General features: G+C 45.5%; 51 protein-coding genes, 2 tRNA genes, 1 pseudogene and 1 other annotated feature. Of the genes and pseudogenes, 10 read left to right on the forward strand and 44 right to left on the reverse strand.

Annotated elements, in window-relative coordinates; all coding sequences use genetic code 11:
• Positions 1 to 145 precede the first annotated feature (145 nt).
• The 4 genes from mvk (at position 146) to fni (ending at position 4,291) form a co-directional block, all read left to right on the forward strand.
• Complete coding sequence (gene mvk / locus FT12353_RS03110; RefSeq protein WP_203618360.1) at positions 146 to 1,087, forward strand: mevalonate kinase; 942 nt, start codon at positions 146 to 148, stop codon at positions 1,085 to 1,087.
• A gap of 108 nt (positions 1,088 to 1,195) precedes the next feature.
• On the forward strand, positions 1,196 to 2,155 hold the full coding sequence (mvaD, locus tag FT12353_RS03115; RefSeq protein ID WP_203618362.1) for a diphosphomevalonate decarboxylase: 960 nt from the start codon (positions 1,196 to 1,198) through the stop codon (positions 2,153 to 2,155).
• Positions 2,156 to 2,167: 12 nt separating this feature from the next.
• Positions 2,168 to 3,238, forward strand: a complete 1,071-nt coding sequence (locus tag FT12353_RS03120) for a phosphomevalonate kinase (protein ID WP_203618364.1) — start codon at positions 2,168 to 2,170, stop codon at positions 3,236 to 3,238.
• A gap of 12 nt (positions 3,239 to 3,250) precedes the next feature.
• The gene (fni, locus tag FT12353_RS03125; protein WP_203618366.1) at positions 3,251 to 4,291 is read left to right on the forward strand and encodes a type 2 isopentenyl-diphosphate Delta-isomerase; all 1,041 of its coding nucleotides are present in this window, start codon (positions 3,251 to 3,253) and stop codon (positions 4,289 to 4,291) included.
• 92 nt (positions 4,292 to 4,383) lie between these two features.
• Here the strand turns inward: fni and aroB are convergent, their stop codons facing one another.
• The 20 genes from aroB to FT12353_RS03220 all read right to left on the reverse strand — a co-directional run bounded on the left by aroB (position 4,384) and on the right by FT12353_RS03220 (position 27,549).
• A complete protein-coding gene (aroB, locus tag FT12353_RS03130) occupies positions 4,384 to 5,454 on the reverse strand; it encodes a 3-dehydroquinate synthase (RefSeq protein ID WP_203618368.1) in 1,071 nt (356 codons plus the stop codon).
• Between the two features lie 4 nt (positions 5,455 to 5,458).
• Positions 5,459 to 6,445 (reverse strand): 3-deoxy-7-phosphoheptulonate synthase, encoded by a 987-nt coding sequence (gene aroF / locus FT12353_RS03135; RefSeq protein WP_203618370.1) that lies wholly within the window; start codon positions 6,443 to 6,445, stop codon positions 5,459 to 5,461.
• 497 nt (positions 6,446 to 6,942) lie between these two features.
• Positions 6,943 to 7,200: a hypothetical protein gene (locus FT12353_RS03140; RefSeq protein WP_203618372.1), complete on the reverse strand. Its 258-nt coding sequence runs from the start codon at positions 7,198 to 7,200 to the stop codon at positions 6,943 to 6,945.
• Between the two features lie 24 nt (positions 7,201 to 7,224).
• On the reverse strand, positions 7,225 to 8,148 hold the full coding sequence (locus FT12353_RS03145) for an aldo/keto reductase (protein ID WP_203618379.1): 924 nt from the start codon (positions 8,146 to 8,148) through the stop codon (positions 7,225 to 7,227).
• 363 nt (positions 8,149 to 8,511) lie between these two features.
• Positions 8,512 to 8,619 carry a putative holin-like toxin gene (locus tag FT12353_RS08635; RefSeq protein ID WP_338379608.1) on the reverse strand — a complete coding sequence of 36 codons (108 nt, stop codon included), beginning with the start codon at positions 8,617 to 8,619 and terminating at the stop codon, positions 8,512 to 8,514.
• 166 nt (positions 8,620 to 8,785) lie between these two features.
• Positions 8,786 to 9,526 (reverse strand): 3-oxoacyl-ACP reductase, encoded by a 741-nt coding sequence (locus FT12353_RS03155; RefSeq protein WP_203618381.1) that lies wholly within the window; start codon positions 9,524 to 9,526, stop codon positions 8,786 to 8,788.
• Positions 9,526 to 10,083: a QueT transporter family protein gene (locus FT12353_RS03160; RefSeq protein WP_168778470.1), complete on the reverse strand. Its 558-nt coding sequence runs from the start codon at positions 10,081 to 10,083 to the stop codon at positions 9,526 to 9,528. The genes FT12353_RS03155 and FT12353_RS03160 overlap by 1 nt, the downstream gene beginning before the upstream one ends.
• Before the next feature lie 162 nt (positions 10,084 to 10,245).
• A complete protein-coding gene (gene rpoD / locus FT12353_RS03165) occupies positions 10,246 to 11,535 on the reverse strand; it encodes an RNA polymerase sigma factor RpoD (RefSeq protein WP_181014002.1) in 1,290 nt (429 codons plus the stop codon).
• Between the two features lie 8 nt (positions 11,536 to 11,543).
• On the reverse strand, positions 11,544 to 13,478 hold the full coding sequence (dnaG, locus tag FT12353_RS03170; protein WP_203618383.1) for a DNA primase: 1,935 nt from the start codon (positions 13,476 to 13,478) through the stop codon (positions 11,544 to 11,546).
• A gap of 188 nt (positions 13,479 to 13,666) precedes the next feature.
• The gene (locus FT12353_RS03175; RefSeq protein WP_203618385.1) at positions 13,667 to 16,999 is read right to left on the reverse strand and encodes a BspA family leucine-rich repeat surface protein; all 3,333 of its coding nucleotides are present in this window, start codon (positions 16,997 to 16,999) and stop codon (positions 13,667 to 13,669) included.
• Positions 17,000 to 17,401: 402 nt separating this feature from the next.
• Entirely contained in the window at positions 17,402 to 18,724 is a 1,323-nt protein-coding gene (locus FT12353_RS03180; protein WP_203618387.1) for a 2-hydroxycarboxylate transporter family protein, read from the reverse strand.
• A gap of 125 nt (positions 18,725 to 18,849) precedes the next feature.
• Positions 18,850 to 20,040 carry a 2-hydroxycarboxylate transporter family protein gene (locus tag FT12353_RS03185; RefSeq protein ID WP_239061166.1) on the reverse strand — a complete coding sequence of 397 codons (1,191 nt, stop codon included), beginning with the start codon at positions 20,038 to 20,040 and terminating at the stop codon, positions 18,850 to 18,852.
• Complete coding sequence (locus tag FT12353_RS08500) at positions 20,021 to 20,170, reverse strand: hypothetical protein (protein ID WP_239061167.1); 150 nt, start codon at positions 20,168 to 20,170, stop codon at positions 20,021 to 20,023. The genes FT12353_RS03185 and FT12353_RS08500 overlap by 20 nt, the downstream gene beginning before the upstream one ends.
• Positions 20,171 to 20,238: 68 nt before the next feature.
• Entirely contained in the window at positions 20,239 to 21,027 is a 789-nt protein-coding gene (locus tag FT12353_RS03190; RefSeq protein ID WP_203618389.1) for an alpha/beta fold hydrolase, read from the reverse strand.
• A 30-nt stretch (positions 21,028 to 21,057) separates the two neighbouring features.
• A complete protein-coding gene (gene citG, locus FT12353_RS03195) occupies positions 21,058 to 22,473 on the reverse strand; it encodes a triphosphoribosyl-dephospho-CoA synthase CitG (protein WP_203618396.1) in 1,416 nt (471 codons plus the stop codon).
• A 104-nt stretch (positions 22,474 to 22,577) separates the two neighbouring features.
• Complete coding sequence (gene citF, locus FT12353_RS03200; protein ID WP_203618398.1) at positions 22,578 to 24,116, reverse strand: citrate lyase subunit alpha; 1,539 nt, start codon at positions 24,114 to 24,116, stop codon at positions 22,578 to 22,580.
• Complete coding sequence (gene citE / locus FT12353_RS03205; RefSeq protein ID WP_203618408.1) at positions 24,106 to 25,017, reverse strand: citrate (pro-3S)-lyase subunit beta; 912 nt, start codon at positions 25,015 to 25,017, stop codon at positions 24,106 to 24,108. Before citE ends, citF begins: the two co-directional genes overlap by 11 nt.
• Entirely contained in the window at positions 25,017 to 25,310 is a 294-nt protein-coding gene (gene citD, locus FT12353_RS03210) for a citrate lyase acyl carrier protein (protein ID WP_168778479.1), read from the reverse strand. Before citD ends, citE begins: the two co-directional genes overlap by 1 nt.
• Positions 25,300 to 26,364: a [citrate (pro-3S)-lyase] ligase gene (gene citC / locus FT12353_RS03215; RefSeq protein ID WP_203618560.1), complete on the reverse strand. Its 1,065-nt coding sequence runs from the start codon at positions 26,362 to 26,364 to the stop codon at positions 25,300 to 25,302. The genes citD and citC overlap by 11 nt, the downstream gene beginning before the upstream one ends.
• Positions 26,365 to 26,397: 33 nt before the next feature.
• On the reverse strand, positions 26,398 to 27,549 hold the full coding sequence (locus FT12353_RS03220) for an NAD(P)-dependent malic enzyme (protein WP_203618410.1): 1,152 nt from the start codon (positions 27,547 to 27,549) through the stop codon (positions 26,398 to 26,400).
• Between the two features lie 298 nt (positions 27,550 to 27,847).
• Here FT12353_RS03220 and FT12353_RS03225 point away from each other — a divergent pair, with 298 nt between their 5' ends.
• Complete coding sequence (locus FT12353_RS03225; protein WP_203618412.1) at positions 27,848 to 28,795, forward strand: sugar-binding transcriptional regulator; 948 nt, start codon at positions 27,848 to 27,850, stop codon at positions 28,793 to 28,795.
• A 150-nt stretch (positions 28,796 to 28,945) separates the two neighbouring features.
• On the opposite strand, the gene brnQ is transcribed toward FT12353_RS03225, so the two are convergent.
• The 10 genes from brnQ to map form a co-directional block, all read right to left on the reverse strand.
• Positions 28,946 to 30,313, reverse strand: coding sequence for a branched-chain amino acid transport system II carrier protein (brnQ, locus tag FT12353_RS03230; RefSeq protein ID WP_203618414.1), 1,368 nt, complete (start codon positions 30,311 to 30,313; stop codon positions 28,946 to 28,948).
• Positions 30,314 to 30,568: 255 nt separating this feature from the next.
• Positions 30,569 to 30,799, reverse strand: coding sequence for a glutaredoxin domain-containing protein (locus FT12353_RS03235; RefSeq protein WP_203618416.1), 231 nt, complete (start codon positions 30,797 to 30,799; stop codon positions 30,569 to 30,571).
• A gap of 170 nt (positions 30,800 to 30,969) precedes the next feature.
• On the reverse strand, positions 30,970 to 31,962 hold the full coding sequence (locus FT12353_RS03240) for an aldo/keto reductase (RefSeq protein WP_203618425.1): 993 nt from the start codon (positions 31,960 to 31,962) through the stop codon (positions 30,970 to 30,972).
• 2 nt (positions 31,963 to 31,964) lie between these two features.
• Positions 31,965 to 32,891 (reverse strand): SGNH/GDSL hydrolase family protein, encoded by a 927-nt coding sequence (locus FT12353_RS03245; protein WP_203618427.1) that lies wholly within the window; start codon positions 32,889 to 32,891, stop codon positions 31,965 to 31,967.
• Entirely contained in the window at positions 32,888 to 33,856 is a 969-nt protein-coding gene (locus FT12353_RS03250; protein WP_203618429.1) for a ribose-phosphate diphosphokinase, read from the reverse strand. Before FT12353_RS03250 ends, FT12353_RS03245 begins: the two co-directional genes overlap by 4 nt.
• Before the next feature lie 98 nt (positions 33,857 to 33,954).
• Complete coding sequence (gene recD2 / locus FT12353_RS03255) at positions 33,955 to 36,633, reverse strand: SF1B family DNA helicase RecD2 (RefSeq protein ID WP_059393187.1); 2,679 nt, start codon at positions 36,631 to 36,633, stop codon at positions 33,955 to 33,957.
• Between the two features lie 82 nt (positions 36,634 to 36,715).
• Complete coding sequence (locus FT12353_RS03260) at positions 36,716 to 37,369, reverse strand: histidine phosphatase family protein (RefSeq protein WP_203618431.1); 654 nt, start codon at positions 37,367 to 37,369, stop codon at positions 36,716 to 36,718.
• Positions 37,366 to 37,707: a DUF1831 domain-containing protein gene (locus FT12353_RS03265; protein ID WP_168778489.1), complete on the reverse strand. Its 342-nt coding sequence runs from the start codon at positions 37,705 to 37,707 to the stop codon at positions 37,366 to 37,368. The genes FT12353_RS03260 and FT12353_RS03265 overlap by 4 nt, the downstream gene beginning before the upstream one ends.
• A gap of 121 nt (positions 37,708 to 37,828) precedes the next feature.
• Positions 37,829 to 39,202: an RsmF rRNA methyltransferase first C-terminal domain-containing protein gene (locus tag FT12353_RS03270; RefSeq protein WP_059393190.1), complete on the reverse strand. Its 1,374-nt coding sequence runs from the start codon at positions 39,200 to 39,202 to the stop codon at positions 37,829 to 37,831.
• Between the two features lie 49 nt (positions 39,203 to 39,251).
• Positions 39,252 to 40,040: a type I methionyl aminopeptidase gene (map, locus tag FT12353_RS03275; RefSeq protein ID WP_047974386.1), complete on the reverse strand. Its 789-nt coding sequence runs from the start codon at positions 40,038 to 40,040 to the stop codon at positions 39,252 to 39,254.
• A gap of 136 nt (positions 40,041 to 40,176) precedes the next feature.
• Here map and FT12353_RS03280 point away from each other — a divergent pair, with 136 nt between their 5' ends.
• Complete coding sequence (locus FT12353_RS03280; RefSeq protein WP_148666512.1) at positions 40,177 to 40,521, forward strand: hypothetical protein; 345 nt, start codon at positions 40,177 to 40,179, stop codon at positions 40,519 to 40,521.
• Positions 40,522 to 40,562: 41 nt separating this feature from the next.
• Here the strand turns inward: FT12353_RS03280 and FT12353_RS03285 are convergent, their stop codons facing one another.
• Both FT12353_RS03285 and upp read right to left on the reverse strand, forming a co-directional pair.
• Positions 40,563 to 41,975, reverse strand: a complete 1,413-nt coding sequence (locus FT12353_RS03285; RefSeq protein ID WP_203618433.1) for a D-alanyl-D-alanine carboxypeptidase family protein — start codon at positions 41,973 to 41,975, stop codon at positions 40,563 to 40,565.
• Between the two features lie 12 nt (positions 41,976 to 41,987).
• Positions 41,988 to 42,617, reverse strand: coding sequence for a uracil phosphoribosyltransferase (gene upp, locus FT12353_RS03290; protein ID WP_059393193.1), 630 nt, complete (start codon positions 42,615 to 42,617; stop codon positions 41,988 to 41,990).
• Between the two features lie 160 nt (positions 42,618 to 42,777).
• Between upp and FT12353_RS03295 the strand changes: the two genes are divergently transcribed.
• Positions 42,778 to 42,850 (forward strand) — tRNA-Arg (locus tag FT12353_RS03295).
• A 121-nt stretch (positions 42,851 to 42,971) separates the two neighbouring features.
• Here the strand turns inward: FT12353_RS03295 and FT12353_RS03300 are convergent.
• The 7 genes and pseudogenes from FT12353_RS03300 to thrS all read right to left on the reverse strand — a co-directional run bounded on the left by FT12353_RS03300 (position 42,972) and on the right by thrS (position 51,069).
• Positions 42,972 to 43,577 carry an ECF transporter S component gene (locus FT12353_RS03300; RefSeq protein ID WP_203618441.1) on the reverse strand — a complete coding sequence of 202 codons (606 nt, stop codon included), beginning with the start codon at positions 43,575 to 43,577 and terminating at the stop codon, positions 42,972 to 42,974.
• A 90-nt stretch (positions 43,578 to 43,667) separates the two neighbouring features.
• Positions 43,668 to 44,525: pseudogene (locus tag FT12353_RS03305) on the reverse strand (fructosamine kinase family protein).
• 233 nt (positions 44,526 to 44,758) lie between these two features.
• Entirely contained in the window at positions 44,759 to 46,150 is a 1,392-nt protein-coding gene (locus FT12353_RS03310; RefSeq protein WP_059393195.1) for a nicotinate phosphoribosyltransferase, read from the reverse strand.
• A complete protein-coding gene (locus FT12353_RS03315) occupies positions 46,147 to 46,707 on the reverse strand; it encodes a hypothetical protein (protein WP_059393196.1) in 561 nt (186 codons plus the stop codon). The genes FT12353_RS03310 and FT12353_RS03315 overlap by 4 nt, the downstream gene beginning before the upstream one ends.
• A gap of 75 nt (positions 46,708 to 46,782) precedes the next feature.
• Positions 46,783 to 47,442 carry a VTT domain-containing protein gene (locus FT12353_RS03320; RefSeq protein WP_059393197.1) on the reverse strand — a complete coding sequence of 220 codons (660 nt, stop codon included), beginning with the start codon at positions 47,440 to 47,442 and terminating at the stop codon, positions 46,783 to 46,785.
• Positions 47,443 to 47,654: 212 nt separating this feature from the next.
• Positions 47,655 to 49,013 carry an amino acid permease gene (locus tag FT12353_RS03325; protein WP_203618443.1) on the reverse strand — a complete coding sequence of 453 codons (1,359 nt, stop codon included), beginning with the start codon at positions 49,011 to 49,013 and terminating at the stop codon, positions 47,655 to 47,657.
• A 97-nt stretch (positions 49,014 to 49,110) separates the two neighbouring features.
• The gene (gene thrS / locus FT12353_RS03330) at positions 49,111 to 51,069 is read right to left on the reverse strand and encodes a threonine--tRNA ligase (protein ID WP_059393199.1); all 1,959 of its coding nucleotides are present in this window, start codon (positions 51,067 to 51,069) and stop codon (positions 49,111 to 49,113) included.
• A gap of 75 nt (positions 51,070 to 51,144) precedes the next feature.
• Positions 51,145 to 51,358 (reverse strand) — a binding site (T-box leader).
• A 304-nt stretch (positions 51,359 to 51,662) separates the two neighbouring features.
• On the opposite strand from thrS, the gene FT12353_RS03335 reads away from it, so the two are divergent.
• Positions 51,663 to 52,124 (forward strand): flavodoxin domain-containing protein, encoded by a 462-nt coding sequence (locus FT12353_RS03335; RefSeq protein ID WP_059393200.1) that lies wholly within the window; start codon positions 51,663 to 51,665, stop codon positions 52,122 to 52,124.
• A gap of 122 nt (positions 52,125 to 52,246) precedes the next feature.
• Here FT12353_RS03335 and FT12353_RS03340 read toward each other — a convergent pair whose 3' ends face one another.
• The 4 genes from FT12353_RS03340 to serC all read right to left on the reverse strand — a co-directional run bounded on the left by FT12353_RS03340 (position 52,247) and on the right by serC (position 55,814).
• Positions 52,247 to 52,972, reverse strand: coding sequence for a YebC/PmpR family DNA-binding transcriptional regulator (locus FT12353_RS03340; RefSeq protein WP_059393201.1), 726 nt, complete (start codon positions 52,970 to 52,972; stop codon positions 52,247 to 52,249).
• A 75-nt stretch (positions 52,973 to 53,047) separates the two neighbouring features.
• Positions 53,048 to 53,536: a phosphatidylglycerophosphatase A family protein gene (locus FT12353_RS03345; RefSeq protein ID WP_059393202.1), complete on the reverse strand. Its 489-nt coding sequence runs from the start codon at positions 53,534 to 53,536 to the stop codon at positions 53,048 to 53,050.
• A gap of 17 nt (positions 53,537 to 53,553) precedes the next feature.
• Complete coding sequence (locus tag FT12353_RS03350) at positions 53,554 to 54,729, reverse strand: 3-phosphoglycerate dehydrogenase family protein (RefSeq protein WP_203618563.1); 1,176 nt, start codon at positions 54,727 to 54,729, stop codon at positions 53,554 to 53,556.
• Positions 54,723 to 55,814 (reverse strand): 3-phosphoserine/phosphohydroxythreonine transaminase, encoded by a 1,092-nt coding sequence (serC, locus tag FT12353_RS03355; protein ID WP_059393204.1) that lies wholly within the window; start codon positions 55,812 to 55,814, stop codon positions 54,723 to 54,725. Before serC ends, FT12353_RS03350 begins: the two co-directional genes overlap by 7 nt.
• Positions 55,815 to 56,082: 268 nt before the next feature.
• Between serC and FT12353_RS03360 the strand changes: the two genes are divergently transcribed.
• Positions 56,083 to 56,166 (forward strand) — tRNA-Leu (locus FT12353_RS03360).
• Between the two features lie 436 nt (positions 56,167 to 56,602).
• On the opposite strand, the gene FT12353_RS03365 is transcribed toward FT12353_RS03360, so the two are convergent.
• A complete protein-coding gene (locus tag FT12353_RS03365) occupies positions 56,603 to 56,776 on the reverse strand; it encodes a hypothetical protein (RefSeq protein WP_158531850.1) in 174 nt (57 codons plus the stop codon).
• A 72-nt stretch (positions 56,777 to 56,848) separates the two neighbouring features.
• Between FT12353_RS03365 and FT12353_RS03370 the strand changes: the two genes are divergently transcribed.
• On the forward strand, positions 56,849 to 57,649 hold the full coding sequence (locus FT12353_RS03370; RefSeq protein ID WP_168778500.1) for a sulfite exporter TauE/SafE family protein: 801 nt from the start codon (positions 56,849 to 56,851) through the stop codon (positions 57,647 to 57,649).
• Positions 57,650 to 57,671: the final 22 nt, after the last annotated feature.

Here is a 57,671-nt window from a genome sequence, read left to right on the forward strand (position 1 = left end):
AGGACTCCTTTCTCATCATCGAGACCAAGAAATATTTGGGCCAAAAACTGTCATTTTTAGACCTAAATTTCATTTTGCTCTCGTAGTTATTTTACACTACTTAGCCTAGTGCGGTACAATATTAGCAGTAATTGGAGTCTTTTATATGGAAAAAAATCATGCCGGCTTTGGCCATTCGCACGCCAAAGCCATTCTTATCGGCGACCATGCCGTTGTTTACCAACAACCGGCCGTCGCCATCCCCCTTTTGAACCTCAAAGTCACGGCAAGCGTTCAAGCGATTGCTAGTGGCCAAACGATTATTTTAGGTGAACAGGCCTTTGACCTGGCTAACCTCGGCGCTGATTTGGAAGGCTTACGCCAGTTAATCATTGCGCTACTAGAAAACCTAGTCGAACCTGACCAGCCATTCTTATTAGAAGTACAATCGCTCATCCCCCAAGAACGAGGCTTTGGCGCTTCAGCAGCCCTAGCAACTGCTATCACCCGTGCCTTCTTTGACTGGACGGGACAAGACTTGAATCAGGACCAACTAAATTTTTATACGAATTTAGCTGAAAGTATTTCCCACGGTTCGCCTTCTGGTATCGATGCTGCCACGGTCTCTGCTGTTGAGCCCGTGTGGTTCCACCAACAACAAATCGATACCTTCCAAACTAATTTAGAAGCGACCCTCGTCCTGGCGGATACCGGCGTTCGCGGTCAAACCGTTCGAGCCGTTAACATCGTCAAGGACCAGCTCAAGAAAAATTATGAACTAACTTGGGGGGCCATTAACCACCTCGGCCAGCTAGCCTTCTTAGTGAAGGAAGCCCTAGCCAATAACGATCCCAAAACGCTGGGCCAGCTCTTTACCGATGCCCACAAGGATCTGCAAATCCTTCAAGTTTCGCACCCAAAGCTAGACACCCTTGTTAATGCCGCTTTAGCAGCAGACGCACTGGGCGCCAAGTTAACCGGGTCTGGCATTGGCGGTGCGATGTTTGCCCTGGCAGAAAATAACGACCAGGCGCAAAAGATTGCTGTCGCTCTCAAACAAGCCGGCGCAAAGGAAACTTGGATTCAGCCGCTTTCAGCAGCACATTAAAAATCAGCTTGGGGTTTCTGCCTGATTCAAGACAACAAAATACCGTTGGTGGTCCTCAAACTGATTAATCATCCAAAAATTTAAAATACTTTCACCGAGGAAAGCACTGTGACTGATAAAACAACAACTGCCAAAGCGCACACGAATATTGCCCTCATCAAATACTGGGGCAAAAAAGATAAGACACTCAACCTACCAACCACTTCGTCATTGTCGTTGACGCTGAATGAATTTTATACCGAGACAATGGTAACGGCAGGTAAGGAAGATACCCTGTTGATTAACAACATGATGCAAGACCCAACTCGGATCCACAACTTCCTCGATTTTTTGCGAGAGGAAATTGAAGACTTTGGTCCCCTGACAGTGGTTTCCAAAAATACGGTGCCAACCGCTGCGGGTCTGGCTTCTTCGGCCTCATCTTTTGCTGCCTTAACGGCCGCCGTTGCCCGCCACCAAAACTGGGACTTGTCCTTAACAGACCTCTCTCGCCTCGCACGCCGTGGTTCTGGATCAGCAACCCGGTCATTTTTCCCTGGTTTTGCCGTCTGGCACGAAGGAACCGATAACCAATCTTCCTTTGCCGAAGCATTGCCGGCAACTGATTTACCAATCGCCCTCGTGGTTTGTGAAATCGCTGGAACCGTTAAAAAGGTTTCCTCTTCTGACGGCATGCTACGGGCGATGACGTCACCCAAGTACTCAGAATGGGTTGAAAAATCACATGACCAATTTACGGCTATGAAGGAAGCCATTGCCGACCAAGACTTGCAAAAGATTGGCGAGCTAGCCGAAGAAAATGCCCTGGCCATGCATGAATTAAACATTACGGCCACCGACCGGCGCTTCACCTACTTTAACCAAATGACCCTTGATGTTTTGGCCTTTGTGAAGGAACTCCGTGCTGAAGGCTTCCTGGCCTACGCCACGATTGATGCCGGTCCAAACGTTAAAATTATTACTAGCCAAGACCAGGCTGAAACCATCAAAGATAAGCTTCAAGAGAAGTTCCGCAAGTTGCGCCTCCAAATCGCAACACCAGGTCCTGGTATTAGCTTTGAAGACTAAAGGACATCCGCAATGAAAACAACCACCGTCAAAGTCCCCGGCAAACTCTTTTTAGCCGGCGAATATGCCGTCACCAAACCCGGGCAACCGGCTCTTTTGGCTGCCGTTGACCGTGGTTTGACCATTCGTGTTGCAGCAACCGACCGCCTCATGCCGGGCTCTCTAGTTATTAAATCAGACGCCATGCCAGAACCACTTGTTTTAACCTGGTCGGCCTTGGCCGAGTTAAACCAAGAAACAAACGACTCCTTCTTAGGGCCCTGGTCCTTTGTCAAGGCGGCTTTAGTACTCTTCTACCAAGAACACTTAGACCTTAATCTAGCACAGCAACCCGGCTTATCACTGACGATTTCCTCGCAAATGGCGGTTGACCACAATAAGCTCGGCTTAGGATCATCGGCTGCCGTTTCGGTCGCCATTATCAAGGGCTTGGTTGCTTACTTTAACCTAGAAGACCGTCTGCCAGCTATTTTCCGCCAAGCGGCCTTTGCCCACTACTTTATTCAGGGTTCGGGCTCTCTTGGTGATTTAGCTTCAGCCACTTTTACCGGTGTAATTTTCTATCAAGCACCCGACTGGCTAAACCAAGTGGATTCCAAGACGCTCACTCTGGCTGATTTTTCAAAGCTCGACTGGTCGAACCTCGCCATCAAACCCCTTCCTTGGCCAAAAAATTGGCAAATTGGTATCGTCGCCACTTTCCAACCTGCCTCAACAAAAAAGGCTCTTGCCAAGGGCTTCTGGCAAACTGATTTTGCCCGTCAATCAAAAGAAGCTGTGACGAAGGCAGCCTTAGCGATTGAAAACCATGATTACCATGGCTTGATGCAAGGACTCAAGAACAATCAAGACCTTTTGAAAAAGGTGTTACCAACTGGCTACCTGACCCCCGCCCTCAGTCAATTTTTGACGCTCTTAGGACAAAGAGGCCTAGCTGGTAAGGTTTCTGGCGCCGGCTATGGTGACAACGGTTTTGTCGTCTTTGAGAACCAAAACCAAGGGCACGGTTTTCATCAAGCTAGTCAAGGAACCGCCCTCCACCTCCTCTTACCAGCACTCTGGCAAGATACCGTGTTACTGTGAAAGAATCTTAAGATGGCCACTACTCATTCAAACCGTAAAAACGAACACCTTTCGCTGGCGACCAAGTTTTGGCGTGACCAGGAAAACCCAGTAATTGGACCGGGCTTTGATGCTGTCCGTTGGGTCCCAGGACCACTGAAAGACATGGCTGTTGCTGACGTTCAAACGACCACCCACATCCTTGGCGCAGACTTTGCCTGGCCCTTTTACATTGAGGCCATGACTGGTGGCTCCGTTGCTAGTACCAAGGTCAACGCTGATTTAGCCACCGTTGCTCAAAAGACGGGGTTAGCGATGGCGGTTGGCTCACAGTCCGTTGCCCTAAAGGATAGCAGTCAAGTCGAATCCTACCGGGTTGTCCGGCAAAATCACCCTGAAGGCTTCTTAATCGCCAATCTTGGCGCTGATCACCCAATTCAAAACGTCCAGGCGGCCATCGATATGATTGATGCCAATGCCATCGAACTTCATGTTAATTTAGGCCAAGAACTGGCCATGGCGGAAGGCGATCGCCGCTTTTACTGGCTTGATAACTTGGCTACCGTCATTGCTAAATCGCCCGTACCCGTCATCATCAAGGAAGTTGGTTTTGGCATGGGCCCCGATTTGCTGAAGCAGCTCTCGGCCCTCAAACCGGCGGCCATTAACGTTGGCGGCGGTAATGGAACAAGCTTTGCCCAAATTGAGCAACGCCGAGACCGTCAAAATGAGAACCCTCTGGACTTAAGTCCCTTTGGGCTCAGCACGGTTGAATCGCTCTTAGCAGGGAAAAAGGCCGCTATTGATTCACCGTTAATTGCGACGGGCGGAATTCAATCCATTAACGATGTTGTCACCGCCCTGATTTTGGGAGCGAAAACAACCTCGTCCGCTGGTCACTTCCTGCAAGTCTTAATGACGGCTAGTCCCTCGGCCCTGCAACAAGAAATCGAAAACTGGCAACAGGCTTTACCAGAACTAATGACCCTTTTGGGCGCCAAGACCGTTTTCGACCTTAGCCAAGTTCCAAAGCTGTACCGGGCAGACCTTCAAAATTTTTCTGACCAGTTTTAACAAAGCCAGTCTTTCATATTTTCAATCAACAAGTAAAAGAAGTTAGCCGAAAAAATTTTCGACTAACTTCTTTTTAATTTCATCAACTGTTATTAAATTGCTGCGCGGTTAATCTTATCCGCCAAATCAGCTAAGCTGATTTTTTCGATTTGGGGTTGACCAATAGCGTTTAGGTAAACGACATTCAGATAGCCATGACGGTTTTTCTTGTCGTTTTTAATTTTATCCATTAAACCGTCATCAGCTAATAATGGTGATGTTACTGGTAAGCCGACAACTTCTAAACGGTCTCGCAGTTTCTCTAAGACCTCATGTGTTTCATCCTGATCAGCAAAAATTGTGCTAATCGCGATCAGCCCTAAGCTAACCGCCTCACCGTGGCGAAGGTCACCGTTTGCCAGTGACTCAACCCCATGACCGATTGTGTGACCAAAATTCAATAGTTGCCGTTGGCCGCCCTCACGTTCATCCTGACTAGTCACTTCAACCTTAAAGTCGAGCGCAAAATGAATCAACTTGGCCGCTTCTTGCAAAATGGTTGCCGGTGAATTAATTTGTAAAATCAGGGACCAAAAGTCGCCCCCAACTAAGGCTCCAGCCTTGACTACCTCACCATAGCCCTCAACCAAGTCTCGTTGCGGTAACGTTTTTAGCGTTTGGGGATCAATCAGGACCAAGTCTGGCTGGTAAAAGGTTCCCAGTAAATTTTTCACCTGGGCCACGTCGACTGCCGTCTTGCCGCCCACCGAACTATCCACCTGGGCGAGCAAGGAAGTTGGCACCTGAATAAAATCAATGCCTCGCATATAAACCGAAGCCAATAAACCGGTCAGGTCGCCAACTACGCCGCCGCCGAGGGCTAACAGACTATCGGTCCGATTAAAGGACGCTGCTGCCAACTGTTGAGCCAATTCTTCTAACTGAGCCAATGACTTCGAATGTTCCCCATGAGGAACCACGACAGTGACCACCGTAAAGCCGGATTCGGTCAACTCATTGGCAACTTGGTCGAGGTACAGGGGACCAACATTATCGTCCGTGATAATGGCGACTTTGCGCGGTGACCAAACTTGTCGGACACGGTCGCCAAGTGTCTTTAACAAGCCATCTTCAATCACGACATCGTAACGCTGATTTGGCATTTTCACCGGAATCGTACTCATGGCTTTACCCCCGAATAATACTGTGAATGGCACGGGCCTGATTTGCCAGCTCTTCTAATTGCTTTGGTAACAATGCCTGAGGGCCATCGGAAAAGGCCTGGTCTGGATGGTCGTGAATTTCAATGATCAAGCCTGCCGCTCCCGCTGCGACCCCGGCCAAGGCCTCAGGACCGACTAAGCTCTCGTAGCCAGCGGCATGGCTTGGGTCAACCATGACTGGGTATGGCGACAGCGACCGCAAGACGGGAACTGCGCCAACATCGAGCGTGTTGCGGGTATATTTATTGTCAAAAGTTCGGATACCACGCTCAACCAAAATAATCTGCTGGTTGCCACCGGCTGCAATATATTCCGCTGCGTTTAAAATATCATCAATCGTGGCGGACATGCCGCGCTTCAACATCACGGGAATCTGTGTCTGCCCCACCGCCTTTAGCAGTGAAAAGTTCTGCATATTACGTGCGCCAATTTGGAAAATATCGGTATACTGGCCCACTAAGTCAACATGGCTTTCATCCATTACTTCGGTGACCACGTCCAAATCAAAAGCATCCGCTGCTTCGCGAAGGTATTTCAGCCCCTCCTCGCCAAGCCCTTGGAAAGAGTATGGTGACGTCCGTGGCTTAAAAGCGCCACCACGCAAAACGGTCGCGCCAGCCTTCTTAGCCGCCTCAGCCATTAAAAAGACATGTTCCTTCGATTCAACTGAACAAGGTCCAGCCATTAATGTTAGACTCTGATGGTCAATTTGACTATGGGCTGTCTTGACGACAATGTCCTCGGGATGGAGCGCCCGACTACTTTGGACAGCCTTTGGATGGTCGAGAATAATGTCTGTGGCTGCTGCCTGTTCAGCCTCTGTTAAATCAGCGGTCGTTAAGCCAGTCAAAGCAATTCGTCTCCCATGGATAAAGACATCCGTTTTTTCAGCAAAACGCTCCTTTAAAGCTTGAATCTTTGGGTCGGTACTTGATGCAAATTCGATAATCATCCTATTCTCCTTTAACCATACAAAAAGCCAACAAAAAACTCTCGTGCTGGTCCCTTACCACCACGAGAGTTTGTACCGAATCCTGGTCTCGGTCCGCCATGGTAAGTAACCGTGTGCGTGACCGAGGAACATGTTGAAGCTATTGGCCACACAAAATGGAGTATCTGCTCCATTCTGTGCGAATCAAGCAGAAGCTTTACCAATAGCTATAAAATCGAACCGTCGTCCGTGCTTTCAACATGTTTTTGTCCTCCGTAAATTAATTTATGCCTTTATTAAAGCACGGTATCAAATAAAAATCAAATCAATCCCTCATCTTTTTATCATTTTATACACATAAACCAGTAAATGTTCTTTTTCTGAGCATTAGCGCCTGGTTGCTCACCGTGAAGACGATATGATTGACGGCCACTTGATTCATGAGTTGAACTCATATATCGAATCACTTATTCAATTCGAGCAAAAAAAGCTCCACCATTCACGGCGGAGCTCCTCGATTATTGTTTTTGTGTCACTAAGTCCAGCAAGCGCAAGACATCCGCTTGGTTCACCAAGCGGTGTTCGGCCACGTTATAAAACATTGGTTGATAACGCGCGATTTGCTGTAAATCGTGTTGGTTCGTCGTGCTGTGTTGCACATCACAGGCGTCCTCAATTCCGGACAGCGCTGGGAAATCAGCCGCACTCATAATCGATCCCATCACGGTATCGGCTGATTCGTATTGCAAGGCCTCCAGATACTTTAAAGCTTCCATTGAACCTCCCTTCAGCCGTTACGCTTATTGAACGGGCTTATTCAGATATTCTTCGACGTCATCCCAGTGAGAAACTTCGTCCTTGACTCCAGTGGTCTCGCTACCCTTGTGCCAGGCAAAGCTTGGGTACCAGATACTGTGCTTTTCTTGGTTAAGTGCCTTAATTTCTGCCACTTCATCGGGTGACAAAACAAAGTCATCAATTTGACTATTAGCAATAATGCGCTCTTCGTGGGCTGACTTTGGAATCGTGATGGCTCCCATTTGGTAATCAAAACGCAAAATCACTTGAGCAACTGATTTATCATGGGCTTGCGCAATTTTTTCAACGGCTGGGTTCGAGAGCGCTTCGCCACCGCCCAATGGTCCCCAGGCTTCCATTGCCATCCCAATCCCGTTCATATAGGTGAAGAGTGATTCTTCTTGAACCAATGGGTTAAATTCCATTTGGTTCACTTGTGGCATCACGGTACCGGCTTCCAGCAATTCTTGGATTTTTTCTTCGTTAAAGTTTGAAATTCCGATGGCACGGACTTTGCCTTCACGATAAAGTTTTTCAACAGCGTGCCAAGTGTCGACATACTTGCCATCAACTGGCCAGTGAATCAACAATAAGTCCAAGTAAGTCAAACGCAATTGCTTCAATTGCTCCTCAAAGGCTTTCAAAGTTGTTTCATAACCTTGGTCACCGTTAAAAACCTTAGTCGTAATAAACAAGTCCTTCCGGTTCAAGCGGTTATCCTTCAAGGCCTGTTGAATTCCATAACCAACACCGGGCTGGTTACCATACTGCTTAGCTGTATCAATCAATCGATAACCATTTTTAATGGCTACCTGGACGGAATCGGCGGCCTCCTTATTGGAAGACTTCCAAACGCCGAGACCGAAAACCGGCATTTCAACGCCGTTAGCGAGCTTCGTTGTTTCTTGCAAAATTGACTTTTCCATTGAACAAATCCCCTCTTTTTTACTTTTGTGACTACCTCTAGTGTAAATCAAAAGCCCCTCCAGTTTCAAACCAAAGTTAGTAATCATTACTTCATTATGCTCATATAGAATATTTTCAACCCAGTTTGGCTGTTATAATCAATGAAAAAGAAGCGGTTGCTTCAACAACCGCCTCCCTGGCAAACCTGTAAAACGGTCGCTATCAATATTTGATTCATTTTATTTTTAATTCTCCCATGCTATAATAAGCATATAAAAAGAAGCGGTTGCTCGAACAACCGCCTCCCTAGCAAACCCGTAAAACGGTAGCTACCTAATTTATTATTTGAAAAATAACTGTCAGGCTAGGCTAAGCGAAGACAGTTATTTTTTATTGCTAATTTTTTCGATTAGCTCAATCACAATACTAATCAACTTTAGAATGAACATTCCAAAGGCCAATAGTATCATGATGATGTCCGTAACGGGCATCTGGCTTCTCCTTTCCAAGAAAGTGCGTCTACAGTTATTCCACCATAAGCCCCCCCCCCCTTTATCAGAGTAGCCAACATCTTCACTAGTTTGCTATACAAAAATTATATCATAAACGCCTATTTAATAGCATTTATAGATTTTTTATTAAAAAATGTTCATTATTTCAATGGCCGAGTGTCCAACCACCATCAAGAGTCACAACCGTTCCGTTCACGTAACTCGCTTGTGGGCTAGTTAAGTATAAGGTTAGGTCAGCAACTTCTTGTGGTTCCGCCCAGCGCTGTGCTGGGGTCTGTTTGGCAACCTCTTGTGCCATCTTTCCCTCACCGGCAAAATCAGCTGCATTCATCGGCGTTTTAATTGCACCTGGAGCAATCGCGTTTGCTCGAATGCCATCTTTAGCGTAATCAAAGGCCACCTGCTTCGTTAGACCGATCAGAGCGTGTTTGGCCATAGTGTAGGCTGCACCGCCGCCACCAGCCTGCAGACCGGCAATGGATGCCATGTAAACCAGAGTACCCTGTCCTTGGCGAATCATCTTTGGTAAGACGGCCTGTGTCAAGGCAATCGCCGGCTGTAGGTTAATTGAAAGAACGCGATCAATGGTTGCTTGGTCCTGATTTAGTAGCGGTTGAAAGCCATCCAAGACCCCAGCAGTGTTCAAGAAGATATCAAAGGCTTCTGGCTCTGATGCAAACTGCTCCACCAATGCGTCGAGTTCCTCTTTTCGGCCCAAATCAGCTTGAATTTTCGTTAACCGAGCGTCTTCGTAATCAATTTCTTGCACATCAACCGCCACGACTTCGGCTCCAGCAGCTAAATAAGTCTTCATTTGACAAAAACCGATGCCAGAAGCGGCACCGGTTAATAATACTTTTTGATTGTGATAGTTTTGTTCAATCATTATTTTTTTAAATTAACGACCTTTGACAAGGCATAGATAACGATTCCACCAACGACCAAGGAAACCAACTCACCTGGCACTAATGAAACATAGTAAGAAAGCCAGTTAGCCAGCAATGAGGAAGATGAGTGGTCGGGAGCAAAGGCACCGTGCGCGTGAATAGCAAAGGCAAAAGTAAATTCTGCTGCCAAAATTGCCATTCCAATTGTCAAAACAATCACCGTTGAGATGATAATCTTGATCAGTGGCTTTTCCACTTTACGAGTTAGCAGGTAAGTCAAACCAGTCATAATCACTGTGCCCAGTGTTCCAAAAACCCAGTCAATCCAGCCCAGGGGTGAAACCATATTGGCAATCAAAACCCCTAAGCCAAGGGCGACAACATAGCGCTTATTCCAAGCAGCTAAATGGTTCAGCCCTTCGGATAGACGCAATTGGACAGGACCAAAGCCAATGGGGGCCACTAACATCGTAATTGCCGCATAAAGGGCAGCCACGACGGCTGTTAACGTCAGACCCAATGCCTTGGAAGTTGTTTTTTGGTTAAAATCGTTCATATTGTACTCCTAGTTTTGTTTAAGCGGGATGGTTGATGAACCGCTAATTGTTTAATTAGTGCCAACTCGCCAGCCGGTTAGCTGGTGCTTGACATGAAAAAGATTCGGTAAAATACCGAATCTAGTTAAAAGTATTCTAACTGATTTATGGTAACTAAAAGCTTAGTTTTCGTCCATGAAATCCTTTAAGTGCTTTGATCGTGATGGGTGGCGTAACTTACGCAACGCCTTAGCTTCAATTTGACGAATCCGTTCACGGGTAACCCCGAAGACACGGCCAACTTCTTCCAAAGTCCGTGTCCGACCGTCTTCCAAACCGAAACGCAAACGCAAAACGTTTTCTTCACGGTCAGTTAACGTATCCAAAACTGATTCCAATTGATCACGAAGCATTTCATAAGCAGCAGAATCAGCTGGTGAAACGGCTTCGTTATCTTCGATGAAGTCACCCAAGTGCGAGTCGTCCTCTTCACCAATTGGTGTTTCCAATGAAACCGGTTCTTGAGCAATCTTCAAGATTTCGCGAATCTTGTCAGCAGTCAAGTCCATTTCGGCCCCAATTTCTTCAGGAAGTGGTTCACGACCCAAATCTTGCAGCAATTGGCGCTGAATTCGGATTAACTTGTTAATAGTTTCAACCATGTGAACAGGCACACGGATTGTCCGGGCCTGGTCGGCAATGGCACGTGTAATGGCCTGACGAATCCACCAGGTTGCATAAGTTGAAAACTTAAATCCCTTAGTGTAATCAAACTTGTCAACAGCCTTCATCAAGCCCATGTTACCTTCTTGAATCAAGTCCAAGAATTGCATACCACGACCGACATAACGCTTAGCGATTGAGACAACCAAACGCAAGTTCGCTTCTGCTAATTCTTGCTTTGCTTCTTCATCCCCTGCTTCGATTCGCTTAGACAATTCAATTTCTTCATCACCTTGCAAAAGGTTAACACGACCGATTTCCTTCAAATACATCCGGACAGGGTCGTTAATCTTAATGCCGGAAGTATCTTCAGCGTTATCCAATTCATCCTTCGATGGCTTGTTTTGCTTTGCCTGGAGAACTTCTGGTGCGGGTTCACCCTTTTCGTCAACAATGGCGATACCGGCATCTTCAACCTTTTCCATCAAACGTTCGATGTTTTCAGTATCCAGGTGGAAAGGTTCTGCAATCTTTTCAGACAATTCACGATATTGAATTTGCTTAGCAGGCTTGTATTCCTTCAACAATTCACGAACAGCCTTATCATAGGCAGCCGACTTAATTGGGCCAGACTTCTTAGCCGGCTTTTTAACAGGTTGCTTGGCAATTTCAGCCGCCTCTTCAGGCGTCTTACCTTCAGCTAAGGCCAACAGTTCCGCTTTACGAGCCCGACCGTGGTAAGCAATGTGTTGCTCATCAAGGTAAGCTTTAATTTCGGAAATTTTACTTGAACTTGAAATTTTTGCCATTATATCTCCTATTGCTGGGAATACTTTCTTCTTAGGTTAATTAACTCGGTCCCGAGTTGGATCAGGGCCATTTCATCATGCTGATTTTTAGCCAAGGCAATCTTCTTATTTAGAGCCTCAACTTGGCTTTCATAAGGAGCCTCTTTCATAATCACACGAATGTAGTCATTAACCGCATCCCGTTGAACTTCTAGTGTACCAAATTCTCGGTCGATTGCCATCATTTTTTGGTTTAAATCAGGCTTTTGAACAAAGTCCAAAAAGCCAGCTAAATCAAAACTTTGCTGTCCCTGTTTGGTATATGCTTCATAAAGCATCATTAACAGTTGGTATTCTGGATGGACAAAGGCAAAGTCGGGCAATCCCTTAACCATATTCATGGCTGCAGGTGACTTAATCATTGCCATTAAGAGCCCCTGCTCAGCTCGCTCAGTCCGTGTTAAACCGGCATTTAAATGTCCGGCTAAATCATCGGCAGAAGCCGTTGGACTGGTAGGCTCACCAAGAGCAGCTAATGATTCAAAGCCATCCGAATAATCCGGTTGCCATGAGTTATCCGACCAGCCATTCTGGTCGGTCTGGACCTTTCGCCACTGCTTCTTTGCTGGCGCCTTTTGAACCGTCTGTGCCGGTCGATGAGCAAGAAACTCCTGAAACTCTCGCTGGAGAGCCGTCAAATCAGACCCATATTCTTCACTGAACTGCCGCAAAAAATAATCCTGCTCAACCGGACTTGCCACGGCCAAAATTGGCCATGCTTCCCTTAAAAAGTCGAGGTACTGGGCCTGATTTTCCAGATTTTTACCGTTTTTAGCCGCTTGAATCAAAAATTCAGTCGGTGTCAAAACGCCGTGGTCAAGGTCTTGCTTTAAGACCTCTAACCCCTGTTCACGCCGGACCTCATCAGGATCACGACCATCTGGTAAGGAAACAACCCCAATTTCAACTTGGGGGGCAACCTGACGAATTAACGGTATCGAGCGCTTAGCGGCTTTTTGCCCAGCCGCATCGCCATCATAGACCAAGAGGATTTTATCTGTGATTTTACTTAAATCAGTCACATGATGTTCGGTCAAGGCCGTCCCCATTGTGGCAACGGCACCGGTCGCTCCTGCCAGAGCGGCCGAAATCACATCCATAAAACCTTCAAAAATCATGGCCGGTTGACCAGCCCGAATAGCCGGTTTTGCCTGATCAAAGTTATACAGCAAGTTTCCCTTATTAAAGAAGGACGACTCTGGTGAGTTCATATACTTAGCTGGATTGTTTGGATCAAGCGAGCGACCAGAAAAGCCCCGAACCTGTCCCCTGACATCTTTAATTGGCCAGACAATTCGGTTGTTAAAGCGGTCACGGCTGATTTCACCATCCTGGTCAATAAATAATTGACTTTCTAGGAGGAGCTTATCAGCCAAATTGTGCTCCTTGGCATAAGCCAATAACACATTGTTCGATGGCACAAAACCCAAACCATAACGTTTAATAGTCTCGTCATCGAGCTTACGGTCATCATGCAGGTAGGCCAAAGCCTGTTCACCCGCTGTTGTATTCAACAAAATATGCGTATACAACCGCTCGGCGTTTTGATATAAATCAAAAATCGCGGCGAATTGTTCCTGTCGTGCCGAAGGCTGCCCCTGGTACTTATCTAAACCAGATAAGTTGAGATTCTTAGCCAGAGATAGGACGGCTTCCGGATAGGTATAACCTTCTTTTTCCATTAAAAACGAAAAAACGGTCCCTGAGCGCCCACAGGAGAAACAATGAAAAACCTGCTTTTTATCATCAACAAAGAGTGAAGGACGCCGATCCTCATGAAATGGGCAAGACCCGTTCCATTCGCGACCGCGCTTCACTAACTGGGTATAATTTTGAATCACATCGACGATGTTGGTTTGCGACCGAACTTCATCGATTACACTTTGTGGAATCCGTTCTGCCATAAGCCTCCTTCAAACTGGTAACTACGCCAGTCCGCACTTCTACCCAATACAATGTTGTCTACTATTATAGGAAGATTTTGAGTATTTGTCAAAGTTTTTTGTTCACAAAAAGACCGGTTTAGCCACCGGTCTTCCTAACTATGACACATCATTCACTTTATTAAATCAGCATCTTTTTCTTCATACAATTAGTGTTTACGTCCAAAAATTTTCATGGCTGCAAAGCTGCTGCCAATCAAAGTCAATAAGTTTAGGAAAGCTAACCGAAAAGTCCGCTGTTTGCCGGTTGCTGGCAAAACTGACTGGAATCGCGCTGTTCTCCTTTCAGTGGCGGATGAACTTTGCGTTGACAATGACTCTGTCAAACTTGAAGTTGACACCATTGCTGATTCACTTGACTTTGTTGCCGAGTTGGAAGTGGATGTGTTAATTGGCGTCGTAGCCGATTCAGAAGTCGACGTTGTGTTTGACTTTGTTACTGAACTAGAGGTCGATGCAGTGTTTGACTTTGTTGATGAACTGGAAGTCGACGCTGTGTTTGACTTTGTTGCTGAGCCAGAAGTCGATGTCGTATTTGACTTTGTTGCTGAACTAGAGGTCGATGCGACGCTTGACGTCGTGGCTGATTCAGAAGTCGATGCCGTATTTGACTTCGTTGACGAGCTAGAGGTCGATGCCGTATTTGACTTCGTTGACGAGCTAGAGGTCGATGCGACGCTTGACGTCGTGGCTGATTCAGAAGTTGATGCCGTATTTGACTTCGTCGACGAGCTAGAGGTCGATGCAGTGCTTGACTGTGTTGATGAACTGGAAGTCGACGCTGTGTTTGACTTTGTTGCTGAGCCAGAAGTCGATGTCGTATTTGACTTTGTTGCTGAACTAGAAGTTGACGCAGCACTTGACGTCGTGGCTGATTCAGAAGTCGACGTTGTATTTGACTGTGTTGCTGAACTAGAAGTTGACGCAACACTTGACGTCGTGGCTGATTCAGAAGTCGATGCCGTATTTGACTTTGTTGCCGAACTAGAAGTTGACGCAGCGCTTGACGTCGTAGCCGATTTAGAAGTCGACGTTGTGTTTGATTGGGTTGCTGAACTAGAAGTTGGTGTTGTACTTGTCGGTGCAATTTCTGCACCCGTGAGGACAGGAATATTCACAACCAAGTCTTGGTCTCCAACTTGGAAAGCCAAATCAGTTTTATCGGCAGCTTGATAACCCTTTGGCAACTGTGAGGAAACATCCATATCCGTTTCCTCATCCACAGTCTTCTGATAAGTAGCAATTGTTTGGTTATGATCAACGAAGTTGACAGTAACCGGCACTTCCTTAATCAAATATAGAATAACTGGCTTGTTGATATCCAAGTTCTTCGCCAAAGTAAATTGAGCAATCTTTGTGTGTTGAACAGGTTGATCGGTATAGTACAAATTTGTATTGACTAAACGGTAACTATTTGGAATAGTGACTGTTACTTGAGAGCCCGGTAATCCCTGAATAATATGATTAGCACCAATTTGTTGACCCGTTACTTGATCAACCAATCGATATGCTTGACCAGCCTGCCAGTTACCAGGGTTAGCCATTCCCGTATTAATGGCGTTACCAACAAAAATTGTTAAATTGCCGTTGCTATCATAACGATTCCAAACCGTATCAGGAACAGTCGTATTCAAATCATTTTCGCGGTTCATGATGAACTGAGGGCCAGTGGTTAAGTCTGTTAAATGTGCAGTAAACTGTTTAGCACTTAATGGCGAAGTAGCACTATCAGCCAAACTGGCATTCATCGTGAACATATTTTCTTGGGCACTATCGGCAGTATTATCTAAATTACGAATATTAAGGCTCTTCAAGCTAACTGTATTGGCAAACATGCCACCGGTGCCATCATTCAAATCCTTTTTAGCACCAGGAGCTAGCTGTAGCTTGGCATTCCATGAGCTCAAATCGAGACTCTGCAGCAACATATCATTATAAAACATGTTGTGCATGTTCGTCACTTTGCTAACATTGAGATTATTAATCCCTGTAATTGACTGCAATCGATATAAGTTAGCAAACATCGCCCACATATCGGTTACCTTACTGGTATCGAAGTGGGAAACATCAAGTGTGGTCAACGATTTATCGGCATTAAACATATCATACATTTGCACAGCATTATGTGTATCCAAATTGCTCAAATCAAGACTTGTCAATGCAGGATTCCCTGCAAAGAAATCGCTAAAATCAGTTACCTGCGAGGTATCAACCAAGTTCAACCCTTGAATTGCCGTCAAGCCTGGGAATCCCGCAAAAGCCGCCGTCCCTGGAGCGGCAACTTTTACCGGTTTTGTAAAAACAATCTTAGCAATTTGTTCCTGATTTAACTGACCAATACTGGTCAAACTTGAAGAAGAAATCACACCTTCAGAGCCGTCATCGGCAGATCCGACCGTCAAAGTTAAAGTTTGGCAATCATAATGGGCCTTTGCCGTCCCCCAATGTACATCAGCATTCCGCGCCAAACCTAGCACTGGATGATTTCCTGTTAACCATTGCCAACTATTCCAGCTCAGCGTCCCCTGGTTAGCCAGTGGAGTCGACAAAAAGACATCGCCCGCATTCGTTACGGCACTCAAATCACGCGTTTCTAGTCCAATGACGTTCGTCAAAACTTTATCATTCGAGAACATTCCCTCTATATTCTGAGTATGGCTCATGTCCCAGGTACTCAAATCAATTGAAGGTAATGCAAAATCCAAGGCAAACATATTCGACATGTTGGTTGTCTGGCTGGTATCCAAGTGTCCACCGGGCATAATCGTAAAACTAGTCAAAGCTGTCAACATGTTAAACAGTCCTGTTGCATCACCGACAATTTGAACATCCCCTGTCACTTGAATTTGCTTAACAGATTGCAGGGCATTCGGTACTACCTTTTCCAAAATTTGGTTTTGGGCACTCACAGTTCCAGAACCCAAGGTGACAACACCGCTTGTTTGGTTAAAGGTCCAAGGAACCGTTCCCCAGGTACCACTAGCAGTAGTGCCAGCTGGTGCCGTATCTCCGAGACCACTACCTTGCTGACCAGTCTGTGACTGTGTCGTAGATGAGCCCGATTGCGAAATTTGCGCAGTAGTCGTTGATGCGCTTGTTTGCTGACTTGGCTGCACTGTTTGTGAGGTCGCATTCGACAAATCATTAACCTGATTTTTTTGAGTTGTCAAAGCAGACACTGCTACGCTGCCGCCGGTAGTGACTGATTCAGACGAAACCGCCGCAGTTGTTGTTCCAGAATTGGATTGATTATTATCCAATTGAGTTGCAGTCGTTGACGCCACCGTAGCCGTTGATACATTATTTAACGACGTTGCATTCCCAGCATTCGGTTGGTTGACCGATCCAGTAGTTCCCCCTTGCTGAACATCATCAGCGCTTGCACGGTTGGCTATCATAACTGGTGCCATAAACGTTATCGTACCAAAGACTGCCGTTTCGATTAGTAACGACCGCCAACTATTTTTACTAATTCCCTTCATTCATTTCCCCCTCAAAATCAGCTAAAAGCTGGTTCAATCTTTCACTTCTTATTCTATGACTTTCATGTGACAACTTCAATTATTTTGTAACAAAAATGACAAAAAAGAGATTCCTATCGTTGTTTTACTAAAACATCTTTTTACTAAAAAAGCCTTCTAGTATCTAAACCCGAAGACATTTTCAACGATATAAATTGATCAAACAACAACATAATAGAAAGAAATATGGTCGTTTCAATCAGGCTAATTTATGAACTCATTACCTTTTCCCTATTTTATGGCAATCGAGACTGATTTATCTTAGCTAAGTATTTACTCTTTTTGTTATACAATCTAGCCTGATCACAACAAAAAAACCGTCTTCACATTACGTGAAGACGGTTAACAAAGCGTTTTTGCAAATTAATGCAAAACCGTAATCAAGAGGCCACCTAAGATCAAGATGATAGCACCACCGATTCGGTTACCCATTTGAGCGAAGGCAATCAAGCCCATCCGGTCAGAAGCTGACAACACAGCAACGTTTCCAGTTCCACCCATTGAGTTATTAATCATACCGGCTGAAATTGCTGATTCAACTGGGTACAAACCAAAGAGCTTACCCAAAAGACCACCTGCAATTCCAATCGTTACGACTGAAACTAAAGCACAAACAACCAACTGCCATGACAAAGTGGCAAGCAACTTGTTCATATCGACCAAAGCTAATCCGATACCAGCCAACAAAGCTTGTGTTGTTGTAGAAACGATCAGATTTCCAAACATCACGGCTGAATCTTCATAGAACTTAGGAACTAAGTTCAAAGCCTTGGCTACAATAACTGCTAAGATCAAAAATGCGAAAGCGTTAATACTTGGTACCAAAGCGTGCAACAAAGTACCAACCATGTAGAATGACAAAGCCACCATCATTCCAACTAACATTTGTGAGTAGTTGAGGGCTGGGGCATCATCTTTCTTGTCGGCGGCCATGTCATCTGCTGATTTCAACAATTGACCTTGACCATTCATCTTTGACTTGGCAGTAAACTTAACCAACAATGATGAACCAATAATGGCCATCAAGTTTGCCAAAACAACAGCTGGGAACAATTGGTTCAAGATCGTACCGGCTGAAACATGAAGGGCTGACCCGTAAATGTTTGACAATGGCACAATACCGGCTCCAATTCCACCGGCCATCATTGGGAAGGCAACGTACAATGCAGTGTGATTGAAGCCAAGGCCGAGCAACTGCCCAACAAAGCTAACCACAAAGAATGAAATAATCATTGCCCCAAAGGCTACTGGTAAGAAACGCACAGCTGATTTCAACAATAACTTGCGGTCCATCTTCAAAATGGCTGAGGTAATCAAAGCCACGATATAGAACTCCAAGAAGTTGACATCAGAAACAAAGGTATGAATACTTGTTACGGCTTCCTTAGGCACAATCCCTGTACCGGCTAAGATCGAACCGGCAACAACGGCGAAGGCTGACCCTCCACCAAGGTATGAGTGCATGATTGGCAGGTTATTTCCAACATAGAAGAAAACGCCACCAAGCATAACTAGGGCAAACATCGCACCAGCGATGTTATTTGGCAACAAACGTAGGCTCAAGACAGCCACCAACAAAATGGCCATCAGGATAAAGGCAACACCGCCAATACCCGCTACTTGAAACTTGCTTTCGATTTTCGAAAAGATTCCGGTGCCTTGCGACGCCTGTGATTCTTCAGACATTATAATCTCCTTTAGCAAAGCAACTTTTTAATAATACCACTCTTTAATTCAGATTTAAATAAAAAATGCAAGTTTTTTTCACAAAAAAAGCAAACACAGGGTTTGCTTAGATTTATTTTAAATTGTTAGGCGAAAACTGTAACAAAGAAGCCAGCAATCACCAAAACGATGGCACCACCAATTCGGTTTCCCATCTGCGCAAAGGCAATTAAGTTCATCCGGTTAGCGGCCGAGAGGACTGCGACGTTTCCGGTTCCACCCATCGAATTATTAACCAAGCCAGCAGTGACAGCTGACTCGACTGGGTAGAGACCAAAAACTTTGCCCAAATAACCTGCCACCAAGGCAATCGTCACGACGGAAACAATCACACAGATAGCTAACTGCCAAGTCACTGTCTCTAATAAGGCAGACAAATCAAGCAAAGCCAAACCAACACCGGCTAATAGAGCCTTAGTCATCGTTTGCACAATCAATTGACCAAAAAGGACTGCGGACTGTTCATAGTAAGTTGGTACCAAGTTACTGGCCTTAGCAGCAATTGCCACCAAAATCAGAAAGGCAAAAGCATTAATGCTTGGCAACAAGTGATGAAGCATCAAGCCAATCAAGTAGAAGGCCATGGCGACCATCATCCCTACCAATAACCGCTCAAATTCAATTTTAACGGGCTGTGCCTTAGTTGCCTTCATCTCACCAGTTGTCTTCAATAAATCCCCATGGCCGTTCCAGGTCGATTGCTCAGTGTTTTTAACCAAGAGTCCCGCACCGATAATCGCGAGTAGATTGGATAACACAAGGGCTGGGAACAGCTGCGACAAGATTGGCCCTGCCGGCACCCCAAGAGCCGAACCATAGATGGTTGATAGTGGCACAATGCCGGCTCCCACGCCACCGGCCATAACCGGAAAGGAGATGTAGAGCGACGTATGCACGAAGCCCAATCCTAACAACTGCCCCACCAAGCCAACGATGAAGAAATTAGCAACCATGGCCAAGAAAGCAACTGGTAAAAACCGCACCGCTGATTTTAATAACAATTGTCGGTCCATCTTTAAGATGGCCGAAATAATCAGCGACACAATATAAAATTCCAAAAAATTAGAGGTTGAAATAAAGTTGCGCACCGTGCCAATCGCACCACTTGGTACCAGTCTTAGTCCAGCAATAATGGCTGCGCCCACAGTGGCAAAAACCGATCCACCGCCCAAGTAAGACTTAAAAATTGGCAAATGACTGCCGAGATAATACAGGGCCCCACCGAAAATAACAAGCGTAAACAGCGCTCCGCCCATGTTATCGGGTAAAACATCCATCCAGAGGACCACAAATAATAAAAAGGGTCATCAAAAGGAAGGCCGTTCCCCCTAAACCAACAATTTTCAGCTTGGCTTCGAAATTCGAAAAGAAGCTGATAGCACCTGACGGTTGTCTATCTTTCTTCATCTACATTCTCCTGCATCAATTACATCTGTTATCGTATCTAGGGTTATCTTATCACAAATTTTATAAAATTAATCAATAAATTCAAAAAATACTTGATTAAATTCTTCTGGAATTTCTAAATGAGGCAAATGACCAGCTTTTTGTATAACTTTTAAAGAAGAATTTTGGTTCAATAAGTCCTCAAACTCATGGTAATAGCCGATTTTGCATAAAGGCGAGGCCCCGCCAGCAACAAACAGCGTTTTCAACGTACAATCTGCCAAGTCCTGACGCCAATCTTCTAGTAAGTGATTTTTCATCAACGGATAGGCCAAATCAAAATCGAATGGATTTTTGACCTTATCTTCTTTCAACAAGGCCTTAAACTCTGGCGCGACTGGTACAGCGGTCAAGTGTTGCTTAATAAAGGTTTTAGACACAGTTCCAAAAGTCGACCAAGTGAGATTGCGGATGCCGGCCCTCCAGTTTCCTTCGTTTAAGAGCTTGGGGCTTTCGTCAACAATGACCAACTGTTTCAACTTTTCTTGGCCAAATAACGACAGATAGGCCCAAATAACCGATCCGCCCATCGAGTGCCCAACTAACGTAATTTCGTCAATTTTCAATAATTCAAAGAGTTCATGTAAATCAGCCGCCAGGCGGGAAACCCGCAAGTTTTTAGTTGTCCGTTCCGACTGCCCGTGTGACCGCCAGTCCATCGTCACGACCCGATAACCACGCGCTTCTAATCCTGGAATTTGATAAGACCATTCGGCTTGGATGCCAGAAAATCCCGACAGTAAAACCGCCACGGGACCATCCCCCGCTCGATCTGTATAGTTAATTCGTACACCATCACTCGTTGTAAAAAAAGCCATCCCCATGTCCCTCTTCTTTTTTGATTATGATTATGATAACAAACCTGACAAACGACTAATAAAAATAGTCAAAATCAGGTAATCCGCCGCCCCGCCAATACTCAAGTTTTGCTCAATCATGGTTTGGTTCAACGCCGTTAAATATTTTTGACCAGCTGTCGTCTCAGCGCCGCCAAGATCGAAAAATTCATCCACCCAGCCTTGCATCTGCTGAACAATTGCCGGCGTATTCGCGCGCTTAATCAGCGTGGAATCCTGAATCGCCCCCGCTAGTGCCATCAGGGTATCCAAAAGGCGGTTTGTCACGGTTCCCGGCCGGTCACGGAATGTTGGCAGGCCAACCTGCGCTAACGCTGGCAAACCGGCGGCAACCTCACCTCGAACACCTGTCAACTGATAGGTCCGGTACTGGTAATGGCCAGCAGTTTCTTCTTGTCGGTCATGCGCTGAGTTCACTAAGTCATCAGTTAAGACATTTGCACTGATTTTTTGGACGAAATTTAAGACCTCTTGCAAGGTTGTCAATTCTTTATCTTGGGTTGCCAATCCATAGGCAGCAATTAAAATGCCCAACGTAAAAATCGCACCCTTGTGCGTATTCACCCCATCTGTCACCAGATACATAGCCTGCTCCGCCTTGATTCCTTCTGGTCGCAAGGCCGCTAGCAAGTCCGTTGCCTCCGCCTGACTAAAGTCTTGTCCCAGTTCAAAGGCTTTCTCAAAGTATGGTCTTAGTGCTACGGCTGAATCAACAAAGGTCATCACCGTCATGTCATGGTGGGCGCCGGCTGAAATCGGATCAACCAAGCCCGGCTTTGGTGCCAAAACCACTTCCTGCAGGCAAGCGACAACGGCCGCATCCACCACAAAATCTTGCGACCAAGCTGGCAGGGTTAAATCAGTCACGAAATAATCCCGGTACAACTGATTACTTGCTGCCTGGACCGCAGCAAGCGGATGGCGTCCCTCCTTAGCGCAGACCTTCGCATCCTCATCACAAACCAGGCAGCGACGAGGAGGCAAACCCAGGTCTCGACGTGACAGCTGGTAGCCCTTCGCCGAATCAGCCATCACATCACAATCAAACAAACGGCCCAAAGCAAAGTCTTCCTCGAAGCGCAACAACTCCTGCTTCCACTTTTTCAGCTGCCCGTCCAGAACCAAAAAGGCCTCGGGGCCGGTGATCCGTTGTTCATCAACATGAACCTTTTTGATAGCGGCACTGTCACTAACAGCAGCCTGCTTGATCACTTGCCAGCCAGCCATAAAAATCTGTCGGATTTTTGGGCTATTTTTAATTGGGCCCGCAATATTCAACTTCACCGCCACCACGACCTGGTCTGGAAAATCAGCTTCCAATTGTTGCTGAACGGCTGACCGCCACTCACGATTAGTTAAAACTTGGTCTAAGGTCACCGCCTGACCATCGGCAAACAATTCAAGCATCTTCTTTCCTTCCAAACTGATTTCTATTGTCTATTCTAACAAAATCCACAATTAACTACCGCGATAGAAAAGAGGGCCGGTTTCCCTGCCCTCCAATCTTACTGTTAATCTTGTACTTCCTTGATGACGTCAATTAAAGTGCCGTCGCGATATTCAGCCAAGGCGACTACCCGATCTTTAAAGGCCAGTGGCTTAGGTCGACCGACCAAGTTCTCCGCGCGTTTTTGCAAGTCTTCAATCGAATAGATTGGCAGACCCGGCACCTTTGCCAGAGTATCCTTCAGATCCTGCCGCTTTGGATTAATGGCAATGCCGATTTCGGTTACCAAAACATCAATCGAATCACCCGGTGTAATCACCGTGGTGACTGCTGGAACAACCGTGGCAATTCGACCGCGAACCAAAGGAGCGGAAATAATCGTTAACTTAGCCGTTGCCGCATCCTGGTGACCACCGATTGCACCACGAATCACACCATCGGAGCCGGACATCACATTCACGTTAAAATCAGTATCGATTTCCAAGGCTGAAAGAATGGCAACATCCAACTTATCAACCATGGCCCCCTTATTAGCCGGGTCAGCATACCATGATGCGTCGATTTCTTGCTGATTTGGGCTCTCTCGCATTGAAAAGGCTGCTCCCTTATCGAAGTCCTGGACGTCCATGATTTTAGCAACCAGGCCCTCTTTCAAGAGGTCGACCGTTGGCTTCGTAATGCCACCCAGAGCAAAGGATGCTTTAATCTGCTTTTCAATCATTGACTGGCGCAAGAAACGGGTCACGGCTAATGCCGCCCCACCAGAACCAGTCTGGAAAGAAAAGCCATCTTGAAAGTATGGTGAGTGTGTAATCACTTCATTCACCATCTTAGCAATTTGCAGTTCCTTCGGATCCTTGGTAAAGCGGGTCGCCCCAGAGCCAATCTTATCTGGATCACCTACCTTGTCCACCTTGACCACATAGTCAACTTCAGTTTGCTGAATGGAAGCGGGGGTGTTTGGATAAGGCTTTAAATCGTCCGTAATCAGGACTAATTTGTCAGCATAGCGGGCATCCATCAGGGCATAGCCCAAAGACCCAAAGGCCGTTTCACCATCCATCCCATTGGCGTTACCCATCTCATCGGCGTTTGGCACACCTAAAAAGGCAACGTCGATTTGAATTTCACCGGACTCAATTGCCCGCGCCCGATTTCCGTGTGATCGGAAGATTACCGGATTCTTGAGAGCGCCGTGAGAAATCGCATCACCGAGCGTCCCCCGCATCCCAGAAGAGGTAATATTGGTGACAACGCCCTTCTCAATCGCTTCAACCACGATATCATTCATCACGTTTGTCAATGATGAAGGAGCTAACGAAAGGTTTTGATAGCCGGCATCAATGATTTCTCGCATCACCATGTTGAAGACAAAATCACCTTCCCGAAAATGGTGATGGAAAGAAATCGTCATGCCATCACGGACAGTATCACGGACAACCTGTTGAATGGAGTCAACAACCTTACTAGGACCGGTTTGTGCCAGCACCTTTGGTGCCACCCTTTGAATTGTTGGATGACCAAAGTTGACTGATTGAAAACCGCCATCATGGTACTGGTCTAAAATTTCATCTGGAATTTCGCGCTGCACTTTATTCTTCAATGTTATTTCCCTCCTGATCAACAAGGTGGTTCGCCTTCGCCAAAGCCATCACTCGTTCTGCTCGTAGCACAACCGGTCGGTCAACCATCTGACCGTTAATGGCAATCACACCTGATCCCTTTTGTTGGGCAGCCTTAATGGCCATAATCACGTTTTGCGCGTTGATAATTTCTTTTTGACTTGGTTGATAAACTTGGTTAACCAAAGGAATCTGTCTTGGATTAATCACTGATTTTCCATCGAAACCAAGTTGATGAATCAGTTTCGTTTCCCGGATAAAGCCTTCCTCGTCATCCAAGTTCGTAAAGACGGTATCAAATGCTGCAATTCCTGTTGCTCGAGCGGCATGCAAAATGACATTGCGTGCATACAACAATTCTTGACCATCCGGGTAACGGTGGGTCTTCATATCGGTCGTGTAGTCTTCGGCAGACAGCGCAATTCCAATCATTCGATTAGAAGCAGCCGCAATTTCATTGGCATTAACAACACCCTTGGCTGATTCAATGGCGGCCATCAGATGAGTTGAACCCACTTCCAGACCAAATTCCTGTTCTGCTGAGGCAACCAAATTTTCGAGCTCTTGAACCATCTCAGCAGATTCCGTTTTTGGCAGACGAATCACATCAATGCCAGCCTTCACCATCGCTTTAATATCATTTTGGTAAAAGGGGGTATCCAAACCGTTAATTCGAACGACTAATTCCGCATCCCCATAATCAAAGCGAGATAATGCCTCATAAACGAGGTATCGGGCGGCATCTTTTTCGGCCAATGAAACCGCATCCTCCAAATCAAACATAATCGAGTCAGCCCCAAAAATACCGGCATCCTTGATTAACCCCGGATTATTACCAGGAACGAACATCATGGTCCGTCGTAAACGCTCACTTGCAACCATTAGAGCACCTCCCATTGTGGCTGATCAACTTGATCCAAGGCCCGTTGGCAAACCGTGATAGCCCGCGCCTTAATCACGGGGTCCAAGGCTCCCTGGTCAACTACCTTAATGACGGCATTTTGAATATCATAGGCAGCAAAGACTCCTTCAATCGTTGCTTGAATTTGGTCCCCAAACTGCTTGGCTACGTCTGAAACCAAGTCAAATTCGAGGCCATTTGTGCCTTGACTGACCATAATTTGAACATCCGAAGATTCGAGGGTCCCCGCCAAAGCGGTTTTCTTAATTTCCATCGATTTTTTGTCCTTTCTTGATTCTTGCTTGTAAGTCGGTGAGATATTTTTCAATAAAGGAAAGACTCGACACTGGTAACATGTCAGCCACATCCTGAATTCGCCCTGCCTGAATGGCTTTGCGAACTGTTCGAGCACTAATAACCTGCTGACTGTCCGTCGGTTCCTTCATTCTTGGTACCAGCTCAACTTGAACTTCTGGTGGGAGCACTTCTTGCAACGCCTGATTATACTGATCAGTTGTCTGTGACAGCGGTTCCGTCCCAACATAACGGCTTGTGATGCCCAATGGTTTGGCAATTTGTTCCTTAAACAAAGTGGCATCGAGGCGCGTTTGGTAAGAAACCCGCTGACTGTCATCCTTCAGAAAATAGGCCGGGAAAGACAGACTGGAGACCATGTAAGGTCCACCAGTTGCCACCACGACATTTGCCAAGTCGCTTGTTCCTTCTTGAACCAAGCGTAAGCGCTCTTCAGTCGTGAACAACGATTGGTCCTCCTCAACCACAAATACATAAACAAAGTCATTCTTTTGCGCTGCCGTCTCCACCAAGTACCGGTGCCCCTTGGTAAACGGATTGGCATTTAAAACAACCGCTGCTACTTGTTTTGCTGAAGCTGGTTTTTTAGGCAATGCCGCCAAAAAGCTAGCCACATTTGGCAAGCCTTTTTCTAAAATCAGGCCCTCACTAGTCTTCGCCAAAGTGGCAAAGCCAACATGGGCAAAGCTCTGTTCGTATTGCAACTTGGTAAAAACAAATAAATGAAAGATGCCATCTTGCGCCAGCGTCGTTTCGAGCGTTGACACCAGGCGATTAAACCTGGCCCCCTTAGAAGCACCAGCCGCCGAAACGGCCAAATATTTCAACGTTTGACCAGCAATCGAGCCGGTTCCAACCATTTGGCCTTGGTCGTCATAGATTGCAAAGGTTTTATCAATGGCAGCCAGCTCTTGGCTTGAAAAGTTATCTAAGCCCTGACTGGTTAAAAACCGTTGCCAATCCTTTTTCGTAGCTGGGTTAGTCAAATAAATTTCTTGAATAGTTTCCACTATCGACGCCCCACCTTCTTACCTTAACTTGCTACTTTAGTGTTCTTGTTTGGCAAAAGCCAACACCGCATTTTCCACTGCCGCCACCACGCCAGTATCAAAGACAGCTGGCACAACTTTTTCTGCACTTGGCTGCTCAACTAAGTTCGCCAGGGCTGTTGCGACATGGAGCTGCAATTCAATCGAAACTGATTTTAAATCAGTAGCCAAAAGTCCCTTAAACAGACCCGGGAAGGCCAAAATATTGTTCACCTGGTTAGCCCACTGAGATGAGCCAGTCGCAACGACAGCAGCACCACCAGCTTTAGCTTCGTCTGGCAAAATTTCAGGTACCGGGTTAGCTAGCGCCAAAACAATCGCCTTGTCAGCCATCCGTCGCACTTGGTCCGCCGAAAAAAGATGTTCATCCGAAAGGCCAATAAAGACGTCTTGCTGGTCGATAACTTCATCCAGACTTTGCCCCTGACTTTGTTCAACCTGCTTTGCTAAATCACGTTGAAAATGATTATAGTCCTGATCATCTGCTCGAATGACGCCATGAATATCGACGAGCGTTTGCTTTTTAATGCCCGCCGCTAATAAAAGCTTTGCAGTGGCTACTCCGGCAGCACCGACACCATTGATAACAATGTTCAAATCCGTCAAAGGCTTACCAACAACCTTCGCGGCATTAATCAAAGCCGCTAACACAACGATGGCCGTGCCAGTTTGATCATCATGGTAAACCGGAATATCAAGGGCTTCCTGCAGTTGTTGCTCAATTTCAAAAACGCGTGGCGCAGCAATATCTTCCAAATGAATACCTGCAAAGGATGGCGCCATTGTCTTAATTGTTGCCACAAATTCTTCGACTGGCACCTGGTTCAAAGCCATCGGTAACGCATCGACACCGGCAAACTCCTTATAAATCAGCGCTTTACCTTCCACAATTGGTAAGCCAGCCCCAGGGCCGATATTCCCCAGGCCTAAGACGGCCGAACCGTCGGTAATGACCGGCACTAATTTACCCGAAATGGTGTACTTCGTTTGATCTTCTGGGTGGCGCTCGATTTGTTTGGCTAAGGCTGCCACGCCCGGCGTGTATGCCTTGGCTAAATCAGCTGCGTCCTTGATTGCAAAGGTCCCCTGAATCGTCAGGGCTCCTTGGTGGTGCTCATGAAGTGCAAAGACCTCATTCATATCTACCATATTGGCCTCCTAATGTTTTTGAAGACTTGAATTAAATCCTAAATTCATTTTAAATTGTACATTAGCGAATGTAAAGAAAAATATTTAATATTTTTACAAATAAAATGTATAATTAATCATTTTTCAATATTTAAAGTTTTTTACCATCTTTAAATTTGTCTTACTTTTAAAATATTTTACACTTTGATTGTAAATATCTTGAATTTTGTAGTAGAATCAATTTAATGATTTCTTGTTTAGACCAAAAATCGTGGCTTAAATTAAAGAAAATCAATAATAGAAGGAAAAGGATGACAATATGTCCACAACGGATCCAAATTTACTGGCGCAGATTTCTGAAGACTACTACCTAAACAAGTTGTCCTTTGGTGAAATTTCGACCAAGTACGACGTTTCCCGGTACCTCATTAATAAGTACCTGACAGAAGCCGTGAAAACCGGCGTTGTGAAAATTGAAATTGCCACCTCTGCTAACCGTAATTCACAGTTAGAGCAAGTTTTTAAGGAAAAATTTCCAAACACAAATTGCTACATTATCCAAGATGACACCACGACAAGTGCCACTGAAGATTTGATTTCAAACTACGCGGCCAATCTGGTGGTTAAGCACTTAGAAAATGGTCCTCATATCGTTGGGATGACCTGGGGTGACACGATGTACTCACTGATTGATGCCATCACGTCCAATCCCTTAGACCAGATTAAGTTCACCCAATTCGTTGGGGAAAACATGAAGTACAACTCTACGGCCGGTTCCGTTCGCATCGTTGAACGTGCTGCCAAGAAGGTTGCCGGTGAGTTCTTAACGCTCCCCGCTCCCCTCTACTTAGCCGATGATGCCGTCCGTAACGGTCTGTATGAGGCGGTTTCAATCAAGCAAACCATCGACTTAGCCAAGCAAATGGATACTGTTTTGACTGGTATGGGCACGATTGCTTCGCTTGAATCAATCGCCATTTGGAACCAAAACATCAACCGCCTCTTCCCCAACGTTAAATTGGGCGAAGTTGCAGGTATGATTTACGGTCGACCATATGACATTAACGGAAACATCTTAAACGTTGGCTCCGACAAAGTCGTTGGTTTGGATATGAATTCAATCCTCGCCACACCAAAACGAATTGGTGTCGTCCGCTCTAAGGCGAAGTCAAAAGCGGCCCTCGGCGCTCTTCGTGGTGGCTTTGTCACCGACTTGGTAATGTCAGAATCATTAGCATACCGAATTATCAACGAAGAAGCTGAATAAATTTTTAAAAAGTCTACCCCTTGATTTGGGTCCCGAAATTTAGACAAACAAATTTCAGGATTCATATCACTTCTGGTAGGCTTTTTTGCTGCACAATTATTCCGAAGCACAAAAAAAGAGTGAAAACGAAATCGTTTTCACTCCTGATTTTTATGACTTTGTTTTTGTTCCAAACAGTTTTTGGCAAATCAGGCCAATCACAATGCCAAAGAAGGCAAAGCCAATCCAGCCAAAGCCGGCACTGGCACCAAAAATATGGGTCTGGTACCAACCGACATGAGTGGTTGTTCCAACAGTATAAGAGACCAATCCACCAAGGTCCTTGGCAAAAGGTGCGTTTGACAAGCCATCAAAGACAGCTGCAATCAACGTCAAGCCCAACGCCCAGCCATAGAGAAAGCGGCCCTGACCTAGCCATGGTGACAACAAACTCAGTAGAATCAGCACAATCGCAATGGGGTACAGGAACATCAAGATGGGCGCAGCCCAAACAATAATCTTGTCTAGTCCTAGTGTTGCGACAATAAAGGCCAAAAGTGAGGCAAAGGCCAACCAACCTTTATAGGAAACTTTGGGCCAAACGCGGTTTAAATCGCGGGCAAAGGATGCCGTCAGCCCCATAGCCGTAGTAAAGACGGCCAATGTACCCATGACAGCGATAAAGATTTGACCAAAACGGCCGAAATAATACAGCATCACATTGGTCAAAGCAACGGCACCATTACTTGAGATTGGCATATGAGCCAAAGAAGTCGTTCCAAGCAAAATCAAGCCAACATAGACCACGGCCAAAACGACCATCGACAAGGTTCCAGTCTTCACGATGACCGTCGCGATTTCGCCAGGCTTTTTGTAACCTAATTTTTGAATGGAATGCACAATCGTCACCCCAAAAATCAGTCCTGCCATCGCATCAACCGTATTGTAACCTTCAATAAAGGCCGGCGCAATCGCATTTCCCTGATAAGCTGTTGTCACCGCTTGGTGAGTGGAACCCATTGGTGAGATGATGGCTAAAATAAAGATGAAAGCCAACATGGCCAAGAAAATTGGGTTTAGGTAGCGGCCAATAATATCCAATAGCTTCGTTGATTGCGTTGACGACCAATAAACGAGGATAAAGTAAATCAAGGCAAAGACAATCAGACCAATTTGTTGCTGCCCTTTTGGTAGCCAATTAGCAAAGGAGAACGAATAAGCAACCGTTGCCGTTCGAGGAGCCACAATGATTGGTCCCAAGCATAGCTGCAAGGCAACCAAGAAAATTGTGGCCGGTCTGTGCCCTAATGGTCGAATCAAATCAAAGACTGATTCGGACCGGGTAACCGCTAAAGCAACCAAAGACAAGAGCGGCAAGATAACCGCACTCAGCAAAAAGCCAACCGTAGCGGGTCCCCATTGCGCACCTGCAATTTGTCCCAAGTGAACCGGAAAAATCAGGTTTCCGGATCCAAAGAACATTCCAAAAATCAATGAAAACAGGAGCAGGGCCTGCTTCCAACTAAGTTTCTTTTCCATTAACGTAAAACTCCATTCACGGCTATCCAACAAACAATCATTTTTTAGATAGCAAAATACCTATCAATTTTACAGGAAAAAGTCCCTACTGGCTAGTTAAAATACCGTTTCAAGCAACTTAATGGCACTAAAAAAAGCCCGCCAGAATCAGTTAAACCTAATGAATTTCATCACGATTATTAGATTCACTCAGAAAGTTAACAGAACATTTTTTGCTAGTAAACTTTTGATTCCTTTGGTACTTTTTTAATATTTTTATGCTTCGCTTCGTATATAATCATTTAGTTTTTTAGGCGAGAATCCTAGCCAATCACCCACCGAAGACTCCACAATTGGTGTACGCTTCTTTCCCTCATTTTTAAAATGAGTATAGAGTTCTGGATTTTGATCGAGCGACACCTCTTCAAAGGCAACCCCCTTCGTCTTTAAATAGAGCTTGGTTGCGGCGCATTCAGCACAGTTTTTTCGAGTATAAATTTTTAGCATGGCTCCTCCAGTTCATCGTAATTTAAAATTGGTATTGTTTATATTTTAACAGTCATAAATTAATTAAATCATAAAAATCAAGGAGGATTTCAGATAAATCAACAATCGAGTCCGCTGCCATACAACGGCATAAAAAAAAGACCAAAATTGGTCTTTTATTTTTTATATGATTATTGGCTAATAATTTGGTCAATTTGTGCCAATTCATCGGCAGAAAAGTCCAAGTTCTTCGTAAATTCAAGGTTATCCATCAAATGGTCAACCGATGATGTCCCAATCACAACGGAAGCAACCCGCTTGTCTTGAAGCAACCAAGCCAATGACATTTGGCTCAGTGTCTGTTGACGACCTTGGGCCAACTCGTTAAGAGCACGCAACTTAGCGGCCAAAGCATCGCGACCGTTTTCAAACAAGAAACCATTAGTCTTGTGGATTGGGAAGTCTTCCGGTACCCCGTTTAAGTAGCGGTCCGTCAACAAGCCTTCAGCCAATGGTCCATAAGCAAAGAGTCCGGCATGGTGTTGGTCCAAGATGTCCAACAAACCAGAATTCTTCTGCTCCTGATTTAACATGTTATAAGAAACCTGGTTACCAATAAATGGCGTTTTCAGTTCCTTGAAGATTTCAGCAATGGCTTGCGTCTGTTCAGCCGTATAGTTTGAAACCCCAACATAAAGAGCCTTTCCCTGGCGAACCAAAGTGTCTAAGGCAAGAGCAGTTTCTTCCAAGTTCGTATTTGGATCAAAACGGTGAGCGTAAAAGATGTCGACGTAATCCAAGTTCATCTTTTGCAGTGAAGTATCCAAAGCGTTAATCAATGTCTTGCGACCAGAAAATTCACCCATTGGCCCAGGCCACATGTGGTAACCGGCCTTCGTCGTAATCACCAATTCGTTTCGGTAAGACTTCAAATCAGACTTGTACACCTGACCAAAAGTTTCTTCAGCGGTTCCATTGTTTGGCCCGTAATTAAAAGCATTATCAAAAGAAAAAATTCCTTCATCAAAAGCCTTCAAAATCACTTTACGAGAGTTCTCCAATGGCTTGGTATCGCCAAGGTTGCGCCAAAGGCCAAAGGAAACGGCGGGTACAATCAAGCCCGAATCAGCGACTCGACGATAGGGCAACTTTTCATAACGATCTTCTGCTGCTTGGTAAACCATGTCTATTCCTCCAATACTGCTACTAACTGTTCTGCAATTTTCTGATGGGCCAACACGTCAGGGTGGTAGGGACGTGTCTGAATCCCCCATTGATCCGCCCGAACAACGGTAAAGTTGCTAAAGCGAGCAACTTCAGCCAAAACGATATCCACAAAGGCACCATTCCAAGGGGTTAACAAATAAAAATGAGCACCATGGAACCGTTTTACCAATTCTAACAAATAGACGCGCAAACCAAAAGCGAATTCCTGGTCACTGGCCCCATAGTTGGCATCGTTTAGTCCGTAGGCCACAATTACTCGATCCGTTACCACTCGCCGGCGGCTAATCCCCTCGCCAACTTGCCAGAGGGCATCAATAGCCTTTGGCTCCTGGAATGGCGCCCGAGCGGTCAATCCCGTTCCGCCATAGGCAATTCGATTCAACGGGCGGTCAAAGTGATTCGCTACTAAAGCTGGAAAGGATAAAGCTGGTTGGTGGCGGTCATGATTTGGACCAGCCATTGCCTCACCGGCAACAATCGAATCGCCAACAAAGGTCAGATAAGGCTTCGTTGCCTCACCGTCCTTTGGCAAGACAGGCAAAAGTTCTTCGTCCCCTGACCAAGTGAGGTCCGCAAGTACGAGTCCCGTCCGCCAGAAGTCAACCTGCCCCGTCTCCCACTGATCCAAAGTGAGCTGGTAGTAGTGGTCAGCCTGCAAGTGAACGCTGACATGGTCAGCCACAACCAACAAGTCTTCTGATTTTTCACCGTCAATTGTCACCGTCCAAACCAGGTTTGGATAATGCTTGGCAAAAGTCAGTGTCAGCGTTCCTTCGTCCTGCGTTTTTAGGGACAAATAGGCACCATACTGTGAGGTCAATACCCCACCTTCTTCAAGCGCCGACCATTCTGGTGAAGCAAATCGTAATAAATCAGCCACCATCATTCGAGTTCCTCACGTTGGTCTGGGCTCAACATGACCTTAGCCATCGACTTGTGGGCAATCACTTGACCAATCGCTTCGGCGAAGAGGTTGGCCGCTGTAATCACTGTCAATTTGTCAAAGTGCTTTTCAGCTGGAATTGGCACCGTATCGGTAACAATTACACGGTCAAGGACCGAGTCTTGGAGCTTCTTTGGCGCATCCCCCGACAAGACCGCGTGAGTTGCCAAGGCATCAATTGTCTTGGCACCTGCTTTTTGAACGGCAACAGCTGCCTTGACCGTTGCTTCACCGGTATCAATCATATCCGACAAGATAATGGCGTGCTTACCGGCAACGTTTCCAGTCACCGCCGTCTTCACTCGAGGATCCCGGTCTTGGTCAACAATGGCCCATTGAGCGTGCAAAACTTCAGCCAATCGTTGTACTAATTTCAAAGTTGATGAACCAGAGGCAACCACGACAACATCCGGTCCGACCAAGCCCTGATCCTCGTAGAATTTCGCTTGAACAGGCATGGCAATCAGGTGGTCAACAGGAATATCAAAGAATCCCTGCACCTGACTCGTATGCAAGTCCATCGTCATGACGCGCTTAACGCCCTGGCTTTCCAACATATTGGCAATCAAGCGGGCAACAATCGGTTCCCGCGACCGCGTCTTGCGGTCCGACCGAGCATAGCCAAGGTAGGGGATAATCACATTGATGGATTTAGCTGACGTCCGTTTTGCGGCATCGATAAAAATCATCAACTTAATAAAGTTGTCATTAACCGGTTCGCTAATAGGTTGGACAACGTAAACGTCAATCCCCCGGACAGAATCAACGATTCGTTCATAAATTTCGTTGTCGGCAAAAGTTTGAATCTCTACCGGGGCAACGGGTGTGTGTAATTGTTTCGCAATCGCCTCAGTTAAATCTGGGTTTGTACCCAAATCAAAAAGACGGTATTTCGGATTGGCGGTCATAAATACTCCAAAAAATTCAAATTTGTTATTTTATTGACTGGGACCACTGCAAAAAGCAATCTGGTCTAAGACTTAATCTGCTACTATTATACAAAAATTTACCGCGATTCGGGCATAAAATCAGCCGGCTTTAAATCAGCCATGCCAATCATTGGATTGGCCATGGCCTGTGCCAAAGTTGCGGTTGTTAATCCACTTTCACCAGCTATTTGGTCGGCAGCCAGTGGCGTCTGCACTGCTGGTTTTTGCTGCGACGAAGACGTTAGTGACCGCTGGTCGAATTCAGCAGAACGTGAATCAGCCGATTGGGGCTGCCGGGGGGCTTCCTGCTTGACTGCAGTTGGTTGGGATTGCTGAATGGTTTCCTGCTTGACTGCATTTTTTTGAGATTGCTGGCTAGCTGGCTGGTCAGCACGGCTAGCCGATTGGCTATCAAGATTAGTTGTTTGTCCATCACGGTCAACCTTCTGTCCTTGATGCTCGGCTAACTGTCCGACACGGCTGTCTGCTTGCTTAGCGCGAGTAGCTCGTCGTCCATTCTGTTGGTCGACTAATAGTTCTTGTAAAAAGGTCTGTCGAACCGGTACCGGATGTGTCGCTGCATACTCATACGCACTATAATCACCCACCATGACTAAGGATTCCTTGGCACGAGTGATGGCCGTGTAAACCAAATTTTGGTTCAGCATAATTTTAAATTGGCCTGTTAGGACCAAAATGACCAACTTGAACTCATTTCCTTGCGCCTTATGAATCGTTGTGGCATAAGCGAGGGTCAGCTGATTTAAAGTCTTACTGGTATACCAAACCTCTTGGCCATCAAAGTCAACGACCAACGAATCCGCAGCCACACCTGGCTCCTTCTTATAGTGGATGGCAATGACCTGCCCCATGTCCCCGTTGTAAATATCTCGTTCGGAGTCATTTTCCAGTTGAAGAACCTTATCACCCAAGCGAAAAATGGTCTCCCCCTGTTGTAAGGTCTTTTGCCCAGGTTTGACCGGGTTAAAAAGGTCCTGGGCAATTTGATTCAAAGCCAAGACACCAGCCGGCGTCTTATACATCGGTGCCAAAACCTGGACTTGATCGGCCGTAAAGCCCTTCTTGACCGCCGCCTGCAGCACCTGGCTAACGGCTCTTGGGACTTGGTCAGCTGTGGTTAAGAAGGTTGAGCGATCCGACTGATTTTCCTCGAAGTCCTTTGGCAAGATGCCCGCATTAATCGACTGAGCCAAAGCTGAAATGCTTGACCCTTTCCCCTGGCGGTAAATCCGTTCCAAGGCGACGTGGGGCACGACCTGACTTTGAATCAAATCATACAAGACGTTGCCGGGGCCAACGGATGGCAATTGGTCGGCATCCCCGACTAAGACGATATGCATGTCCTTCGGCAAGGCCGCAAAGAGGCTTTCCGCCAAGGAAATATCGAGCATTGAGGCCTCATCAATAATTAACAAGCCACCGGAAATTGGGTTATCGGCATCAAATTCGGCGTCATCACCATCCGTAATACCGAGCAAACGGTGAATGGTGGTCGCTTCGTAACCAGTAATTTCAGTCATCCGCTTGGCTGCCCGACCAGTCGGTGAGGCCAGCCGAACACGATTTTGCTTGACCCACTCTTTGTCGCGCCCCTGACTTTGGGCCTGGTGGCGAACCAACGCTTCCCAGGTGGCAACCAGCGTTTTCGTGACCGTTGTTTTCCCAGTTCCTGGGCCTCCAGTTAAAACAAAGACCTGGTTCGTCAAGGCTGCTTCAACCGCCGCCCGCTGGACCTCATCTAAGTCCAAATTTTCTGGGACCACAAAGGTTGTATCCACCAAATCTGGAGTCGTTTGGACGGCTGATTTTGCCTTTAATAAGCTTTTGACCTTTGAACTGACAAGGACTTCCGCCCCTTTTAAATCAGTTGGGCTATAGTTGCCATCCTCATAGATCAACCGTTCTTGGCTCACCAAAGCACCCAGGGCCTGGTCAATGGCCGTTTGCATGCTTGAACTATTGCTCTGCAAGGTCGACTGGGCGGCTGCTAGTGCCTGGTCAACCGTAAGATAGGTATGGCCGGCCGAATAACAGGCATTTAAAATTCCAGCGTAGACGCCAGCCTGAATTCGGTCAGGATGGTCGTCAGGAAAACCGGCCTGCTTGGCGATGGCGTCCACCTTTTTAAAGGGCAAACCATCAAATTCATATACCAAGCGATAGGGAGTCTTCTGCAGAACCTCCTGTGCCTCCTCCCCATAGTGGTCAAAGAGTCGTCCCGCAACATCTGCGGAAAGGCCAATTTGGTGGCCAAGCAAAAAAAGCTTTTCCAAGCCCAAATTTTCCTGGAGTTTTTCGGCCAAATCAGCAGCAACCTTTGGCTTGACTAGACCAGTCAAAACGCTCGAATCGGCCAAGATTAAGTCGATGGCATCCTGACCCAAGTGGTCCACAATCTTTTCCGCCGTCTTCTTCCCCACGCCCGGGAAATCACCGGACGCAAAAAAGGCCACAAGCCCCTTTTCATCCGCTGGCATCTGATTTTCGTAGCGAGCGGCTTGGAACTGTTGGCCATATTTGGGATGCGTGACCAGTTGCCCAAAAAAGGCGTAGGTCGAACCTGGCTTGACCGAGGCAAAGGTCCCGGTAACAATGATTTCCTCCTCATCCCAATCTTCCAGGTCGGTCTCATTCACCGTAACAGACAGAATCTTAAAGTACGAATCATTTGCCGAAAAAATCACGTTTTGCAGCGTGCCCGTTATTTGATTGTCCTCTCGAATTGTCCTTGCCATCGTACCTTCACCATCTTATGTATCCGCTCCTATCAGAGCGGTGCCAGTTTTAATTGGTCAAAATTCAGAGCGGTTCACCAACTTAAATCGTTGTGCCGGCATCCTGATCTTTGTTCAAGTAACTGGTTTCATTCCATTTTACCAAGTCAAAATCTTGGCCATTCTTTGTTTCAATAATTGTCGTTGATGTATTTGACAAGCCGCCCAATGACCTGATTTGGTCACGAGGAATACCCAGCAAACTTGTCATCCCAAAGGTTAAAATCAACCCATGGGCAACCACCAAAACGGCGTCATCCGGATGATTAGCGACAATTTCTTGAATCATTTTTTGAAAACGGGCGACCGCCTTCGTATAGCCTTCACCATTAAAGCCCTGGCCCTCAAAACGCTCCAAATGATTCTTATAAACGTCATAAGCTTCCGGATATTTTTTCTGCACGTCGGCCATCGCCTGGCCTTCCCATTCACCCAAACCAACCTCAACGATGTTGGAATGCAACGAAAGCCGAGGCTCATTTGGCAAATCAGCCTGGATGCGTTCGGCAGTCACCTTTGCTCTGGGCAGCGGTGAGGCGTAAACCCGGTCAATATGATTGTCTTTTAAGAAACCGGCAACCTTCTTCATATCCTCATAAGAACCAGGCAAAAGTGGAGAATCCCCCTGTGCCCCTTGAAAGCGCCGTTCCAAATTCCATTCAGTTTGTCCGTGACGGACGAAATAAAAAGTTGTCATGATTGCTTTTTTAATACCTGCCGGTCTTCTAATTCTTGTAAGTAATAGCGATAAATCTTCACCAATTCATCCTTATCAGCGCGGGCAAAGATGTCGACTGGGGCAACCTCACCTGCTGAAACCACAACCATCTTAAAGCCGGTCAAATCCTTGCTGACCGTGACCTTCAACTTAATTGATTGGTCGACTGGTAGGTCCGGTTGCAATGGCCGTTTTAGAACAAATGCACCGGCATTGTTCGTCAAAAAACCAAGGTCAAGTAGGGCAAATTTTTTAATTTGCGGATCGATTTCATACGTGCCATCGTTTGGGATGGTCACAGACTTTGCAAAAGCCATCGTTTTCTCCTTTACAAGCTTCAATTTAGCTAATTTCTAAGACGAGTTCGGGTCTGGGTAGGCGCATCAAACTGCCAACAAATATTGACATTCTTGCAACCTCTACCCTGCCACCTCAAAATCAGTAGCGCAATCCCTTTGGGAAAAAGTTCTTCAACTGACCATTGACGAACTTAGCCCAGCCAAGTCCGTTACCATTAGCGGTCATCAACACAAAGCCCTTTTGCAGGTCATCTTTTGTATTGATCACATCACCGTGGATATAGGTGGCCAAGTCATCATGGGCATCCAGGTCATACACCTGCTTGCCTGCCTGACTTGGATTGACAGCCAAAGCCAGAGCATGGTCTGGCTCAAACCGGTTCTTCTTGAGGGTACCGAGGCACAAACCAGCTCGCAAAACCTTTGTCTTGCTCAAATCAGGGCAGTCCACCGGCAACAAGAATACCCGATCACCGAACGTTCTTAACCGACTTTCATCAAGGTCAAAGCCAGGCAACGATTCCTGAAAGAAGTGTTCCATCAGCGTCACATCGGCTTGAGACATCTTACTTGGCTTTTGTGCCTTTGGTGCCTTAACAGGCCTTTCATCCTCCGCCAACTCCGCCTTCTTCAACCGAGCGACAAAGTGCCCCTCTCCAGGTAAATCCTGCGGCCATAAACGAGCAGTCCTTGCTAAATCAGGGTTACCATCAGCCCATTCGGGTCGTCCGGCCTGAATGCCAGACCCTGCTGGCCGGTCAATGGCTTCGATGGTAAATTCTGGATAATGCTTGACCAACCAAGCGATGGTCTGCTCGTCCTCTTCTGGTGCAAAGGTACAAGTTGAATAAATCAGCTCACCACCAGGTCGAACCAACTTCACCGCTGATTCCAAAATCTCATGCGAACGCATGGCACATTCCGTTGGATAATAGGCTGACCAGTACTGGATAGCATCGTGATCCTTCCGAAACATCCCCTCACCCGAGCAAGGAGCATCAAGCAAAACCTTATCGAAGTATGCCGGTAATGCCTTAGCGAGGTCGCTAGCATCCATCGAGGAAACGATGGCATTTTTGACGCCAAAACGTTCAATGTTTTCAGACAAAATTTTGGCTCGAGCGAAGAAAATTTCATTCGTCCATAACAGTCCTTGACCGTTCAGCTGACTAGCAATATGAGTTGATTTACCACCTGGGGCGGCTGCCAAATCTAAAATCTTTTCACCTGGCTTGGCGTTTACCACCTCACCAACAAATTGAGCCGATGGCTCCTGTGAATAAACTAAACCAGTTAAATGATCAATTCCCTTGCCGGCCACTTGGCCAAAGTATCCCCACTGACCATAGGGAACTTTTTTGGTCAGCGACAAGTCTCTTGGTGTCTGCTGGGCCTTCAATGGGTTAATCCGAAAACCCTTTTGCCCGGGTTCTTGGAGTGCCTGCAAAAAAGGCCCACTGGCACTCCCGAGCAGGTCTTGGTATTTATCAATAAAGGCTTGCGGTAAGTCCATTGGGCTCTCTTTCTTTTTACATGTGATTTGCACGGATTAACCAAAGTAATTACAAATACTTGGCATCCTCTACTTCATCTTGGCTAGTCAAAATCTTTGGGCCATCCTTGGTAATTGCCAAAGTATGCTCATATTGAGCTGACCATGAGCCGTCCAAAGTGCGAACTGTCCAACCATCTTCAGGCGTATCATCGGTTTCGACTTCCCAGCCACCCAAGTTAATCATTGGCTCAATGGTAATGACCATTCCTTCCTTGAGACGCAAACCATGGCCTGGCTTACCGTAATGAGGAACCTGTGGATCTTCATGCATCGTTGGACCAACACCGTGGCCAATGTATTGGCGAACATCGCCATAGCCATTCTGATTTTCAGTGTAGTCCTGAATTGCCCAACCGATATCACCAATCCGGTTACCAATCACTGCCTGATCAATGCCCAAATACAGTGACTTCTTTGCAACTTCCATCAATTTTTTCACTTCGGGTGAAACGTTGCCAACGGCGTATGTCCATGCTGAGTCCGAAACGGCCCCATCTAAGCCAACAACCGTATCAACCTTCACCAAATCACCGTCTTTTAATTTCAAGCCCTTGCGAGGGAGGCCATGGGCGACTTCGCTATTGACCGAAATCGTCGTTGCATACTTAAAGCCTTCAAAACCAATTTGCAATGGCACCCCACCATGGTCTTCAATGTAAGCCTTACACTTTAACTCAATATCCCAAGTATCTACACCCGGCTTAATAAAGTCGCGCAACATCAAGTGCATTCCGGCAATAATTGCACCGGATTTTTTCATGGCCGCAATTTCTCGCGGTGACTTCAAACTAATCATCAGTTACCCCTTTTTCCAATGTTAAACTATTATCATTATATCATTTTCCGGGCCCTTTTGAGTCCTTGTCGCTTTTGACATTTTTTTGTAATATTGGTTGACAATCCTTAGTCACTTGTCGATAATGGAGCTAAGAATGACAAATAAAGGAGATACCGTTATGAAGAACTTTTTATTGGGCGCTTCCCTCTTTGGTAATGCCGCCCTCGCTTACCTTTTGTTGAAGGATGACGATCGAATGGCTGATTTGAAAAAGAAGGCCAACGAGTTCACCGAAGCCGGCAAACAAAAGGGTGAAGAACTCGTTGCCCTTGGTAAGCAAAAGGCCAATGAACTTTCGGAAACTGGCAAGCAAAAGGCCAATGAGCTTTCAGAAGCCGGCAAAGAAAAGGCAGAACAGGCAAAGTCAGCCGCCGATGATTCTTTGGATGAACAATTGGCCAAGTTAAAGGAACGTGCCGGTATTGACCAAGCAAATTAAGCAGTAAAAAAGGAGCCCGAAACGGCTCCCTTTTTTTATGCTTACCAGAACTTCAACCAGTGATAAATCTTTTGCCACCAGTGCCCAAGACGATAAGTTTGTTGATTAACCAGCTGAAGCGTTTGCTCCTTTGCACTCACCTCCGGCAAGAATTTGGCCTTCAAGGTTGGCTGAACCGTCAGGACTGTCGCACCCTTTTTGGTAACAGTCGACTGCAGACGACTTGGCCTTTGGTAACCAACTGCAGTTTGCCCCTTCGTTAACCAAAAAGTCCTGCTTTGCCCAATGACTAGGTTCTGGTGACCACCAGCCAAATTTTTATTCTTGAACTGATTTTTTGTCACCGCCTGCCCCTTTTGATAAGTAACAGGTGTGTAGTGGTCAAGCACTTGGTTGACCACATCAATCGTATTTTGGTAGCGTTGCACCTGGTCTGTGTAGCGACCAGCGCCAGAAACCACCGTAATAAATTCATGACCGCTTTGATCTCTAATTAAGCCAGTTAGGGCACCACCTGATGCCGGCGTTGATCCAGTCTTCAACCCTTCAAAGATCAAGTTTTTGGAATTCGAAAGCTTTGCCTTGATTTCCTGGTCAAACTTGGCCCCTTCCGTTAGCTTAATCTTAGTTTCGTTTGCCGACGGATGATAAACCAACCCCCGCTTCTCATAGTAAGAGCGGATATTCGGATCTTCTCGAATTATTTGATAGGCTAAAATGGCCAACTGTTTCACAGAAGCAGTGTTTTCTGCATCTGGATCAGCATTTTTAACCTGATAGTCAAAGGCATCCTTGTTAACCTGACCCGCGGCGTTATACCACTTTGATCCAGTTAACTTCAAATCCTTCGCCCAGCCTTCAAGAGCCTGTTGTTGCGTCTGATTTTGTTCTTTGGCAAAATCAGCCAACGCCAGAGCCGCATCATTAGCACTTGAGGTAAACATCGCCACAAAAAGTTCCTTTACGGCTATCTTCTGGCCTGCAGAAATTTCTAGGTGGGAGAAAGTTGCGGTGTCCTTTTGAGACCAGTCAGACTGCTGAGTAATCGTCACCAGACTGTCCCAGGTAAAACGTTTCTTTTTTATTCCTTGCAAAATGCCATAAGCGGTTAACATCTTACTTTGGGAGGCAATACCTATTTGCTTGTCAGCTCCCTTTTCACCAAGAACTTGTCCCGTTTTTGCATCAATCACAATCGCATTTCTGGCAGCAACCTGTAGCGTCATCGGTAAGGCTGTCTGTGTTGGGCCAACCGATTGCGTTTGCACATCATTTTTGAGCGCAGCAATCGTCAGAAAAAGCGATAGTATCAGTAACAACATGGCACCCATTATCGCCAACTTTTTTTGCGCTGTAAAATCAGCTCCAGCTTTCTTTTGAAAAAGAGCTAATCGGGAAGACGGTCGGACACGAGCGTCGTCTTCATCATGTTTATGCTTTCGTTTCCACATCATTTAATTAACTTTTTAGTGCGTACCGAAGAGACGGTCCCCTGCGTCCCCAAGGCCGGGAACAATATAGCCATCGTCATTCAAGCCTTCATCAATCGAAGCCGTGTAGATATCGACATCAGGATGAGCAGCAGTAACTGCTTGAATGCCTTCTGGTGATGAAACAAGGGTAATCAACTTAATCTGTTCAGCGCCCCGTTTCTTCAAGGCAGAAATTGCATCCTTAGCTGATCCACCAGTTGCTAACATTGGATCAACCAGCAAAACTTCACGTTGATCAATATCCTCTGGTAGCTTAATGAAGTATTCCACTGGTTCCAGTGTCTTTTCATCGCGGTACATCCCAATATGACCAACCTTAGCAGCTGGAATTAATTGCAAGATACCATCAACCATTCCCAAACCAGCACGCAAAATTGGCACAACAGCTAATTTTTTACCAGCTAATTGTTTCTTAGTTGTTTCTTGAATTGGCGTTTTCACCTGAACTTCTTCCAGTGGCAAATCGCGACTGGCCTCATAGGTCAACAGCATTGCCAATTCATCAACTAATGCCCGGAAGTCCTTTGTTCCCACCTTCTCATCACGAATGATTGTCAACTTGTGTTGGATCAATGGATGGTTTACTTCAACGACTTGTCCCATGATTGTAACTCGCTTTCCAAATAACTGTGAATTTAACTCATAACCATTATAGCAAAAACCAGGTGCTCACTTAAATCTTTTTAAAAATGAGTCCTTGGCCCACGTCCTGTTCTGATTTAAATTGAAAGCCCTCTTCTTTTTTTGTATAATGATAGAGTTCGCGCTTATAGTTTAACGGGATAAAACGGGGACCTCCTAAGTCTTTGCTCCCAGTTCGAGTCTGGGTAGGCGCATCCATTCAAAAAACAAACAAAAGAACTTAATCCTCCCCTGGTTTAAGTTCTTTTTTGCTTAGCAACAGCCATTTTTGCATTAAAAAAAACAGCCATATAAATGGCTGCACAAAAATCAGAATTATTCGGGGCGCAAGTTTGGTAACTTGGCCAAGAGCACCCGACCAATCAAAAGCACTAACAAACCGTTTGCAATCATTTCAAAGCCGGAATTAAAGCCAAGAATGCCAACTAACCAGGTAAACAGATGGGCATGTGGAATTCCCATTCCGCTAACCGGGAAGAGTTTAAAGGCCACTGTCGTACTCAAAATGACTAAGGCGGTATTCAATAAAGCACCAAAGGCGCCAAGGAGGAAGAACCCCCACCAAGGCAACCGCGCTTTTTTCAGCACTAGGCCCGCTAAGTAACCGGCCAAAAGACCAACCATTAGTCGTGGCACCAAAGCAGTCACTGGGTTCGAAAAAATCAGTGAACCAATGGTTCCAGGGTGCATCAAATTCCGAACCCAAGAAGTCAGCCCCCAAAAGAGGCCGACCACTAACCCTGAGCGTGGGCCAAGTAAAATTCCTGCCAAAACGGCGGTCATCGGTACAATCGTGACGGAGGCACCAATAACGAATGCTCCTAGTGGTAAGGATCCTAAGAATGGCACGAAACTTTGTAATAGTACGATGGCAACAAAGACTGTTGTCGCCACAAAACGCTTCGTTTTCATTGTTGACATAGCTGATTTTCTCCTCGTTTTGGACGTCCAAGAAATTATACAGACTGCCTGAAAAGATGTCAACAAATTGGTCTAGTCATGATGTGCAACTTAGAAACTGATCAATAAGCGATTTAATCGTGGTGCATAGATGTCACCAAAGCGAACAAAGTGAAGCAAAACATAATAAAACTCGTACCACTTGAACCGGTCTTGATAGCCATCCTCTAGCGGATAAGCAGCTTCATAAGAACTATAAAAATCCTCATTGAAACCAGGAAAGACTTTCGACACGGCTAAATCGTATTCACGGTCACCGTAGAAAGAATTTGGATCGATGAATACTGGTTGGTCATTGGTATCAAACATAAAGTTCCCGGCCCACAAGTCACCATGTAACAGCGATGGCTCTACCTGGCGAACATGGTCATCTGCCAAAATCGTTTTCTTGAGATTTTCAAAGTGATCACCACGCTGATTTAGCCAGAGGGCCTGCTTTTTTGCCAAAGCCATTAGAGGCTCTAATCGTTAGTGCACAAAGAACTCTCCCCACGAGCTTGACCAGGTGTTATTCTTTGGAAAATAATCATTATCCGCATTGACCTCAAAACCAAAGGCTTTTCCTTTCGCGTGGTGAAGTTTAGCCAACGCTTCTCCCAAGGCCGATTGATTGTTCGAACCGGTTTCAATCCAATTCATTAACAAGTAGGCGCTTCCTTGGTTTTCCCCTTGTTTCATGACTTTGGGAACCTTGACCCATTCACTTAAAGCTTTCAAGGAAGCCACTTCGTGGTCAAAATAATGGCGGTCTTGATTAGGTTGCACCTTCAAAAAGTACCGCTTGTCCCCCGAATAAAGTGAGTAGGTCGCGTTTGTATCCCCGCCATTGACTGGTTTTACGTCATGGGGATTTTGCAAATTTAATCGGGTGATGAAATCCATGCTGATTTTACTAACTGCTGCTGCCATCGTATCCTCCTAAATCAAATAAAAAAACAGTTTTCCATTAACGGAAAACTGTTTTTTGAGAAAAAAGGGGCCTGTAAAGTCTGATAAGTAACTGGTAAAAATGTCTGCCACACAAATTCGACCATCAGGTTCCTCCTTTGTTGTTCGTGACTTAACTGTACCACATTTATTACAGTAGCAACAATTAATTTCACAAATTTGGCCTCAATGGTCTGGTTGGAAATCAACCAAATTTACAGTAAATCGGCTCCAGCAGCACGGTCAACAATCGTTTGACCATCCTCAATTGTTAATTGGCCATCCTCATAAACCGTTTGCAGCAAATCTTGGCCTGGTTCGTCGACACTAACCGTGTGGATTCGACCTTTTTCATCGGCCACCACCTTTTGCAAGCCAGCCTTGGAAGCTTTTGATGGATCAGTCTTTGGCTGCTTCTTAATCACTAAGTTTTGGCCGTCAGTGGTATGGGCATAGGCTGCCTTGATGGCAAAACGCTCGGTATCACGAGTGAAACCTTCTTGAAGCAAACCACCACCGGAACCAACCACCAAGTTGTCCGTTGACCAACCATGCTTAATCAAGGCCTCATACAATGCAATAATCGTTTCGGCCTTCATGCCATCGCCCTGAATCAAACCGACATTGTGTTTCAAGACCTTATAACCCTTATCGTTGGCTTCTGTGCCAAAGATTTCGGCCAAAAGGTCCAAAACGGCCAAGTCGATTGTTTCGGGGTCACCCGAATCGGGACGCAGAACCACCCGACCAGCTCGGTTCTTAATCCGCTCCACCATTTGCTCAGAGCCAATGACGTTTCGGACAAAATTAAAGGTATCGTAGGAATCAATCACAATAGAAACCAATGCATCATCCGGAGTTCGATCCAATTGGGCATTGACGTAATTCAACTCCCCTTCGCCAGGACCGTAAGCAGTTGCCACCGAGTGCTCCGTTGCCCAAATTGATAACGCCCGACCGGCCACACCGTATACATGCTCAAAGTAATTTGAGGCCAAGAGGTTATCTGAACCACGGAAGTGCAGTAAGTGAGCAGCACCGCCTTGAGCACCGGCCTCTACGCCCGTTGCGCCGCGGAAACCAAAGTCATTGACCATCAAAGGCAATGAACTCGCTGTTCCCGTTTTTTCAACCAGCGGTAACAAACGCTTTTTGATATACATCGAATTGGTCGCAATCGTCGTTGGATACCAAACATGCATCAATAGTGATTCCAAAGCATTTAGCGAAGTGGCAAACCAATCACGAGTTGACTCCAACGTGAACAAGGCATTGCCTGCAGGAACTTCCATTCCCTCTGGCAGAGCCTTAATTTTAACCGGGAAATAACCCAAGTCGCGAACCTTTTCCCAAACTTCACGGTTAAAGTATTCCTTGGTCCCAAAAGTTTCTTCTGAAACCCGCTCCGCTTCGTCAATCATCTCATCTGTCACTGGCGTTTGAAAATAGTCATGAAGAATCATCGAAAGCCCAAACCAGGATACAGTTGGGTACTTGCCACCAATCCGAGCTTCCCCATAGGAATACAACTTATCGATGTTTTGTGGGTACTGCAAATGGTGAGTCAGCTTGTAGGCGTCAGTTGCTAAAATCAAATTAATGGTCATGCTTCAATCTCCTTTAGTGGCGTGTTGGCGAGTTCATTCGTAATATCTTGAAAATCAGCCTGGGACCGATATCGTAAAATCCGCCAATCATAATGAACATTATCATGGATTTCATCAATATAGGGGGTAAATTCACCCTCAAGGGCCAAAATGAGGTAACCGGCAAAGGCCTTGGTAAAATCAGCTGAATTTTCAACGACTTTAACCAGGGTCTGGTCTGCCGTGAAGAAGCCCACAGCTAGCTGGTCACCAGCCCAATTGCCCTCCAAGGCCCATTGCAGTGAAATCCAGTCTGAAAGGCTAATGCCCAGATTTAACAGGTAATCCGTTGTCAACCGAATATGAATCGGATGTTTTGACAGATTGGCCTGATTGGCGTTGCCCAATTGATCCAAGCAATGTGAAAAGTAAAGGCAGAGCCGTTCCAAATCAGCTATCGCTAACTCCTTTTGCCCATCAGCAAAGGCCTGTAAATCACTGATTTGCAGCCCAGTTGCTGCTCCAACTTGCTCGATACTTTGCTGACTTAATTGTTGTAAAATTCGAAAATTATTCATGCTCTTATTATAACAAGTTTTGACCAAAGAAAAAGCAGGCCGACGAGTGTCACACCTGCTTGAGAACTAATTTTTTTACTGTTGCTTTTTCTTTTTCATTAATGACCGAGCTACACCGATAACTGAAGGTAACAACGTAACCAAAACAATCCCCATAATAATTAATGTGAAGTGTTCGCGCACAAATGGAATATTTCCAAACAAAGCACCGGCACCGGTGGCAATGAAGGTCCATGAAAGCGCAGCAATCATGGTATATTCAAGGAACTTACGGAAATTGTACTTGGACAAACCAGCCACAGAAGGAACGAAAGTCCGCACAATTGGGATATAACGGCCTAAGATAATGGCCATTGCACCGCGCTTGGCAAAGAACTGTTCCGCCTCTTCAATGTACTTGGGCTTAATCATAATTGAAAACGGCCGATGATTTAACAACTCGCGCCCGCCAGTCCGAAGAATCCAATAGTTCATGGAATCCCCAACAACGGAGGCAATAAAGAAGACAACCATAAAGACCCAATGATTCAAACCGGCTTCCTGACCAGCTGGTGTCATCGAAATGGCACCGGCGGCAAACAGCAATGAATCACCTGGTAGAAACGGCAAAACCACTGCCCCAGTTTCAATCAAAACAATCACAAATAAAATCAAATAGGTCCAGATACCAAAGTGGGAAACCAAGTTTGCCAGGTGGGCATCAATGTGCAAAGTAAAATCAATTATGGTACTCATTCTTTTCTCCGTTTTGTAAGGCCCAGCATCACGCTGTACTAGCCAGTGACATTCAACAAGCATAAGCCTGTTGGGTGGTGGTTGTTGACAGGTTCTACTTTCTTACTAGGATACGCTTTTAATCTAATCACGATACCAATCAAATCTAAGTTGCTTCTGATTTATTTTCAGAATTCAAAGGTAAAATTAGTCTCGTTTCGAATCAAAAAGCGTTAGGCCTTTTTAAAGGCCTGGACAGTCGTAAAGACAATTAACCAAATGGTTGCACCGATAGCCGGTACCATTGCGCTTTGGTTAAAGAACAACGTCAAGTAAATCAGGACAAAGCCGATAATGGCAATTGGCACAAAGAACTTTGGCGCAATCATCAAGAAACCGTCCTTCAAGTAGTCGTTTGACTTACGATACTGCCAGTATGTTACCAACGTCAACACATAGATCATGATAAACAAATCGGTTGAGGCGGAAGTAACGAAAGTAAAGGCATCCGAAATTTGTGGCAACACAGCAATGATGGCTGAACAAGCCACCAAAGCTGCGGTAATCAAAACAGCGTTAGCAGGCAACTTGTGCTTTGACATCTTAGTAAAGGGCTCCAAAACCTTGATCTTTGATTCCACAGCCAATGAATAGAAGTTTCGTGAGGCTGAGAAAATGACAGAGTTCAAAGCAGAAGCAGCTGATGTCAAAACCACGAAGTTAACCAAGGCTGCGGCCCAGTTAACCCCAGCTAACTTAAAGACCGCCACAAAGGGACTTTGGTTAGCAGGAATCTGTTGCCATGGGTAGATGACCATGATGGTTGCCAAGGCACCCAAGTAGAAAAACAAAATTCGGAAAGGAATTTGGTTAATTGCCTTCGGCAAAACCTTACGAGCATCCTTTGTTTCGGCTGCTGTCATTCCAATAAATTCCATTCCAACGAAGGCAAACATGACCATCTGGAAACTGTTAATAAAGTTACCGACACCATTTGGCATCAGTGAGAAGTGACTAACCAAGTTGTTAACCGAAACCGTTCCTTGGCTTGTCTTAAAGCCGGTCAACAGCATGATAATTCCAGTAGCAATCAGTGACAAAATCGCCACAATCTTAATCATCGCAAACCAGAATTCAGCTTCACCATACAATGCTACCGCAATCAAATTAACTGAAGTTAAAATCACGAGAATCACAATTTGAATCAACCAGGCTGGCCATGATGGGAACCAGAACTGGACATACTTTCCAATCGCTGTTAATTCGGCCATTCCCATGAAGGCAACGGTCAACCAATAAGACCAGGAAGCAAAAGTTCCGGTTTTCTGGCCCAAGTACTTTGACATGAAGGCAATAAACGTATGCTGGGTTGGGTCAGCATAGAGCATTTCCCCAATCGCACGCATCACAACAAACATTAATAAGCCAATAACGGCATACGTCAGCAAAATTGCTGGTCCAGCAAAGTGAATCGAATCCCCGGCACCCATGAAAAGTCCGGTTCCAATTGTTCCACCAATAGCAATCAGCTGAACGTGACGGTTACTGAGCCCTTTATCTCCCTCAAGAGCTCCGTTATTTTCTGAAGACATGATATATCTCTTTTAATCCTTTAATTTCGCGTTTAAAAACGCTCTTACAAACAACAAATCGATTCACCAAGAAGTGGATCGATTGTTGGTTACTACATTATTCTGCTACTCGAGAGTAGTTGGCAACATCTTTTAAGACTAAGTCTTTAAAGGCATCAGCTGACATCTTCTCGGTTTCTTGTTGGCCATAACGACGAACCGTAACCGTTTGGTTATCCTGCTCATCATCACCCAAGACCAACGTATATGGTACCTTCTTGGTTTGTGCTTCACGAATCAAGTAACCCATCTTGGCTTCCTTAGTTTCGACGTTAGCACGCAAACCAGCTTCCTGCAATTCTTGCTTAATCTTGTTAGCATAAGCACCGTGAGCACCGTTGTTAACAGGAATAATTTGAACTTGCAAAGGTGCCAACCATGTTGGGAAAGCGCCCTTATACATTTCGATCAAGTAGGCCGTGAAGCGTTCCATCGTTCCCACAATACCACGGTGGAGCATCACTGGACGGTGGTTATCTTGACCATCTTCACCGACATAAGTCAAATCAAAGCGTTCTGGCAACAAGAAGTCCAATTGGATGGTTGACAATGTTTCTTCACCACCCAAGGCCGTCTTTGTTTGGATATCCAACTTAGGACCGTAGAAGGCTGCTTCACCAGGTGCCTCGAAGTAATCCAAGCCCATGTCGTCCATAGCCCGCTTCAACTGTGCCTGTGACTTTTCCCACATTTCATCGTCGTCAAAGTACTTAGCAGTGTTTTCAGGGTCACGGTATGACAAACGGAAACGGTAATCCGTGATGTTGAAGTCTTCGTAGACAGCCATGGTCATCTTCAAGATTGACTTGAATTCTTCTTCCAACTGGTCTGGTGCTACGAAAGTGTGTCCATCGTTCAAAGTCATTTCACGAACACGTGACAAACCGGTCAAGGCTCCTGATTTTTCATAACGGTGCATCATGCCCAATTCAGCAATACGTAATGGCAAGTCGCGGTATGAACGTGGCTTGTGTTGGTAAACTGAAATATGTGAAGGACAGTTCATTGGACGCAATTCCAAGAATTCGCCATCTCCCATGTCCATTGGTGGGAACATGTCTTCACGGTAGTGATCCCAGTGACCTGAAGTCTTATACAAGTTCAAGTTTGACAAAACTGGTGTGTAAACATGCAAGTAATCGTTGGCCAATTCCTTATCAACGATGTAACGTTCAACCTGGCGACGAATCGTTGCCCCATTTGGCAACCAAACTGGCAAGCCTGAACCAACCTTTTGGCTCGTGAAGAACAAGTCTAAGTCACGACCGATGTTACGGTGGTCACGTTCCTTGGCTTCGGCACGACGTTGCAAATCAGCTTCCAAGTCTTCGGCATTCCAGAAGGCCGTTCCATAAACACGTTGCAAAACAGCGTTGTCTGATTGACCGCGCCAGTATGAACCAGCAACAGAAACCAACTTAAAGTGCTTAATCCAACCAGTTGATGGCACCAAACCACCACGGTCTAATTCAATATGCTCACCTTGAACGGCCACTGAAATTGGCTCGTCTTCAGGCAAATCATTAATCAATTCCACCTTGTATGGGTCATCCTTGAATGTTTCCAAGGCTTCGGCACGACTGATTTCGTGTGACAAGATTGGCAAGTCTTCCTTAACAATCTTCTTCATCATCGCTTCGATTTCTGGGAAATCTTCCACAGAAACTTGGTTTCCAGCACCGTTATCAGTGTCGTAATAGAAACCGTTTTCGATAAATGGTCCAACTCCGAAGTGTGCGTGAGCAAACTTTGGCAAGCGACGCATTGCTTGAGCAAGCAAGTGCGAGGTCGAGTGACGCAGGATGTCCAATGATTCCTCGTCCGCAGTAGTGATTAATTGAAAATCGCCACCCTCGGTCAAAGGATCATTCATCCCAACATAGTGTCCATTCAGCTTTGCTGAAACAGACTTTTTTGCCAATGACTTTGCAATTGAACTTGCAACTTCAATGGGCTTGATGCCAGCCTCGTAAGACTTCTGAGCGCCATCAGGGAAATTTAATGTAATTTCTGCCATTATGATTGCCTTCTTTCTTTTTTCAATTGCTGATTTGGAAAATTAGGGACAAAAAAATCCCTTTGTGCGTTTGCACAAAGGGACGTGTCACCGTGGTACCACCCAATTTCCAGATAAAATCAATACCTGGGTCTTTGAGACAGTTAACGGTGTCACCCGGGCTAACTTTCAATTCCTACTCGTTAGCCATTCAGAGGTAGTCAAAAAATTAGGGCCCTGCTTACTTCCACCAACCGTAAGCTCTCTATCAGGACTTGCTAACCTAAGTTATCCTCATCAGCAATTTCTATGATTAAATATAACACGACCAAAACAAAATATCAATTATTTCGCGTCAGCCAAAACCTGGGCTAGTGCCTGGCGGGCTTTGTCATCGTGGTCTAAAATGCCGTTATCATAAACGTTTTGCAAGGCTGCAACTTGGTCTTTATTCAATGCCATATCAAACATCCTCCTCGTATTTGTGACTATTATAAGACAAGAATTTTAAAATTACCAGTCTTTCAAATCATCTTTGTTATTCTTTTGTTCAAACGAAGCCCCGGTAAATTTTGTATAATGATACTAAATCTCATAACCAAAGGAGGCAGACAATGCCTGCAGCAAATCTCACAGCCCAAGTCGTTTTTGCCACAATTACCGGTAACAACGAAGCCGTTGCCGATATTTTAGTCGAAGAATTAGAGAACCAGGGAGTTTCTGTTAAGAAAAGCGAAATCTCCCAAACTGAGCCAGAGGAATTACAAGACTTTGATCTCGGTTTTGTTGTCCCTTACACATACGACGAAGGGTCACTCCCCGATGAAGGACTCGACTATTTCGACGACCTCGCCGACGTGGCCCTACCTGATTTCACCTATGCTTTAGCCGGCTCTGGCGATACCTTCTATGGTGACCTTTATTGCCTAGCGCTTGACTCCTTTGATGAACAATTTCAAAAGACCGGTGCCAAGCGTGCCGGTGAACTCACCCGGATTAACCTTTACCCAGGTGACCAGGATCGAGAGAAGTTAGCAGCCTTGGTCCAGGCTGCATTAGCCCAAGTGCAAAAATAAGTAATGGCCAGCGCTTAACCAGCTCAATCAAATTTAAAATTAACGAGCGCTCCACTACTATCAGCAAACAAAAAAGACAAGCCTTAACGGGCTTGCCTTTTTAATTGGCTTTGAAAGTCAAATTAGTCTTCAGCAGTTGTATAAACAGCCAAAACGTCTTCGTTTTCTTCCAATTCGTCGACCAAACTGTCCAACTTTTCGCGATCTTCATCAGAAATCGCCATTGGGTTTTGAGCAATCATTGAAACTTCAGCATCGGCGAATTCATAACCGGCTTCTGTCAAAGCAGCTTCAACAGCCTGGAAATCGCTTGGTTCTGTGTAAATTTCAAATGCTTCATCGGAAGTTTGCACATCTTCAGCGCCTGCTTCCAATGCTGCTTCCAAAATCGTGTCTTCATCCAAATCAGGGTTTTCTGACCGGTCAATGACCAAGTAACCCTTGCGGTCGAATTGGAAAGCAACTGAACCAGAAGTTCCCAATGAGCCACCGAAGTGCTTGAATGAGTTACGAACAGAAGAAACCGTACGGTTAATGTTATCAGTTGAAGCTTCAACCAAAACGGCTACTCCAGCTGTTCCATAACCTTCGTAAGTTACTTCTTCGAACTTGGCGCCACCGGCACCTGAAGCCTTGTCCAAAGCTCGTTGGATGTTATCCTTCGGCATGTTAGCTGCCTTGGCCTTGTCAACAACCAAACGCAATGAAGCGTTCATTTCTGGATCAGCACCGCCAGCCTTTGCTGCAACATATAAGTCGTGCGCAAGCTTTTGGAAAATTTTTCCACGCTTAGCATCTTGGGCGTTTTTACGACCTTGAATGTTATGCCATTTACTATGTCCTGACATTGTGTCTTCTCCTTAAAAAATTAAAATACAATTTATTGTAACAAAAATTGCATTAATTAACCAGGGAAAATTCGATTAGTAGTCGTTTCCGCCAAGGACTTCCAGGTAAGTCATCGCAGCAGATGAAATCAAGGCGGCCAAGATATCGTCCAAGTAAACGTTGACAGTGTCGGTGCGATCATTGATTTCACCAATCAAGCCAGGCTTTTCATCATCCAAACGTCCATAATGAACCGTTGCTGCGGCTGAGAATTGTTGGGTAATGCCGATTGCCAAAATTTCATCCACATTGTGGCCGTTAGCATCACGCTTCAACCGAGCCTTCAATGGTTCTGAATCAGGCATCAAAACTGCTTGCTCATCCAAGAAAATGGCCGTCAAAATAATGTCGGCGACTTCATCCTTGTGCAACACGCGGTTAATCGCCTTATCGAGGGCTTCCCCATCGACTTCATCATGAAACTTTTCAATCAAAAAAGTTTCTGTTCCTTCAAAGACGTCCTGCAACGTCACGCCGCGGGCAATCAATTTATCGATGGCTGCTTGTTGGAGTGCTTCTGTCATTTTTTTAATTCTCCCCTTCAATCCTGGTTCTGATACAATTCAACGTTCAAAACGTTTTCAATGGCTGCTAGGTTATCGACAATATTGTCCTCTTGTCCTAATGGTAACTGATTTAGCGCCAAAAGGGTATAGGCATAGTCGCCAACTGCTCGGTTTGATAATTCTTCAATGTTCAAGTCCAGTTCCCCAACGACCTTCGTGATTTGTCCAATCATATTTGGCACGTTATTGTGCAAAACGCCCAACCGGTACTTAGTCGTAAATGGTTCGTTGATATCTGGGTAGTTGACCGAGTTCACGATATTTCCACTGGTCAAATAGTCGTCTAATTGCTTAGCCGCCATCAAGGCTGAAGTATCTTCGGCTTCAACCGTTGATCCGCCAATGTGTGGCGTAATAATCACCTTGTCGTTGTCAAACAAGACTTCACTACTAAAATCAGTAATAAACATCCGCAGCTTATCCGCATTCAAAGCCTTCACTGCGGCCTCATCATCGACAATGCCACCACGGGAGAAGTTAATCAAAGCCGCATTTGGCTTCATCTCTGCCAATTTGTCGGCATCAATAAAGTGGTGGTTTTCTTTCGTATAAGGGATATGCACCGTGACAAAATCAGACTGTTGCAAGACTTCATCAACGCTTTTCGCGTGCGTGATGTGACGATCAACACGCCAGGCAGTATTAGCATTCAGACCTGGATCGTAACCAATCACCTTCATGCCGAAGGCCAAGGCGATGTTAGCAACCTTAGAACCAACGTTTCCAAGACCAATTACGCCAAGTGTCTTTTCATACAACTCCGTACCACGGTAGCCACCCTTATTTGCTTCCGTACGCAGCGAAACATCGCCACCGCGAACTTGGTTAGAAAAGTTAATCGCACCCACGATTGGTCGGGCCGCCATAATCAATGCGGCAACCGTCAATTCCTTAACCGCATTGGCATTGCCACCGGGAGTATTAAAGACCGGAATTCCCCGCTTTGACAAATCGGTCACCGGAATATTGTTAAAACCAGCTCCAGCACGGACAACGGCCTTCACTGACTTTGGAATTGGCTCCTTGTGTAAGTCCTGTGAGCGCAACAAAATACCATCGGGATCCTGGTCGCCGTTAATCTCGTAACCACGGTCCTTCAAATAGTCCAAACCGGTGTGACTAATCGCGTTATACGTTTTAATGTTCATGATTTGTGTTCCTTCTCCGCCTTCTCCAGAAATGTAATCAACGCCTCGACTGCTGCCATTGGCTGTGCATTATAAAGGGATGCCCGGAAGCCACCGACCGAACGGTGACCAGCCAGGTTGTGCAGTCCTTCTTGATCAGCTTGCAAACTGATTTTCTTGTCCAAGTCGCTGTCTCCAGTCGTGAAGACCACGTTCGTTAACGACCGTTCCTCACCAGAAACAGGCACTTGGTAAAAATCAGACTGATCTAAATAATCATAAAGGCGCTTAGCCTTCTTTTGGTTATTTAGGTAAAGTTGCTTGACACCGCCCTGTTCGAAAACCCAATCCAGAACAAGACTGAGGGCGTAAATACTGAAGACAGGTGGCGTGTTGTACATCGAGTCCTTGTCGATGTATGACTGGTAACGCATCATTGGGCCAACGCCTTCAATTTTTTGTTCGGCAAGCCAATCCTTTTTCACGATGGCAAGCGTAACACCGGCCGGTCCTAGGTTCTTTTGGGCCCCAGCAAAGATGGCTGAAAAATCAGACACGTTATAGGGTTCGGCTAAGATGTTGGAAGACATATCTGCTACCAAGTGTCCCGTTGTCTTGGGCAAATTGTCCTGGTGGTAGGTGCTGCCTTCAATGGTATTGTTAGTGGTAATGTGGAGGTAGTCATAGTCTGCTGCATCAAAATCAGCTGGTAACTCTGGTAAATAGCGGTAACGGTCTTGCTTTGAGCTCGCAACAATGGTTGCCTCTTTGCCAACTGCCTGAGCCGCTTTGGCTGCCTTATTGGCAAAGTTACCGGAATCTAAGACCGCAATCTTATTCTTCTGATTTGCCAAGTTGAGGGGCAGCATCTCAAACTGCAAGGAACCCCCACCTTGAATAAAGAGAACAGCGTAATCATCTGGAATGTCCATCAACTGACGCAGACGGTCTTCTGCATGGTGAATAATTTCATCAAACCTGGCGCTACGATGAGAAATCTCTAAGATACTGTAGTGTGAGTTTTCTTCCTTTTCCAAGTCCTCTCGAATCTGCTTAATCACCGGGCTCGGCAGGACCCCAGGCCCAGCCGAAAAATTATAGCTACTCAACGTTTTTTCCTCCTTCTTCACCAACAAAAAAAGCACAAGGTGCCCTCTAGCGCCCCGTGCCCAATACGGTCAAAATAAAAAAACTGAAAGACACACAGTAAACTTAAAAGTTCAGACGCCAGCGGCTGATTGTAGTCCATCAATCGTTGGTAAGTCCCAATACCTGCGGGCCTACTTCTACTCGATTAGTATCCATTTTAAGAAAATTTTAATTAAAGTCAAGACTTGTAATTAGGGCTTATCCAAGGTATAATTTTACTCGTTTGTTGCCGATGTGGCGGAACTGGCAGACGCGTACCGTTCAGGTCGGTATGGTGATTTCACCGTGCAGGTTCGATTCCTGTCATCGGCATTCTAAGCATAATTTAACAAACACATGAAAAGCCCGATGTCATCGTTTAAATGCGATGGTTCGGGCTTTTTCGTTACGTTTAAAACTAATTTTTTCAGACGTGTTTTAGCCGTCCTTACAAATAATTTGTACACTTTTTGTACAATTTTGTGGCACTTTCATTTATATTCCAGTTTTGCGTAAAATTGGTATGGTTATTTGACTCCAAAAATAACTATTCCACACAAATAAAAAATTGTCTTAATTAAAGCTCCAACTTACATTTCTATTTTGAAATTATGAAGTATTTTTGCAAATAGAAACACCAAACACTATCTCTATCGTTAAATATCACCGTTTTTTGCAAATAGAAACATCAACTCCTACATCTATCGTTAAATATTGTTTTTTTGGAAAATAGGTAATCACCAACTGACTACTATTTTACATTTCACCCTCATTTTCCTCCTATCCCCCCACCATTCACTGAAACCCAGCCGACAAATAAGGCCAAAAAAATCACAAAACCGTGAATTTTATTTAAAAAGAAAAACACTTTCCCGCCAGAATTGCTTTTCTGTCGGGAAACTTCTATACTCATAACTGTTATTCTTGTTAGTTTTTCTAACATTTTTCCACCTAATTATTAATTTTTGTGATTTTACAAAAAAATAAAAATATTTCAAAGGAGTTCTTCTTTTTTATGATAACAGACCATTATTTACAAGCCTTCCTTTTCCTTCTCCCGATGGGCATCTTAGCTGGAATCGTCAGTACCACTGCCGGACTGGCCTCTCTTGTTTCGTATCCCGCACTTTTAGCAGTCGGTATTCCACCAGTTTTTGCTGACGTCACGAACACCGCCGCCCTCGTGATGACTGGTTTCGGTTCAATGTTTTCTTCCAAAAAGGAATTAACCAGCCATAAAAAAGAATTGATTAAAATTTTTCCATTAACAATTCTTGGATCGATTATCGGCGCCTGGTTGCTTTTATCACAACCAGCTTCCTATTTTTCTAAGATTGTTCCCTTCTTCGTCCTGCTCGCTGGTTTACTCCTTTTCTCGCAAATCAATAAGTCCAAGTCAAACCCACTCAATCTGACTCGCGATGAATCAATGGAAAACGATGCCCATTCACCAGTCTATAAGACGGTGATTTCCATCGCCATCTTGTTGGTTGGAATGTACTGTGGTTACTTCGGTGCGGCCGGTGGTGTGATGCTTTTGGCCATCCTTTCTGCCACAACTACGATGAACTTCTCTTCCTACAATGCGGTCAAGAACGTTTCTCTTGGTGCATCAAACTTGATTGCAACCCTGATTTACGCCTTTTCTTCTCACATTTACTGGGAACTGGCCATTCCAATGGGAATCGGCCTCTTCATCGGTGGCTATATTGGTCCAAAAATCGTCCGCATTATCCCAGATAAGACATTAAAAATCATTGTCAGTATTTTAGCAGTCTTGTTGGCCGTCGACCTCTTCGTGAAGGCTTACTTCTAAAAATTAAATCAACAGCATCTAA

The sequence above is a fragment of the Fructobacillus tropaeoli genome, from assembly GCF_016860625.1.
Classification (GTDB): domain Bacteria; phylum Bacillota; class Bacilli; order Lactobacillales; family Lactobacillaceae; genus Fructobacillus; species Fructobacillus tropaeoli.

Excerpts from the sequence above, each read along its gene's own strand:
- FT12353_RS03235 (WP_203618416.1), bottom strand. The coding sequence starts at position 30,799 with ATGCTAAAAATTTATACTCGAAAAAACTGTGCTGAATGCGCCGCAACC.
- FT12353_RS03340 (WP_059393201.1), bottom strand. The coding sequence starts at position 52,972 with ATGTCAGGACATAGTAAATGGCATAACATTCAAGGTCGTAAAAACGCC.
- thrS (WP_059393199.1), bottom strand. The coding sequence starts at position 51,069 with ATGGCAGAAATTACATTAAATTTCCCTGATGGCGCTCAGAAGTCTTAC.
- citE (WP_203618408.1), bottom strand. The coding sequence starts at position 25,017 with ATGGTTGCAAGTGAGCGTTTACGACGGACCATGATGTTCGTTCCTGGT.
- citG (WP_203618396.1), bottom strand. The coding sequence starts at position 22,473 with ATGCTTGAATTGTTTGCCGATGGTCAGGCGGTGACCTTAGACCAAGTT.
- FT12353_RS03310 (WP_059393195.1), bottom strand. The coding sequence starts at position 46,150 with ATGACCATTAATTTGATTTTAGCAACTGACGCCTACAAGCTGACTCAC.
- FT12353_RS03180 (WP_203618387.1), bottom strand. The coding sequence starts at position 18,724 with ATGTCTGAAGAATCACAGGCGTCGCAAGGCACCGGAATCTTTTCGAAA.
- FT12353_RS03155 (WP_203618381.1), bottom strand. The coding sequence starts at position 9,526 with ATGATTGAACAAAACTATCACAATCAAAAAGTATTATTAACCGGTGCC.
- FT12353_RS03280 (WP_148666512.1), top strand. The coding sequence starts at position 40,177 with ATGACAAATAAAGGAGATACCGTTATGAAGAACTTTTTATTGGGCGCT.
- FT12353_RS03270 (WP_059393190.1), bottom strand. The coding sequence starts at position 39,202 with ATGGACTTACCGCAAGCCTTTATTGATAAATACCAAGACCTGCTCGGG.
- FT12353_RS03245 (WP_203618427.1), bottom strand. The coding sequence starts at position 32,891 with ATGATGGTGGCTGATTTATTACGATTTGCTTCACCAGAATGGTCGGCG.
- FT12353_RS03365 (WP_158531850.1), bottom strand. The coding sequence starts at position 56,776 with ATGTTAGAAAAACTAACAAGAATAACAGTTATGAGTATAGAAGTTTCC.
- citD (WP_168778479.1), bottom strand. The coding sequence starts at position 25,310 with ATGGAAATTAAGAAAACCGCTTTGGCGGGGACCCTCGAATCTTCGGAT.
- FT12353_RS03190 (WP_203618389.1), bottom strand. The coding sequence starts at position 21,027 with ATGGCTTTTTTTACAACGAGTGATGGTGTACGAATTAACTATACAGAT.
- FT12353_RS03325 (WP_203618443.1), bottom strand. The coding sequence starts at position 49,013 with ATGTCTTCAGAAAATAACGGAGCTCTTGAGGGAGATAAAGGGCTCAGT.
- FT12353_RS03320 (WP_059393197.1), bottom strand. The coding sequence starts at position 47,442 with ATGAGTACCATAATTGATTTTACTTTGCACATTGATGCCCACCTGGCA.
- FT12353_RS03300 (WP_203618441.1), bottom strand. The coding sequence starts at position 43,577 with ATGTCAACAATGAAAACGAAGCGTTTTGTGGCGACAACAGTCTTTGTT.
- rpoD (WP_181014002.1), bottom strand. The coding sequence starts at position 11,535 with ATGGCAAAAATTTCAAGTTCAAGTAAAATTTCCGAAATTAAAGCTTAC.
- FT12353_RS03370 (WP_168778500.1), top strand. The coding sequence starts at position 56,849 with ATGATAACAGACCATTATTTACAAGCCTTCCTTTTCCTTCTCCCGATG.
- dnaG (WP_203618383.1), bottom strand. The coding sequence starts at position 13,478 with ATGGCAGAACGGATTCCACAAAGTGTAATCGATGAAGTTCGGTCGCAA.
- map (WP_047974386.1), bottom strand. The coding sequence starts at position 40,040 with ATGATTAGTTTGAAGTCACCGCGAGAAATTGCGGCCATGAAAAAATCC.
- FT12353_RS03140 (WP_203618372.1), bottom strand. The coding sequence starts at position 7,200 with ATGGAAGCTTTAAAGTATCTGGAGGCCTTGCAATACGAATCAGCCGAT.
- FT12353_RS03185 (WP_239061166.1), bottom strand. The coding sequence starts at position 20,040 with ATGGATGTTTTACCCGATAACATGGGCGGAGCGCTGTTTACGCTTGTT.
- FT12353_RS03220 (WP_203618410.1), bottom strand. The coding sequence starts at position 27,549 with ATGGTAGATATGAATGAGGTCTTTGCACTTCATGAGCACCACCAAGGA.
- FT12353_RS03175 (WP_203618385.1), bottom strand. The coding sequence starts at position 16,999 with ATGAAGGGAATTAGTAAAAATAGTTGGCGGTCGTTACTAATCGAAACG.
- fni (WP_203618366.1), top strand. The coding sequence starts at position 3,251 with ATGGCCACTACTCATTCAAACCGTAAAAACGAACACCTTTCGCTGGCG.
- FT12353_RS03260 (WP_203618431.1), bottom strand. The coding sequence starts at position 37,369 with ATGACAACTTTTTATTTCGTCCGTCACGGACAAACTGAATGGAATTTG.
- FT12353_RS03345 (WP_059393202.1), bottom strand. The coding sequence starts at position 53,536 with ATGACAGAAGCACTCCAACAAGCAGCCATCGATAAATTGATTGCCCGC.
- upp (WP_059393193.1), bottom strand. The coding sequence starts at position 42,617 with ATGGGACAAGTCGTTGAAGTAAACCATCCATTGATCCAACACAAGTTG.
- FT12353_RS03335 (WP_059393200.1), top strand. The coding sequence starts at position 51,663 with ATGCCTGCAGCAAATCTCACAGCCCAAGTCGTTTTTGCCACAATTACC.
- FT12353_RS08635 (WP_338379608.1), bottom strand. The coding sequence starts at position 8,619 with ATGCCCGTTACGGACATCATCATGATACTATTGGCCTTTGGAATGTTC.
- FT12353_RS03145 (WP_203618379.1), bottom strand. The coding sequence starts at position 8,148 with ATGGAAAAGTCAATTTTGCAAGAAACAACGAAGCTCGCTAACGGCGTT.
- FT12353_RS08500 (WP_239061167.1), bottom strand. The coding sequence starts at position 20,170 with ATGAAGAAAGATAGACAACCGTCAGGTGCTATCAGCTTCTTTTCGAAT.
- FT12353_RS03265 (WP_168778489.1), bottom strand. The coding sequence starts at position 37,707 with ATGGCTTTTGCAAAGTCTGTGACCATCCCAAACGATGGCACGTATGAA.
- aroF (WP_203618370.1), bottom strand. The coding sequence starts at position 6,445 with ATGATTATCGAATTTGCATCAAGTACCGACCCAAAGATTCAAGCTTTA.
- FT12353_RS03160 (WP_168778470.1), bottom strand. The coding sequence starts at position 10,083 with ATGAACGATTTTAACCAAAAAACAACTTCCAAGGCATTGGGTCTGACG.
- FT12353_RS03315 (WP_059393196.1), bottom strand. The coding sequence starts at position 46,707 with ATGAATAATTTTCGAATTTTACAACAATTAAGTCAGCAAAGTATCGAG.
- FT12353_RS03120 (WP_203618364.1), top strand. The coding sequence starts at position 2,168 with ATGAAAACAACCACCGTCAAAGTCCCCGGCAAACTCTTTTTAGCCGGC.
- recD2 (WP_059393187.1), bottom strand. The coding sequence starts at position 36,633 with ATGGCAAGGACAATTCGAGAGGACAATCAAATAACGGGCACGCTGCAA.
- FT12353_RS03285 (WP_203618433.1), bottom strand. The coding sequence starts at position 41,975 with ATGATGTGGAAACGAAAGCATAAACATGATGAAGACGACGCTCGTGTC.
- brnQ (WP_203618414.1), bottom strand. The coding sequence starts at position 30,313 with ATGGAAAAGAAACTTAGTTGGAAGCAGGCCCTGCTCCTGTTTTCATTG.
- mvk (WP_203618360.1), top strand. The coding sequence starts at position 146 with ATGGAAAAAAATCATGCCGGCTTTGGCCATTCGCACGCCAAAGCCATT.
- FT12353_RS03250 (WP_203618429.1), bottom strand. The coding sequence starts at position 33,856 with ATGACCGCCAATCCGAAATACCGTCTTTTTGATTTGGGTACAAACCCA.
- FT12353_RS03240 (WP_203618425.1), bottom strand. The coding sequence starts at position 31,962 with ATGGTTTACCAAGCAGCAGAAGATCGTTATGAAAAGTTGCCCTATCGT.
- FT12353_RS03225 (WP_203618412.1), top strand. The coding sequence starts at position 27,848 with ATGTCCACAACGGATCCAAATTTACTGGCGCAGATTTCTGAAGACTAC.
- aroB (WP_203618368.1), bottom strand. The coding sequence starts at position 5,454 with ATGAGTACGATTCCGGTGAAAATGCCAAATCAGCGTTACGATGTCGTG.